Consider the following 57671-nt stretch of genomic DNA (forward strand, 5'->3'; position numbering starts at 1 on the left):
ACTTCGCCGACGATTTCGCTGTGGGCTTTGTCAGCGCGAGCACGTCCTCACTGGACTCAATCTGCCGCAGATTATTCGCTTCACGCTTGAGCCTCGGCGGCCGACGCGTCGACAGGAACAGCGGCTGCACTTCGATCAGCGGATTGTACGGAGCCAGACCGAACCACTTGACCGGCGAACCCGCCGCATGGCGAATCGCGTACTTCATCTGCAAGGACAACGCACCACGCTGCGAAATCGTGGATTCCGGCATCAGCGCCTTGTGGATCAGCACATACTTGATCGTGCCTACTCCCGGATCGGCGTCGAGCTTCGGGTACTGAGACTTCTGCTGCGGCAGCTCGCCCGTATGCTCCAGATCGTGCATGATTTGGTGGATGTATGCAGGAATGGACTGAGAGACCTTGAATCCGAGCCGAATCTTCACACGGAACAGATAATCGGTCCCGAAATTCTCCACCGAATACTCGCGGGTAAACGGCTCGTCGGTCGTCTGCACGGACACGGCCCACCATGCGCGCGCACGCTTGGGATGGTCCGCGAAAATCGAGAAGAAGATGTCGGTGTCAAGCCGCTTCATTTCGCTGTCGGACGTCAGATACACGATATTGTCTGCGAAATACGGGATGCGGAAGTCCCCGTGCAGCTTCTCGAGCGCAGGCAGGAAATCCTTGCGCTTCATATGGCGACGCTGCGAACGTTCGATCTTCGTGCCGTCGTTCCACGTGACCATGATCATCAGAATCATCAAGGTCAGCAGCATCGTGAACCAGCCGCCGTGCATGAACTTCGCCATCGAGGCGATGAAGAACATGATCTGGATGGACAGGAACACGATCGAAAACACGATTGCCCCGACTTTATGTCGGTTGTACCACATGTACACGGCGAGCAGCACAGTCGTGGTGATCATCGTGATGGTCAGCGCGAGGCCGTAGGCGGCGGAGATATGCTCCGAATCGCGGAACAGGAACAGCACGGCGAGCGTGGAGACGCACAGCACGCCGTTGACCACCGGGATATACAGCTGACCGCGTGTACGGGCCGGGTAACGCACCTGCAGATGCGGCATCCAGTTGAGGCCGGTGGCTTCGGCGACCATGGTGAACGCGCCGGTGATCAGCGCCTGAGATGCGATGATGCCTGCGGTGACCGACAGCGCGACCGCAAGATAACGCACACCCGGGCTCATCATCTGGAAGAACGGATTGAGGCTGTCCACATTCTCCAGAGCGGGATTGTGCTGGTTGCGCAGCATCCACGCGCCCTGCCCGAAGTAGTTGAACACGAGCGCGATCTTGATGAACGGCCAAGTGAAGTAGATGTTGCCGCGACCCACGTGGCCCATATCCGAGTACAGCGCCTCGGCGCCCGTGGTCGACAGGAAGACCGTGCCCATCAGGGCGATGCCGGCCGCGTTATGCGGGCTGAACAGGAAACGGATGCCGTACACCGGGTTGAGGGCGGCGAACACGCTCCAATCATTGCCCAGGTTGAACACGCCCACGACGGCGAGGAAGCCGAACCACACCATCACGATGCTGCCGAATACGCGGCCGATGCTTTCCGTACCGCGTGATTGCACCGAAAACAGCAACAGGATGATGATCGCGGTGATGATCATCGTCAGGTTCGTGTTCTCCCGGAACAGCGGTTCGAACACGGGAATAGTCTTCAGACCTTCGACTGCCGAGGAAATCGAGACGGCAGGGGTAAGCACCGAATCCGCAAGGAACGCGGCACCGCCGAGCATCGCGGGGATCGCTAGCCAGCCGCCATACTTACGAATCAACGAATACAGGGCGAAGATACCACCTTCGCCTTTGTTATCGATGCGCATGGCAATCAGCACATATTTGACGGTGGTAATCAGAGTGATTGACCAGAATACCAACGACAGCACACCGAGGATCGCTTCCCTGTCGGCGTGCTGGATGCCGCCCTGTCCGGCAAGGAAGGTCTGCATCGTGTACAGCGGCGAGGTGCCGATATCGCCGTACACCACGCCCAGCGCGACAATCGCCATCGCGAAGGTGACCTTGTTCGGACCGGATTGCACGCGGGTCCACCAGCGGCCGATAGCTCCCTTGGTCGCTGTTTTCGCGAGCTTTTCTGCTTCCTTATGTTCTTCTTCTTGCTGCTTGGCGATTACCTCGCGCTCTTCTTTGGTCGTCGTCTTGCGAGAGACCTTGGGCGCGTTGGTGAAGGTATCGGCCTTCAGCAACGTCTCACGCATACGTTCATCAGCCTGCTGCTCTTCTGATTGCTTAGACTGATTGGCGGTATGCGAAGATTCGCGCTGCCGTGATTCCGCCATAACATTCCTCCATCGGCGGGGACCCTCCCCGCTCGTGAACACTCATGCCTGGCAAGCGAATCGTAGTACCATCACGATTCCTTTACAGACAGCCGCAAGTCTATACGACGGTCACGAGATATTGCAACAATCCGGGCGCAAAATGGGGGTATTCCACGGTTCTGTCTAATTTTCACAACCACCGGGAATACGCCGTCATCGGCAACTTGCTGCACATCCCTGAGACGCCGGGCAATCCGTCCGCTCAAATGCCGTACACCTTACGCGTAGTGCGACGGGTGGCGCGCGCGACCTCAGCCACCGGCAGGTCGAAGACCTCGGCGAGCGCGGCCAGCGTGTACGGAATCATGTACGGCGCGTTGGTACGCCCGCGGTAGGGCATCGGGCTCAGATACGGAGCATCTGTCTCCACCATGATGTGGTCGAGACCGACGAGCCGCGCCGATTCACGGATCCCGTCGTTGCCCTTGTAGCTGACGGTTCCCGAAAAGCTTAGATACCAGCCGTGTTCGGCCGCGATGCGACCCATCTCGGCGTCGCCGGAATAGCTGTGGAACACCGTACGTTCGGGGCTGCCGTCCGCAAGCAGCGTGTCGATGACTTCCCGATGCGAGTCGCGGTCGTGGATCTGCATGGGCAGGCCCAACTCCTTGGCGAGCGCGATATGGTCGCGGAATGCTTGTCGTTGCAGCTCTTTGGCGCCTTCACCAGTGCGGAACAGGTCCATGCCGGTCTCGCCGATCGCTACCACTTCGCGCGGGTGGTCGAGGGCCAGCCGGTGCACTCTCGCGAGAGCATCCTCGAAACTGACGTCATGGTAGGGCTTGTAGCTCAGTGGCAGACCGTCCGGCCCAGGAACGCCGCGGTGACCGTGCAATACGGCCTCATTGGGGTGGATGGCGAGCGCCGCATGCACGACACCCGGGTGGTCGAGGGCCATCTGGACAGCGGTGTCAAGATTCGGATATTCGCAGCCGACATCGATGACCCCCTCAACGCCGACGGCCTGCGCCTGTGCGAGCAGCTCATCGACCGAGTACACGGGCACCGGCGGCTGGTCACGCTCGATGGCCTGCCGGTTCATTTCGCGGGAGAAGGGGACGACGCTCGCCACATGCGTGTGATCGTCGATGACGCGCGCGTCGGTGGGAAGCGGCTCAGGGGCGGGCGCCCAGCTGCGGTCGCGATGGTGATGCTTGGACATGGCTTCCAGTCTAATCAATCGGGGGCGGCGTTGATGGGCCAAGGTATTGGCTGATTGGCTCCTTGACCGCTTGACTGTCCAACTGCCTGATTGCTTGGCTACCTGATCGCCCAGTTGCCCGGCTGCCCGACTGCCCGACTGCCCGGTTGCCCGAAATATTCCGCCCGGTCGCGTATGCGATGACATACACAACCATGCGTAAGGCGCAGAAGGACGGCGAGACCCCTTGATATCCGTCGGCTCGCGCATGTCCGGACATACGCGACAGCGCACAAGCGACATCTGCGGACTGCCGAACGCTTGCTTCTGACACGCGACGTATGTCCTGACATACACGCGATACCGCACGCGACTGACAGCAAACAACCGACGGCACACAGCCGACAGCAAGCGACCAACAGCCCGGAACCAGCCCGGAGTACGATGAAGGTTTTGGACATATACGCATGGCACGCGTACACACTCAACACCGACACACACAAGCAAGGAGCATCATGGCGAAGAACGGCATCACCAATCCAGACGATTCCAAGGCGTTGCGGCCAGAACAGCTGCACGAATTCTCCCAGCGGTTCAACGCCGACCGGGCGAACGCGGTCGCGGCGAACGCGGCCACCAGCGTGGGCGTGCTGAAGGCCGCCACCGATTACCATGGCGTGCGTGCGCTCCCGCGTGACTTCTCAATCGAACTCAAGCAGGGGTCGATCACGAATCAGGAGCATTCCGGCCGCTGCTGGATGTTCGCCTCACTCAACACCCTGCGCTATGAGCTCATGCATCGTTGGAAGCTTGAGGATTTCGAGTTCTCCGAATCCTACCTGTTCTTCTGGGATGCGATCGAAAAATCGAATACATATCTAGAGAACGTGCTCGCAACCCTTGACGAGCCGACCGACAGCCGCGTATTCGAAATCATCAACGATACTGTTGCCGATGACGGCGGCTGGTGGCAGATGTTCGTTGCGCTGGTCAACAAGTATGGTCTGGTCCCGAAATCCGCATACCCGGAATCCGCGAATTCCCGCAATTCCGACGCGTTCAAGCAATATCTGAACACCAAGCTGCGCGAGTTCGCCGCCGATTTGCGTGGCCGTCATGCGGCGGGCGAGAGCCTGGAAGCGCTGCGCGCGGCGAAAACCGAGGACATGGCGACCGTGTACCGCATCTGCTGCATCGCGCTGGGCGAGCCGCCGGAACGGTTTGATTTCCTGGCCCGCACCAAGGGTGACGATGACGCCGACAGCAAGAAGAGCGACGACAAGGCGTCTGCGGATGCGTCGAATGCCGGCAAGACAACTGATGCCAAGGGTGGCAAGGACACCGAAGGCAAGGGCGGCAAAGGCGAGGACGGCCGCGACGACCGCCCGCAAATCCGTGAATACGGCATCACGCCGCTTGAATTTGTGCGCAAGTATGTGCCGGTGGATGTCAATGACGCGGTCACGCTGTGCAACGCGCCGATGGCCCGCACCCCGTTCGGCAAGCGCTACCGAATCAAATGGACCGCGAATGTGGCGGAAGCCGGGGATATGGAGTTCGTCAACGTGCCGCTCGATGTGTTCCGCAAGGCGGCCATCGACCAACTCAGTGCGGGGCATCCGATCTGGTTCGCGTGCGATTGCATGCAGTTCTCGCTGCGCGACGCCGGGATTTTCGACCGCGGCACCGTGCGCGTGGACCAGCTGTTCGACACCGAGTTCACCTTTGATAAGGGTCAGGGCTTGGAATACTGGGATTCCGCAAGCAATCACGCGATGACGCTGACCGGCGTGAATCTGGACGCCAACGGCAAGCCGAATCGTTGGAAGGTCGAGAACAGCTGGGGCAAGGACGCAGGCAAGGACGGCTATTATGTCGCGTCGGCCGACTGGTTCGATCGGTTTGTCACCGAGCTGATCATCCGCAAGGAATATCTGGACGAGGCGACGAAGGCGATTCTCGAAACCGAGCCGGTGGATATCGAGCCGTGGCAGCCGCTGACCCGCCGCTGCGACTGAAATCCCCGTCATCCTCACAAACTGGCTACGCTGAGCTAGATCCCAGCGTAGCCAGTTTGTAAAAGGGAACGGCGGTCCGGCCCGCGGCGCAGCACTTGGCTGTCGTGCCGCCGCGTATCGCGTCACTACGTGCCATGCCGCCGCACGTCATGTTGTCGCAAGAAAGAAGAAACCCGGCGGTGAGAAGCCGCCGGGCGAGAGAGAAGAGAGAAGAAGGGGTTCAATTATGGGGCCGACCTATGGGCCTCGCCACCGGCCGAACCGTTGACATGTATTATGTAACCGCTCAATTCTTGGAATAACGATGCGCGTTTCTGAAAAAACTCTGGCAAATATGTAACGAAACTGTGTAGACGTGGTCACATTCCAGCATGTTGTCGCATTTACCAGCCCGAAACACACTACCGCCCGGCGGCAATCCTCTTCTTATAGGCCGTGCCCCACTGCTCCATCGCGTCGAGGACCGGCTTCAAGGTGCGCCCCAGCGGCGTCAGCGAGTATTCCACACGAGGAGGCACTTCCGCGAAGACATGCCGCTCGACCAAGCCGTCGGCCTCCATCTCGCGCAGTTTCGACGTCAGCACTTTCTGCGAGATGCCGCCGATGGATTGTTTGAGCTCGCCGAACCGCTTGGTGCCGGGCATCAGATCGCGCAACACAAGCACTTCCCACTTGTTGCCGATCAGTTTGAGCGTGGTTTCGACCGGACAGGCCGGCAAATCCCGAGGCAACACGCCGATGGCGGTATATTCAGACACGATGTTCTCTCCTGATTTTCCGTGGAACTATCAAATTGTTACCGAGAAGTGCCCAAGGCACTTTTCCCTGCTTTGTTTCTTTTTGTAACTATATACGTTATAGTCGACAGTGTCAAAAAGATACCAAGGTTCGAAATGATACCAACATGGTCCACAGCCCGGCCGCCAGACCGGCAACGCGCCACGAATCGAGCCTGAACCAGCAAACAGTAAGGAACACCAATGACTTCCATCGCAGTATTCGCAGCAAACGGCAAGGCCGGCAAACTCATCGTCAAGGAAGCCGTCAATCGTGGCTTCGACGTCATCGCGGTCGTTCGCGGCGAGAACAAGACCGTCGCCCAGCACGCCATCATCAAGGACCTGTTTGATTTGACCGCCGACGATCTCGAGGGTTTCGACGCGGTTGTGGACGCCTTCGGCGCCTGGAGCCCCGACACCCTGCCGCAGCACTCCACCTCGCTCAAGCACCTGGCGGACATCCTCTCCGGCACACAGACCCGTCTCATCGTGGTCGGCGGCGCAGGATCCCTGTATGTGGATCCCGAGCACAAGACGCAGCTCTTCGACACTCCGGACTTCCCGGACGCCTTCAAGCCGCTCGCTAAGGCGCAGGGCAAAGCACTCGCCGAGCTTCGCGAACGCAAGGACGTGCGCTGGACCTTCGTCTCCCCGGCAGCCGACTTCCAGGCTGACGGCGAGCGCACCGGCAAGTATATTCTCGCCGGCGAGGAGCTGAAGCTCAATGACCGCGGCGAATCCATCATCAGCTACGCCGATTATGCCATCGCCATCGTCGATGAGATCGCCAAGGGCAACCATATCGGCCAGCGTATCTCCGTGGTGCGCGCCTGAGCCTGAATCGCGCCCTTACCGCTCTTCGCGATAATCGACGTCAAGCCAATGCCCACCCCCCACGACCGGTACGATACCGTCATGAGAGGTGGGCTTGTCTGTCACGCGATGTTACGAGCGCGCCCCGGACACGAGACAAACCCAAAACGGAAACCCCCACCCCCAGAAAGGCATGACATGAACCAGCTTGCGCAACGCTTGACACCGCTGGTGCGCTATCTTGCCGATGAACGCGCCCACACCGGCGGCTGGACACCGGGTATCCGCACCGATGAAGCGGCCCTGTCCGCCATGACCGCGCAGGACCTGTGGGCGCTGTTCCGTGCGTTCGTGAACACGCGCGAACCGATCGAGCCGGACAGGGGGTGGCTCAAGGACCAGGACGCCCTGTTGCACGATATCATCGCAGACCGGGGTATCACCGCCATCGACGACGCCTGCGTCATCCCTTCCGCGACCGACCCGCGACTGCGGTTGTGGCGCGGCGATATCACCGCGATTCGGGCGGATGCCATCGTCAACGCGGCCAACAGCGAGATGCTGGGGTGCTGGGCGCCGGGGCATCTGTGCATAGACAACGCGATCCACACCTTCGCAGGCGTCGAACTGCGCCTGGAATGCGCGCGGATTATGCGCGAACAAGGCACGCCCGAGGCGCCCGGACGCGCGAAAATCACACCGGGGTACAATCTGCCGGCTACGCATGTCATCCATACCGTCGGGCCAATCGCCGCCGGACACCCCAGCGACCGCGACCGCGAACTGCTCACCTCAAGCTATCGCAGCTGCCTCGATCTCGCCGTCACACACGGCCTGCACAGCATCGTATTCTGCTGCATCAGCACCGGGGTCTTCGGCTTCCCACAGCAGGAGGCAGCTGAAATCGCCGTACGCACTGTGCGTGCGTGGCTTGACCGGCATGCGGACACAAGCGCCAGGGCCGACCAATCAGGCGAACCGGCCGATCCAGACCATGACAGCACTCCGACAACGCCGACCGTCATCTTCGACGTCTTCGGCGAGGCGGACGAGCATATCTACCGCCAGCTGCTCGGCATTCCCGGGAACCAGGCGGCATAGGCGGCAAGCACACCGCCGATCCACACCGCGCCGGCACCCATCACGACCCCGCGAACCCGCAGAAAGAAGCCACCATGCCGTTCATGTCACTGTTCACGCCACCCGCTATCAATCCACCGGCAACGGATAATCGCGACACATCCGAAGATGCCATCACCCGTCTCACGAACGCTATCCACGATGCGGACACCATTGTGGTCGGCGCAGGTTCTGGCATGTCCACATCCGCCGGATACACGTATTCGGGCGAACGCTTCGAGCGGTATTTCAGCGATTTCGCGAACACATACGGCATCGGCGACATGTATTCCGGCGGGTTCGCCGAATACCCGGACCTCAACACCTACTGGGCGTGGTGGAGCCGCCACATCTACATCAACCGCTATATGGCCCCGCCCAAGGATACATACGGGCTGTTGCGCAGTCTGCTCGACGGCCATGATTACACGGTCATCACCACGAATGTGGACCACTGCTTCCAGCGAGCCGGCTTCCCCGACGACCGCCTGTTCTGCACGCAGGGCGATTACGGGCTGTTCCAAAGCTCACGCACCGGCACCTCCCGCACCTACGATAACGAGCGGGATGTCAAGCGCATGCTACTCGCGCAAGGCTTCACCTTCGCGCACATGACCGCCGACACCGCCGACGACTGGGGTGAGCTGATTACAGCTGACGAGGCCGGCGGACGGGCCGGCATCGGCATGACAATTCCGGACGACCTCATCCCGTATTGCCCGGATGATGGATTCCCCATGGCGCCGAACCTGCGCTGCGATGACACCTTCGCTGAGGACGAGACATGGCATGAATGTGCGGAACGATACCAGAGTTTCCTCGACACCCGCCGGGCATGCGAAGCCGACGGCAGTCGGACCCTGTTCCTTGACTTGGGCAGCGGCGGAAACACGCCGATCATCTTCAAGTTCCCGTTCATGCAGTGGACATCCGTCAATCGCAACGCGACCTATGCGAGCATCAATCTCGGCGAAGCGGTCACCGCGCCGCAGATCGCCGACCGGTCCATCCTCATCGACGCCGACATCGACACCACGCTGCGCAATATCGCTTCGAGAGGATGAATAGGTTCGCAGAATATCAGGCTGAAAACCAGCATAAAACAACCAAGCGGCGGGACCCACCTCACAGGGCAGGTTCCGCCGCTTGACATATTCGCATGATTTGCGTGATTCACGCAATCCGCGATTGTTCAGCCGGCGATTATTCAGCCGTCTTGGCCGGCTTGTCAGCGGCCTCTTCCTCAGCCAGCTGTGCCTTCGCCTTGGCCAGACGCTCGGCTTCCGCGGCCTTGCGCTGGGAAAGCTGCTCTTCGAAGCGATCGAGCTCCTCCTGCACGGCTTCCTGCGGAATCTTCGCGAAAATCGGCTTCGGCTTGGCGACCGGAGCGCCGGTGTCAATGGCCTCGCTCTTCCACGGGTGCACATTCACACCGAGCTTGTAATCGCCGGTGATCACCGGGTAGTGGAAGTCCGGATTATCAAGATCCTCGACCTCCTCGATATGCGGCAGCGGCGAGAACGTGCCCTTGCCGCCGAGCGCCTCCCACACCTTCTGCGCGGAATGCGGCAGGAATGGAGCGAGCAGGTGATTTGCGTCCGCCACGGCCTGCGCGGCCACATGCAGCACGGTGGCGAGATGTTTCTCGTCATCCTTGATCTTCCACGGTTCGGTGGCGGAAATGTACTTGTTGATATCGCCGACCACGCGCATCGCCTCGTTCAGCGCGTTCTTCTGGTGGTGGCGCTCAATCAGCCCGCCGACCACGTCGAAGACCGCCGACGTCTCCTCGAGCAGCGCACGGTCCTCGGAGGTCATCGAATCCTCGTCAAGCTCCGGAATCGCGCCGAAGTTCTTATAGATGAGGTTGGCGACACGATTGACCAGGTTGCCCCAGCTGGAGGCGAGCTCCTCATTGTTGTGCCGCACGAATTCGGCCCACGTGAAATCGGAATCCGAGGTTTCCGGGCCGGCCACGGAGATGTAGTAGCGCACGGCGTCCACCGGGTAGCGTGCAAGGATATCCTTCACGTAGATCACGATGCCGCGCGAGGAGCTGAACTTCTTGCCTTCCATGGTCATGAACTCGCTGGCCACGACCTGCTCCGGCAGGTTGAGCGGGCCGAGCTTGCCGGTCTCGCCACCCTTTGAGCCGGCGCCGTTGTAAGCAATCATTTCGGACGGCCAGATCTGGGAGTGGAAGGTAATGTTGTCCTTGCCCATGAAGTAATAGCCCGGGGTTTCCGGGTCGTTCCACCAGGCACGCCACGCCTCGGGATCGCCCTTGCGACGGGCCCATTCAATGGATGCCGACAGGTAGCCGATCACCGCGTCGAACCACACGTACAGCTTCTTGTTCGGGTTGTCAATCCAGCCCTTGACCGGCACGGGGATGCCCCAGTCGATATCGCGCGTGATGGCGCGGGGCTTGACTTCCTTGAACAGACCGAGCGAGAAGTTGATGACGTTGGTACGCCAACCTTCACGCGTCTTGAGCCAGGCGAGGTTCGCTTCGGCGAGAGCCGGCAGGTCGAGGAAGAAATGCTCGGTTTCCTCGAAACGCGGGGTTTCGCCGTTGATTTTGGAGACCGGGTTGATCAGCTCGTCCGGGTCGAGCTCGTTGCCACAGTTATCGCACTGGTCACCGCGCGCACCGTCGGCACCGCAAATCGGGCAGGTGCCTTCGATGTAACGGTCCGGCAGGGTGCGACCGCTGGACGGGGAGATGGCGACTTTCTGCGTGCCCTTGTAGATGTACCCGTTCTTCAGGCACTGCTTGAACAGTTCCTGCACGACATGCTCGTGGTTCGTGGTGGTGGTGCGGGTGAACAGGTCGTAGCTCAGGCCGAGATCGCACAAATCCTTGGCAATCACGCGGTTGTAGCGGTTCGCGAGTTCCTGCGCGCTGATCCCTTCTTTATCGGCCTCAACGAGAATCGGGGTGCCGTGCTCATCGGTTCCGGACACCATCAGCACGTCATTGCCCTTCATGCGCTGATAGCGCGCGTACACATCCGACGGGACGCCGAAGCCGGCGACATGCCCGATATGGCGCGGACCGTTCGCGTACGGCCACGCAACATTGACCAAAATATGACTCATACGCCCGATTATCAGGCTCAGCGCGGACAGAGGGGGCCGCGCACAAGGGCGCGACAGACGCCACGCGTGCCCCGCACAGGCTTCACGAGGGCCTCACACACGCTCGGCATGCCTGATACGGGTCTGACACGGTCGTCACGTTGCGGTGCGTTGACCGGTACGGACCGTCACGACGGCAACCCTGCCAAGCTCGCGGGCTCCGCATCGGGATTTTTTCGCAGAATACCGCCAATCCGTTCTGCGGTCCGCAAGTTATCCACAGGGCAGATGATTGTCGCACAACGGGTAATCACGGTTATGCACATTTCGGTCCGACGTCGTTGCCGGCGCGAAATCTCGTCGGTATCTTTCCCCGTATGACTATGTTGACAGGAAACGCACCGCCAGGATGCACACAGGCACACCGCCGACCGGAGGTATCCGAGCGGCGTCATCAATCATGTCCGGCGGCATCAGGGCACACCGGCGATTTCGAGGGGGATGCGCGATATCGTGTGGGCGGCGAGGGGATGCCGGAACGCCGTCGCGTGATTCAGCGCGGTCATCCAATCATCCGCACATGCCGCCTGCCTGGCCAGATGTGCATCACGCGCATGACCGATTATGGCGTGCTACACAATTTCGATGACATCAGCGCGTATCTGGGGGAACATTCCGATACTCCTGACGGCAGAGGGCTGATTTGCCGGCATGCATCGCCGATGAACGTGATCGCCTGTGCGTCGCTCGCCGCATGGATCTGGGTGGGAGGGGACTTTCCCTCGACCATCGACGTGGTGTCCGACGCGCATTACCGTTCGCCGGCGCACGGGCGCAGAATCCGGCCGTTCAACCGGCAGATCGATGGTCAGTACATCATCACGGTCGGGGGGATGAAAGTCACGTCGCCGGCGAGAACCGCGTGTGACCTCGCATTGGTGCAGATCGACGCGTCAGACGAACAGCTTGAGGTGGGAGGAACCATCCGATGCCTGATGAACCGCTACTCATTTGGCATGGCCGAATGCCTTGCCATCTTCAATACGGACAGCCGACACTGGCCGAATATCCGGCAAGCCCGCGAGCTGCTGACCGCCGCGGCGAGCACACCGAACGGCAGACAGGAGCCGACATGAGCATACGACGACGATTATCGGCGATATCCAAGCCGAACGGGATAGCTGAGGCGGCGGGAACGACGGGGCCGGCGCAACGGTTGCGACAACAACGATGGACGCCTGCGGGCTCTGCGGGACATCCGGGTGCGGGCCTGGATGCCGTGCCGATCGCCGCGCCGGATGTGCTGTCTCCCCCGCCTCCGCCGCTGGTGGTTACGCCTGCCATGGCTTGCGACCCCGATACCGATATGCCCACGCTGTGGCTGATTGCACGCGAGCACCCGCATCTGCGAAAATGGCTCATCGCCAATCCCAAGGCGGATGCCGCCCTGCTTGAATATGTGTCGCAGGCGGGCGGGCCCGGTGTCCGCGACGCGTTCGGCATCTTGTTCGGGGAGACCACGAGCGGGAAGGCCACGGGATGAACATGACCGCATGATGGACAAAACGTGAGACGGGCATGGTTGCTCAAGACGATCGGACGGGCAGACGGCCGATTGCCACAGAGACAGGGCGGACGGGAGCGAGCGGCAAAACAGCGCAATCAGTGAACGCGCGGATCAGGAACGCATCTCAAGCACGGCGGTATACACCTGCTTGCGATTGGCGAGTGAGCCGTCCGGCAGGGGGTGTTCCTGTACAACCTGCGCGATGGCGTCCTTGATGCGCAGTCCGTCTTCGCGCGCACGGTCTATTGACAGCACGGCCAGATCCTCCACGCTCAACGCGGAAGGCGCACTATCCCGCGCCTCGTCGTCGCTCGCGCCTTCAATGACCAGCACGATTTCGCCGCGCGGCGGATCGTCATCCACCGACTGCTTGATCTGCGCAATCGTGCCGCGTCTGATTTGCTCATAATCCTTGGTCAGCTCGCGGCACAACGCCATCCGGCGATCCGGCCCGAATTCCCCCAGCAGGTCAGGCATGGTCTCAGCAATGCGGTGCGGCGTCTCATAGAACACGATGGTGCGCTGCTCGGCACGCAGCGAACGCAGACGCTGCATACGTTCGGCATGCTTGCGCGGCACGAAACCCTCATAGCAGAACCGGTCTGTAGGCAACCCCGACAGCGCGAGCGCATCCAGCACGGCGCTCGGCCCGGGTGCGCATGTCACCGGCAGGCCACGCTCGATGGCTCGGCGCACAATCGCGAGGCCGGGATCGTTGATGGTGGGCATGCCGGCGTCCGAAACCACCAGCACCGTGGCACCCTCCTCAACACTGTCCAGCAGCCCGTCCGCCTTGTTGCGCTCATTGTGGTCATGGTAGGCGACGACTTTGCCGCTGACATGCACGCCGAGGCGGTTCGCCAAGTCGTACAGACGCCGGGTGTCTTCCGCGGCGACGATGTCCGCGCGCTCCAGCAGGGCCACCAGCCGCGCCGATGCGTCGCCCACATTGCCGATCGGCGTGGCTGCAAGTACCACCGTCCCGGCGGGCACTTCGACACGCACACCGGCGGATGTCTCCGTGCACATGTCGTTTTCCGCGTGTTGGGGTCTATCATGTAAGGACTGCGGCGCCGACTGGCGTCCTTCGATGTCACTGGTCATATATCCAGTATCCTCTACCTTTGGGAGTGATGGTGTTGAGTTCCGTGAATTCTGGGCGAACACGCCCGTCGGCGAGCGTCGGCGGAGCCCTGCTCCGCTTGCGTGCGCGGCTCGCTGCCGCACCCCGTCTGGTTTCCTGGCTGTTGACTGTGCTAGTGGCCTTCTTCGGCGGCCTGCTGAGGTTCATCCGGCTCGGCGAGCCACGCGCTGTGGTGTTTGACGAAACCTATTACGTCAAGGACGCGTGGACGATGCTGCTGACCGGCGAGCCGCGCAACTGGCCGGAGTTCTTGACACGCCGCGGGCTGGATTTCCCCGTCGATACCTTGTTCGCGCAAGGCGACACGAACCGGTGGCTGAGCAGCACCGAATACGTCGTACATCCGCCAGTCGGCAAATGGTGCATCGCACTCGGGCTGAAACTGTTCGGCGGCGCCGGCAACACCTTCGCGTGGCGTGCGAGCACGGCGATTGCGGGAACAATCGCGATCATCATCATGATCCGCGTGGCGTTGCGGCTCTTCAACAACATGTCGATCGCGCTGTCCGCGGGCCTGCTCATGTCCGTCGACGGCGTGGGCATCACACTCAGTCGCACCGGCCTGCTTGATATCTTCATCATGGTATTTGTGCTCGGCGCGTTTGATTTGCTACTGATGCACCGCGATTGGGCGCGGGTCAAGCTCCGGGCGCATTACGCGGTCGATGCCGCGCGTCGGGATGCGCACTGGGTCCCGGACACATCCCGTCGTGCACGCCGGGCGCAGCGCAAGGCAGCAGACGGCGATTCGAGTGTTGCCGGCGGCGGCGCCAACGATACGACCGGTACCGCCGGCGCCGCAGTATCGTCATCGGCCAACACGGCCGGACGCAACCAAAGCATGCTGCTTGACGCGCGTGGCCCGGTCATCGCGTTCTCCTGGTATCGTGCCGCCGCCGCGATTCTTATCGGTCTGGCGACCGGCGTCAAATGGTCCGGCATCTACTTCATGGCGGCGTTCTGCGTCATCAGCGTGATTTGGGACGCATGGGAACGCTACCGCGCAGGCTACCGCAGCTGGCTGTCCACCGGGCTGCTGTGCGACGCACCGCTGACCGCGCTGTATATGCTCCCGCTATGGGCGGGCACGTATCTGGCCGGATGGATCGGCTGGTTCATCCACCCGGATTCGTACATGCACGACTGGGCGCGCAACAACCCCGGCCAAGGCATCACCTGGCTGCCAGAGGGATTGCGGTCGTTCGTCGAATATCACGTGGAAATGTGGCAGTTCCACACCACGCTCGACACACCGCACGATTACAAGGCGAACCCGCTCACATGGCCGTTGCAGGTACGTCCGACCAGTTTCTACTGGCAGGAGCTTGACGGGCATCCGGGGCTGTGCTCATTGGCACCCCACTCCAAATGTGTGGCGGCCGTGACATCCCTGGGCAATCCGCTGATTTGGTGGCTTGGATCCCTGTGCGTGATCATCGGGATCATCATCGCCATCGTCAAGCACGGCGACTGGCGCATCTGGGCGGTGCTCGCCGGCTTCATCGGCGGGTGGCTGCCGTGGGCGCAATACCTGCACCGCACCACCTTCACGTTCTACTCGATTGTCATCTTGCCGTGGATTATTCTCGCGATCTGTTATGTCGGCGACCATGTGCGCCGACGGGTCAGCGCCGGAACATGGCGGATTACGCTGACGGCCACGCTGCTGCCGATCCTGCTGGTGTCGGTGTTCTTCTACCCGATCTGGACGGCGATGCCCGTTCCGTACGAGTTCTGGCTGAGCCACATGTGGTTCAAGTCATGGATCTGACGGGCTGGGCGCAGCCTGTCGGGACGGCGGGAACGCCGAAACGCTCGGAAACACTGGACGCTGGCTAGGCTGGGGCGTTCGGAAGCACCGGCCATCAGGGCGCGCCCATTTCTTCCCAAACTGGTTACGCTAACGAGAGTCCCAGCGTAACCAGTTTGGATGAAGCCAGCAATCGCACCACAACCAGATATCTCACCACACCAAGCCGTATCCGCGGCAACCAGCCCGTCATGCGACACCACGGTCACACCACAGCCGGATACCAATCGGCCGACCCGGAAAACCAGCCCTATCCCGCCGCCATGCAACCAGTCTGTCGCACAGCGGCCAGATACCGCCCACCCACAACGGGAAACCGTTCATATCTCGCCGCCATGTAATCAACCAATCACACCCCAGCCAGATACCAACCGACGGCTCACACCGGACGGGATTCGTAAATCATCTTGCGGTCGCCGAAATACAGCACATCCTTCCACGACGGATTGTCCGTCTTCCTGGCCTTCACCGGCTGTTTGACCGGCACAAAGAACCACCGCACCAAACCGACGACCATATCCTGGATGGAATGCCAAATGCCGATATACGACACCAACGCCCACAAGGTCACCACCGCGTTGAATCCGGCGAAAATCGCATTGCCCCAGTTGGCAGACAGGTAATCCGCATACAGTACAAAGCACGAGAACCCCACAATCGCCCACGGCATGGCGACATACAACGGCGGCGAGGCGGTGCGATTGCTGACCTTCGGCGTGCGCACGAATGGGATCTTGGTGTTGGTCATGCCCTGCTGGATCGATTTCAGCGTGCCCGCAAGATTCACGGTCAGCAGCACAATATTGAACCCGTAAATGCGGAAGATGTCAGTACGCTTGTATCCGTTGGATTTCAAGTCGTTCGCATACGCGATGAAATACGGCAGCGACGCGGCGACCACCCACGGGCTGAGCAGCCGCTGGTCGAACGGGTAGGCGAGCAGGAACAGCAACCCGAAACTCGACCATGCAATTGAGGCCATATAGTTGACCCGCAGACACCATTCGCCCAGTCGCACCGGATTGCCCTGCCGCCGCCGGGCGCGAACAATACGGAAGAACTTGCCGATAATCAGCAGGCCGCCGTTCGCCCAACGCCGGCGCTGAACCACCAGGGAGCCGAAATCCGGAGGCGTCGAGCTGTAGCTCAGCCGCTCCGGGTAGTTCACCAGATGCCAGCCGTAATAGCCGAGGTCCACGCTGGATTCGGTGTCCTCGATGACGGTCCTGTCCTGAATGTACGTGCGCACGGTCCGCGTGCCTTCCGTGGACACCACGCAGATGTCGTCGAGCGCGCGCTTGCGGATTACGGCGTTCGCCCCCACCCAGAAGGTGGCGTCGTAGTAGGTCATCCCCTGATGCAGCACATGCTGGATGTCGGTGGTAGCCGCGGCGATGCGCTCGATACGCGTCGGCGCCCCGCGGTACGAGGAGTACGGCGTCTGAATGACGGCGACATGCTCGTTGCCTGGCTGTTCGAGCTGATAGACGAGCCGGATGCAATAATCGCGCAGCAGCATGGAATCAGCGTCCAACGTGAGCACGTATTCGGAGTCACGCATCACGAAATCGGGCACTTCCCCAGGCCTGACGTCGCGCAGCACCACGCCGTCGGCGGTTTCCTCACGTTTGACGCGGTGACCCATCAGCCCGATGAACGAGTTGAGGTTCATCGCCTTGTTGCCTTCCTGCGACAGGGAGATGTACTGCTTGCGCTCGAACGACCAGCCTTTGACAGTGAAGATCCATACGAGCCGGTTGTACAGCTGCACGATACGCTCGGCGGGGACCGGGTCGTGCAGGTTCACCGCGTCGTTTAGCGCGTCCTCAGTCTGTCGCAGGTCGCGTGCCAGACCACGCAGCACCTGATCGCAGAAGAATTCATCGGTATGGTCCTCAATCGGCCAATAGTCGGCTTTCGCATCCAGCCAGCGCACAGCCGCACGGTAGTCGTCCGCGCATCTGGCGACGATGCTGCGCCGGGCGTGCACCTGCCCGGCGAGCGCCTTGGTGGCCAGATTGCGATGTTCGGTGAACCGTTTCGCGGGACGCGCGAGTTCGTCGAGAATACTGGGGACCAGTGAACGGCAGGCTTCGAGGATTTGTCTGGATTCGTCGTTCTTCGGATGCGGCGGATCGTCGATCAGCAGAACGACCGCAAGGTCTGGGAATTCCTGCAATGCCGCGGACCATATGGTTTTCGCGACGACTTTCGGCTGTTCCACGTATGAGGGGATCAGCACGGTAATGCCTTTGTCGTACCCATGCGCGTAATGCTCGTCAAGCACCGCGCGCGGCACCCGCTCATGGGTGAGGAACCTGCGCATCGCTCCCTGCCGGGTCACGAGATACACCATGGCGCTGAAAATCAGCGTGGTGACAATGACCAGATACAGCACGTCCTCGATAACGAACCGCAGGGTGATATCAGGATTGTTGACGAACATCGTCAAAATCATGGTGACCATGTACACGGTGTAGGAGATGACGGTGGCGCCCATCGCGACATATCCAAGGATGATTCGCATGCCGGATGGCTTCGCGTGCATGATGGCCAGCGGGCGCGTCGAAGTCTCTGCCCCCCATTGTCTGCCATGCCGTACGTTCTTGTGTTCCGCCGTTTTCCTCATACCTGCCATATCCCGTCTTCGCCATGCGAACGCATCCGATGCCCTGTGAAGCGCGCAATCCATACACGAATCACATCAACAAACCGCCTGCGTATCGTTCCACCTGAATGCGACGAATGCTTATCCAACGGTATCGCGAATACTGGTCACCAGAGGTGTCTCACCGGTCATTGCGGACGAATACTCCCACATTCCCGACACTTCTTGGCATAGTGTCAAACCCGTTCGCTGTACGATAGGGATATCGGCCCCCGTTGATGCCCCCATCAATACCCCCGATGGGATTGCCCATCCCGTCTGCAGGCATCATCCGCCGGGTTGCAGGACAACGAAAGGAACGCCCTATGAGCGCACGGAAACCCCTGTTCCCCGGGCGTCGTTTCTCGTTCCTGAGACTAGGCATCGCCCTCATCTCCGCCGCCCTGATTGTGACCGGCGTGTGGGGGTGGCTGACATACACACAGACGGCATCGAAAAAGCTGCCTGCGCCATGGTTCGGCGGATACGCCGACGTGACCTCTACACCCAGCTACACTTTCGAATCCGATGTCGGTTCAGCATACAACAACGTGATTCTCAGCTTCATCACGGCCCCAGACGGTTGCACGCCGACATGGGGCGGATATTACTCGCTGAACGAGGCGTCATCCCAGCTTGACATCGACAGCCGCATCGCCCACACATTCCGCGCCAATCGCACGGTCACCATCAGTTTCGGGGGCCAGCAAGGCACCGAGCTCGCCGAACAATGTACTACGGTGAGCTCGTTGAAAAAGGCATATCAGACGGTCATCTCCCGGTATCATGTCACTTCGGTCGACTTCGATATTGAAAACGACAATCTTGATGGCTACAGCGAATCCGCGGTCAGACGCGCACAAGCCGTCGCCGAGATACAAGATGAAATGGAGTCGCGCGGGCAACCGCTGACCGTCTCCCTCACCCTGCCCGCAAGCACGTCGGGCCTGACGTCCGACGGCCTCGACACCGTATCCTCCTTCATCGACGCAGGAGTGAACCTGTCGACATTGAATCTGATGACCATGGACTTCAATATTCCGTCCAATGTCACGGCACAGTCCGAGCTCATCAAGAAAGCGCTGAATGCCGGGCACAAACAGTACAAACAACTGCTCTACAGCAAGCGGAAGCTGTTCAGCGACTCGCAAATCTGGGAGATGATGGGCGCGACCGTCTTGATTGGACAGAACGACACCGACAACGAATATCTCACGCTTGACGACGCCCAAAGAGTCAACACATTCGCCATGCAGACGAATCTGGGTCATCTGGCCATGTGGTCACTCAACCGCGACCAGCAGTGCGGGGAGAATTCCGTCACACAGACCATCCAGACCGGATGCAGCGGCATGAAGCAGACCGCGGGCGAGTTCGCCACCCTGCTCAGCTCGGGCTTCAAGGGCACCCCCGGCACCATAGTTGATATGGATTCCGCGACCTGGTCCACGCCCAGCGGCAAATACGAGCAGTGGAACGTCACCACCGAATACACCGAGGGTGACAAGGTGGTCTGGAAACACAACTTGTATGAGGCGTTGTCAGACAACACCGGCGAGCAGCCTGACAGCACCGCGTCCGGCGCGGATTCCCCGTGGCGACTGATCGGGCCGGCATGATGACACCAGCAACGACGACAGCAGCAACAACGGTCGCAACAGCGGCAGCGACGGCAGAAGCGGTGCATCCCGATAGAGCACATCGTCAGCAACAGCAACAGCACATCGATACATCGACCAAGAGAAGCTGAAGGAACAGGTACCATGACAGCACAACAGCAGGGCGTCATCACGACAAGCCCGGACGACACGCGCAGGCCGCGCCGCACCAGAACCACCATCCTCGCCGTGATGTGCCTGGTCATTTTGGTCGCGTTGTTCATCGGATATTTGCCGGGGCTCCAATACGCCATTCACTGGACTTCCACCGACGTGGTGCTCGCGGGGATCAGCTTCCTGATTTGCATGGCATACAGCACCGAGCTCAGTTCAGTGCCCGTAGCCAGCCGCCACACCGCGATTCCGCTGTTGACCATCATGCTGCTCATCACCGGTGGGTTCGATCACCTGTTCAGTCTGCTGATTGTCATTACGCTGATTTGCACCACGATTCCGGCACGCAGCCTGAGCATCGGCGCCATTCGCGCATGCACCGCGCTGGTGCCGATACCTGTGGTACGACTGGTGCTCGGTGAATTACCAGCACATTTGCGCGAAATCTTCATCTCGTCGGTGCCAAGAGCGGAAGCGTTGAACTACATTCAATCCGACTGGGTTTTCCCGCTCATCGTCATCACAGCGCTGCTGCCTGCAGTGCGGTTGTTGTGCGATATCGTCGTGTATCTCATTAGCGGCGTTCCGGTAGCCAAATCGCTCAGTGAATATTCCATCACCCGCATCACCGCATTGTCGTTGGCCGATCTCGCCGCCATTGTGCTGACAATCCTGCTGCCTGCCGTATTCCAGTATTCGGAAGTGCAGATAATCGATTCGCCCTTGCGCTCGACATTCTCCATCTTGCTGGATATCTATGCGCTGCTGCTGATGAGCTTCTACATGCTGCGACGCATGATGCGCGCGGAGAATTCGCTGCGCTGCCTGCTCAACATCAGCGACGCCCTGCCTCTGCCGAACGCCCGACCGGAACACGAAGTGGCGGAGATCATCACCGGATCCCTGCCGAACATCCGCTGCATCATGATGACGGACGACGAGATGCACCACCGGCGATTCCACTCGTACCGCCACTCCCAGCGCATCAAGGAACAGGGCAGCCAGTACTCCATCGTGTTCGAGCGCAGCATGCTAAACCGCCCATTCCTGCCTGCGGACGAGGAAGTGCTCGCCGCGGCCACGTCAATCCTCAATGAGGAACTACGTGTCAACCGCGAAGTGAGCACGCTACGCTCGGAATCCGAGACGGACCCGCTGACCGGCGCATACACGTATCCCGCGTTCATCGCGACCCTGAAGAGCCTGCAAACCGAAAACGCGAGCAACAAGGTCGCGGTGATTTACCTGAACATCGACCAGTTCAGGCGCATCAACGAACGCTACAGCCGGCTCGTGGGCAATCTGGTGCTGCGGACCACCGCGGACCGAATCCGCGAAATCCTGCCGGAAGACGCGTTCCTGTCGCGTATCAGCGGTTCGGAATTCGCCACCGTGCTCACCGAATCCGCCAGCGAAGACGATGTCGAGAACCTCGCCGACCGCTTGCGCGACAACACTTCCCTGCCCATTCAGACCGGCAACGGCACGATTTCGATCGCCACGACCACATCGCTGTCCTTCGCCTCGTCGGGGGAAGGCGCGACACGGCTGCTGATTGACGCCGGCCTCCATGAGCTCGCTCCGGCCATGGCAGAGCAGAACCAGGAACAGTCAGCGAAAGATCATCTGGAGATGTCCGACGCGCTGCGCGACGCCATTGAGAAGAAGCATCTGGCGCTGCTCTACCAGCCGATATTCTTGCTGCAGCAGCATCGTATCGGCGCGCTGGAGATGTTCCCGCTCATCACTGACAGTCGTAATCATCGTCTCGATTTCGATTTTGTCCTCTCCGAAGCGCAGCGGCTCGGCCTGGGATGCGAACTGTCAATGGGTATTCTTGACCGCGGTGTCAAGGATCTGCTGGAATTCCGCAAAATCGCGCCGGATCTGAACAACATCTGCTTGACGCTCAACGGCAGCGAACTCGGCAACTCCCAGTTCTACGAGCATCTCGAATCCTTGCGCGAGCGCCACCCTGATATCTCGGTCTGCCTGCAATTCGGCCAAGCCGCGTTGAACACGGCGAGAATCCAGTTCGACGATGAGCTTGAGGACCTCACCTCCATGCCCAACGTGTACATCGCCATCACCCAAGCGGGCACCACGTACTCCGAGGTTTCAGCGCTGGGGAACATCCCGCTCGACATCATCAAACTCGACCCGAGCATCGTCAACGGGTGCAGCAATCCGCTCGCCGTGAACGTCATGAAGCGTACGGTCCAGTTCGCACACCGTGACGGCATCCATCTCGTGTTCGACGGCATTGACACCGTTGAACAGACCCGGCTGCTCCACGAAGTCGGCGGCACAGAGGCCCAAGGCACGATATATGCGAGCATGATGACTGCCTCAGAGATGCGTATGCGGCTTGAGACCATGGGGATTGATATGGGTTCTGCGGAATCTGGAGAAGTCGACGTACCGTCCGGCATTTCCGACGTACCCGGTGCAGCCGGTGTCGCGGGCGTTTCCGCTGCGGCCGATGCATCCGGCTCGACTGCGGCTGATGCATCGCCGGCAGCCGTCAATCGTCCGGGTGAGAAAAACGACGGGAACGACATCACCAAACCCTCATACGATTTGTAACCCCAGCAACACCAAGGGTTTACCCGCAATTTCAATACGATAATCGTGTGAAACTGCGGGGTGTCGCGGCCGCGAAGCCCCCTGCGCGCGATAGTCTTGAACGGCAGTCATGCAATCGACAGACATACCCGAACGACGGATGGGTACTGCCGTCGAGTATATGGCACCAACATCCGGCAAGGACATTCGACAAGGATATTATGGGGTTCATTGATTTTCTGATCCGGCTGCTCAAGGATCCGCGCGCGGCCATCGCATCCTGGATCGCCATGGGCGTCGCGCCCACGTTGGGGTTCATCTTCCTGATTGTGTTCATCGAGACGGGCGTGGTGTTCTTCCCGTTCCTGCCCGGTGATTCGCTGCTGTTCGCCGCCGGGTGCTTCGCCGCCGCAGATGCGACGACAGGCAAGGCCGCGCTCCCGCTCAATATGCTGCTGCCCGTCGTGTGGGCCGCGCCGGTCATTGGCGACCAGTGCAATTACTTCATCGGTCATTTCTTTGGTCGGCGGATCATCGAATCCGGTAAAGTCAAGGCGATGACGCCGGAACGCCTCGCACGCACCGAAGGCATGATCGACAAGTGGGGTCCGCTCGCTGTGTTCCTGGGGCGTTTCTTCCCGTTCATCCGCACGTTCATGCCGTTCATTTCCGGTATTTCCGGCATGAAATGGCGTCGTTTCACCCCGTTCTCCGTGCTGGGCGGCCTGACCTGGTCGACCCTGTTCACGCTGCTCGGGTATTTCTTCGGCGGGATTCCGTTCGTGCAGAACAATTTTGAGCTGGTGATCGTCGCGATTCTGCTGATTTCGCTGACGCCAACCTTCGTCGGGCTGATCAAGGCGAAGACCGGCAAGCGGCGCGGACGCGGGCGCGATGCGGAACCGGCCAGGCATGCGGCCGCTGACGCCGGTATCGGTGCCGCCGCCGGTGCCGGTGCCGAGATGCTTTCCAATGACTTGTCAGGGGCAGACGTGCTGAGCGCGGAAACCATCGCCGCTGCAACCGTCAAGGACGCCGTCGACCTGACCGAGGTGACGCCGCAGGACTGAGGCAGGACTGACGCAGGCGGGCTCATCGTCATCGTTGACGCGATGGCAACTTTGCGCATGACGGCTGTTGTGTTGCGGCTGGCTGCCGGTAACCCGAGCGCAACCAGGCGCAACACGCCTATGACACCGTACCGGATTGCACTTGGCGGCATCTTGTACTAGACTTTGGTGAGTTGTCTCGATGAGCAATCACCGGACACGGGGCTGTAGCTCAGTTGGTAGAGCGCTTCGTTCGCATCGAAGAGGTCGTGGTTTCGATTACCATCAGCTCCACGAAGAACCCTTCTGCATTCCACCGCAGGAGGGTTTTTCTTTACCATGCGAGGTGATGGCGGGGTTCTGGGGTAGGGTTAAATGACAAAATGTGTGTTTTATTCCGGCGTGTTGAGGTAGCGTCATTGGCGCATCCTGCTCGGTGGGTCCTGGCATCAAGCCCCAATCCGTGCGAATGTCGGTGTCATATCCTTTCTACTGGTTGCTATTTGGAGGGTGTCTGGGATGATGTCCTTTCGCCTGTCATCTGAAGCCGCTGAATCAGGTTTTCCGGAAAAGTCAAGTGGGGATGCCGATAATGCCCCGGATCCAGAATCACCACGCGACACGCCTTGCGGCAGGAGGGATAAGTGGCAAAATAAAACACACATTTCGTCATTTAACCCGATTACCACACGACACACCTACTCACACAAGGATTCAGATGCATCATGAGCACCACGTTTTCCCATGCACGCGGTTCCATGTCTGAGGACAGATCACAAGTAATACCACGAAATGTTCCCTGCTGTCACGCAGTTGCCCTGCAAATCCGCACGATGGTGTTAGCTGTAACACCCACCAAAATATTGAAGTTCGATTTATAATCTGTTGCACAACCTAACTATGCGTATTGAATACAAGGAGTTACAAGCATGTGGAACTATGCACAGCTTTCACAAATTGCCAAAAAATGCGGAGGCCCTGTGGGGTTAGTAGCAGCTATCGCGACATCTTGTCTTGCGTGTGGAATAGTGATTGGGACCGCTGGTACACAACTTGTTCAAAAGGTAAAAAAAGAAAACACTATCAAACAAGAAGCATCGGAAAAAGACTCCGAAGAATAACGCGGAAACTTCTTTACGAAGAAGAGAGAAACGTGAACGATGTCGGCTGCGATTGGTATTGCGATAACTGCGATATAGAGCTAAATTCTCAATCCGGTTTCACCGTTGAAAATGGAAGCTGGAGATGTGAAATATGCGGTTATGTCAACGATGTCTCCGCTGATAACATCGTTAGCTCCGAAGAAGCAGATTCTAGGTGCGATTCATCTGGGCAACACCGCATATATGTGGATGGCTGGAGAATCAATCACGATACAACAGGAGCGTTGGGCGACATTGTTTTCACATGTCCGTATTGCCGTTCAACGACTCCTAATATGCTCTTTGTCTCGACACCAAAATCAGAGCTCCTAGAATCCGGCTTTGAAACAGACCAATGCTGTAATCAATGCGGTCGAAATGTCATTGTGGTCTGTACTTCTAGCAATTTTCTCGGTGATTACTTCCAATTATAAATAAATCTTTAATACACATACTTAAAAGTTATTGTTATTTACGTTGGTTTTGCCATTTCTTTCGCGATTACCATCAGCTCCACGAAGAACCCTTCTGCATTCCACCGCAGGAGGGTTTTTCTTTACCATGAGAGGTGATGGCGGGGTTCTGGGGTAACCGTCGAAGTTATGGGTTTCAGGGTTACGGCCCAAGGTATGTCCGACGACGGCATCCACCAGCGTGTTTGTCCGTACCCTCCACCGACGCTCAACGGCATCCCAGCGTCGGCACAACCTTCTACCGACGCTGAGTGTGCTGTGAGCGTCGGCAGAAGCAGGAACTGAAGAGCAATCACGACGTCTCATGATCGATGTTCTCGACGCGTTGACGATTGCCCGACTATTCTGGCAGGGCGATCCGCATGATGCCATCATGCGCCGGAATCTTAATATCTCCCGTGACAGCTCCAATCTGGAGAGTTGTTCAGAAAAAAGTCCGAAAATCTCTGCGTTGAGCGAGATACGGCGAGTTTTTCAGATTTCGCGGTTGCCGCCGAGCAGTGCTGATTACTCAGAATCGTTGATATTCCAAGCTTTTGCGAACCGGCAAACAGGAGCCAACCTGCTTCGAAATCTCAATTTCTCTTGGGATCCGCCCTCGAGGGTGAGATTTTCAGACTTTTCTCTAAAAAACTCAACGAGAACGGCGCATCGCTCGAGATTTTCAGTATTCACAGGCACGCGAGCCGACGACGTAACATCATCCACCGCCCCGACACCAGCCACCACGGTCAAGTAGCCCGATAGCGCCGCCACGGCCGCAACTGCACAAACCAGTTACGCCAAGCAGCCAGTCAGCGTCAACAGTTTGCACGACCCCACAAACCAGCTACGCAGAATGCCCGGTTAGCGTAACCAGTTTGTATCACCACACAAACCAGCTACGCCAAGCAGTCAGTTTGCGTAGACAGTTTGTGGAGGGAGGGCGTTGACTCTTTGGGTCGATTGATCGATTAGCCGATTGATTGATCAACCAATCGTGGCCGCCCGTCAGTCGTCGTGGGAGAGGACGTCGATGTCGCGCACGCCGTCGACTTGCGCGATATCGCCGATGCAGTCGTGCAAATCACTCTTGTTGCCGGCAAGCCGCAGTTCGACCGCAGCGCCCTGCCATGAATCCCCGTCGACATCGTGCGTGGAGACGACCTGCGTCTCGAACCCATGCCGCGCGGCAATCAACAGGGCTTGACGCAACGCACCTTTGCCGTCCTGGTAGGTGACCCGAATCACGTAGTCGCGGTCGCGCTTAAGCGCCCAGACCACAAAAGGCGCAATCGCCAGCACCACCACGAAATACAGTCCCGTAATCAGTAACGCCAGCGGGAACATCCCTGCCCCGCACGCCATACCCACGGCCGCCGCAATCCAAATCGCGCATGCGGTCGTCAACCCGCGAATCGTATCGTGGTTGAAGAAAATCACGCCCGCACCGAGGAATCCGATACCCGTCACCACCTGAGCGGCGATACGCGAAGCATCCCAAGTGACAGAAGCCCCGACGACCGCCGGCACACCCTCAATCGACACCATGGTGAACAGGCAGCTGCCCAGACCGACCAGAATATGCGTGCGGATTCCCGCGTCCTTGCGCCGCGCCTCGCGCTCGAAACCGATGAGACCACACAACACCAGCGCCGCCACGACGGCGACGACATCCATCCACGACAACGGTACCACTCGCATATGGTCACCTCCGCGTTACTCGACAGCAAACCTCCTGATTCCAAGCCTAGCGCGGATTCGAAGCTGCCCCGGCTGCCCCGGACATTCCAGCCGCTCCGGACGCTCCAGTCACACGCTCCCGCACGAACCGTTCGAACGTTTCGGTAGTGACTCCCTGATAGCCGCGTATCGACGCATACTGCGGTCCGTTGGATGTATCCGCCCGCATATATCCAGTCTGGGCGATGGTAGTCGCCCCGGATGCGGCGGCCGAACGCAGACCGCTCATCGAATCTTCGACGGCAACGCAGTACGGCATCATATCCGCCTCGATGTCAAGCAGCTTCCCTGCCGCAAGGTAAGGCGCCGGATCTGGCTTCTTCGCGACATCATCATCCCCGCAGATATAGCCGGCGAACACGCCCTCCGGCGCTTGGGCGACCAGGTTTTGTGCAAGATTGCGCGGCGATGTGGTCACCAGCACCGAGGGGATTCGCGCGTCAGCCAGCGAGCGCAGCACATCCAACACGCCCGGAATCCAAGGCATGCGCAGGCGCTCCTGCTGGGCAACATAATCAACCATACCTTTGGAGATTTCCTCAACCGTCAGCGCCGTCCCGCGTTCAATCATCTGCCGGGCGACTTGGGGCACGGGGGTTCCGGAGCCCTGCCAAGCGAGATCCTCGTCCCAGTACCCGCCGTACGCGGCCGCGAGACGCAGCTCGGATTCATGCCAGTACGGTTCTGAGTCGATAAGCGTGCCGTCCATATCCCAGAACACTGCTTTCAACATGGTCTGCCTCACTTGTGGAAAGTCATGCGGATGCGCGGCCGCCTGCGGGACATTGCCCGGGCAACCCACCGTCGCCATCTTCTCATATGGCACGTAGAAGCTGGTCGGTTAAGCAGTCAGGGCGTGCAGGAGCCACCGGCGGACAGCAGCCTCACACAAAGCCTTGCAGACGTAATTCTTCCGGGAGAACTGACGGATTTTCCCAATCCCCGCACAAAATCCCACATCGAGCGCGGGAGATTGCAGGGAATCGGCCATCCAGCGGACAAACTCCCAACAAGAACGTTAGAAATCCGCGATTCAAGAAAAACACCCCAGAAGTCCAAAACGGGAGAGCACCGCCCAATCAGCCCATCCGCGACAAACCCCCACACGAATCCGGGACATCACCGCACACCATCCCATGGCTGCACAAACTCCCACGCCAAACCGGGACATCACCGCACACCAGCCCATCTCAAGACAATCTCCCGAAACCACCCGGGATTCGCGCCGACCACAAACGCCCCTACACGCCCGATGCCTCTGCGCCCCGCCCAGACACAACAAAAAACCGCACACCCAAGTGGGCATGCGGTAGATGCACGATTGAATTGCCGGGGCCGTCACCGGCATTCGACGCGTAAGCGGCACGCGGGATCTCCCCCGCGGCACGGCCATGGGCACGGGTTTACCGGTACCCCCAGATGACCATGGATCGCGATGCGGAGCGTTGCGCATCCGTCCCGCTTGACGGCAATGCACGGGTGTCCTCGTGAATATCGCGCCGCCACATACGGGCACGTCGTGAACGCTTCACTTGCATGATGCCACCATCCGCGTCAGCTGCGAAGATACTGGAATCCTTCGGCTCACGCAACCGTTTGTTCTGTCGGCGCAATTGGCGGTTTTCCTCTTCAAGCTCCAGAATCCGCGCGACACCGGCCAGATTGACACCTTCATCCTGGCTGAGCCGCTGCGCCTGAACCAGCCGGTGGATGTCGCGCAACGAGTACCGGCGGGCGCCGCCTTCCGTACGTTGCGGCGTGACCAACCCCAGCCGATCGTACTGCCGGAGCGTCTGCGGGTGCATGTCCGCGAGCTGCGCGGTATGCCCGACGGTGAACAGCGGCATGTCGATATCGAAACCCACATCGTCCGCGCCATCGAGGTCGGCACGGCCTTCGACCAGCGCTATCGCGCACATGTCATACAACGCGCGCATCTGTGGTGTCACCCGTGCCATGATTCCTCTCTTCATCACGAGTCGGTATGTGCCGCACGTATCGCCACGCATCGGCACATATCAATGTCAACGTCTCAGCGTCCTTCGGCGAGTTTGTCCACGAAATCGCCGGTCGCGGAGTCGAATTCCTTCGCTGCGTGTTTGATGCCCAGACCCGGCTTCGACGGCACCTGAATCTGCACGCGGGCGACCAAATCGCCGTCATGCCCGGGAACGCCATGTCCACTAAGCCTGATTTCCGTGCCGCTCGAGGAACCGGCAGGCACCTTGAACGTCACGTCATTGCCGTCAATATCCGTCGCGCTGATTTTGCCGCCGCACACCGCCTGGCCGACGCTGATCGGCAGGTCCATGACGATGTCGTGGCCACGCAGCGAGAACTTCGGATCCGCCTTGACATGGACGGTGAGGTACATGTCGCCCGGCTTGCCGCCGTACAGTCCCGGCTTGCCTTTGCCGGGGATACGGATCTTCTGCCCATCTTCGACGCCCGCCGGCACATGGGTCTTGAACTGCTTGCCGTCCACGCGCAAGGAGACCGTGGCGCCTTTGACCGCTTGACGGAAGGTCAGGGTGATCTTCGACTTGCGGTCGGCACCCTGCTGCGGGCGAGGCGTCTCCTGGTATTCGCTGCGTGCCCCGCCGAACGGCGAACCTGCGCCGGCACCTGCACCGCCGCCGAACATCGAGAAAATATCGTCCATATTCGGCTGGCCGCCCCCGGATGTCGAGAACCGGATGCGCGTGCCTCCGTTGCCGGAACCACCTCCGAACATTGACCCGAAGATGTCGGAGAATCCGGACGCGTCGAATCCGCCTTGCCCGGAGCCGCCGGCGAACCTCGCGCCACCCATGCCGAACTGCCTGATCGCGTCATACTTCTGACGCTGATCCTTGTTGCTCAGTACGTCGTACGCCTCGGAGATGTCCTTGAACTTCTCCTCCGCTTCCTTGGTCTTGTTCAGATCAGGATGATATTTGCGCGCCAGCTTGCGGTACGCCTTCGTGATATCGGCTTCGCTGGCGTCCTTGGAGACACCGAGGACTTTGTAGAAATCCTTGCTCAGCCATTCATTCTCAGCCATCTATGCCTCCAATCCCATAGATTTGCGCGGTACGTGATTGCGTTTCCGCTCCTGTTGTTCCACACGTGTAGTGTTTGCTTGTTTGATGCCGGGCCGCGCCAATCCGTTGAGCTGGATTGGCGCGGCCCGGCGAACGTATATCCGGCCGTCGGCCGCATCTGTCAGGAAGCGTATGACGCCACCCGCGGGATGCACGGCGACCGGCATGGCGGGAGTATGGTTCCCGCCACTTCGGTCAGTTCTGAGGCATGGACACCACGACGCGGGCTGCCCTCACGACGCGATCGCCGATTCGGTACCCCGCCTCGACGACGGTGTCTACTGTCTCTTTCTTGGCTTCGGGATCCGGCTTCTGCAGGACCGCCTCATGCTTGGTCGGATCGAAATCCTCGCCTTTCTCGCCGAATTTCTCGACGCCGAATTTGGCGAAGGTCTTGTCGATCTTGGTGGCGACGGCCTTGAACGAATCATCCATCTGCCCGTGTTCACGGATCCGGTCGATATCGTCCAACGCCGGCAGCAGCGAGGTGAGCACGTCCACAATGCCGTATTGGCGGCTTTGTTCGCGCTCCTTGTTCATGCGGTTGCGGTAGTTGATGAACTCCGCCCGCTCACGCTGCAACGCCTCCAAGTACTCGGCGGCTTCCTTCTTCGCCTGGCCCAGAGGGGTCAGGGAGCCGTCCTTATCATGGTCGGCGTCACCGTCCTTGCCGTTGTCGGCAGCACCGGCGGAAGCATGCTGCGCGTCATCTTGCGCATGTTGTGCGGCGGATTGCGCGGCTTGCCTCTTATCGTCTCCAGCTGCGGCAGACTCGGCGTCTGGCGACGCTGCGCTGCCCGCCTTGGCGGTGTCCGATGCCTGCTCGTGCGGCTGATCGGCGGCGCTGCCGGCACCTGCGGACTGTCCGCCCGCGGATGCCGACGCGTTCTGCTCATGCGATCCTCCGGCCTGGCCGGACGCGCCCTCGCCGTTGAGCGAGTCGACATCCGGCAGGTCCTTGAGGTAATCGTCCTTGTTGAAGTCGGACATTACTTGTTGTCCTTCTTGTCGTCGTCATCGTCCACGACTTCGGCGTCAACCACGTCGTCGTCAGAGGACGAGGCCGCACCGGAAGCCTGGCCTGCGGCACCAGCGGCACCAGCACCAGCGGCACCTTCAGCGCCCTGCTGGGCGTACAGTGCCTGGCCGATCTTCTGTGCAGAGGTCATCAGCTCGCTCTGGGCGGTCTTGACCTTCTCGATGTCGTCGCCCTTCAGGGCTTCCTTGAGGGCGTTGACCTTCTCGGTGACTTCCTTGACCACATCGTCGGACAGCTTGGCCTTGTTGTCGTTGACGAGCTTCTCGGTGGAGTAGGCGAAGGATTCGGCCTGATTACGGGTCTCGGCCTCTTCCTTGCGCTTCTTGTCCTCGGCCTCGTGAGCCTGCGCTTCCTTGACCATGCGGTCGATCTCGTCCTTCGGCAGGGCGGAGCCGCCGGTGATGGTCATGGACTGCTCCTTGCCGGTGCCCTTGTCCTTGGCGGACACGTGCACGATGCCGTTGGCGTCGATATCGAAGGTGACCTCGATCTGCGGGACGCCACGCGGGGCCGGAGCGATGCCGGTCAGCTCGAAGGTGCCCAGCGGCTTGTTGTCACGGGCGAATTCACGCTCACCCTGATAGACCTGGATGAGCACGCTCGGCTGGTTGTCCTCAGCGGTGGAGAAGATCTCGGAGCGCTTGGTCGGGATGGCGGTGTTGCGGTCGATGAGCTTGGTCATGATGCCGCCCTTGGTCTCGATGCCGAGGCTCAGCGGGGTCACATCGATGAGCAGGACGTCCTTGCGGTCGCCCTTGATGACGCCGGACTGCACAGCAGCGCCGACGGCGACAACCTCATCCGGGTTGACGGACTGGTTCGCTTCCTTGCCGCCGGTGAGTTCCTTGACGAGCTCCTTGACGGCCGGCATACGGGTGGAACCGCCGACGAGCACGACATGGTTGATGTCGCTCACGGAGATGCCCGCGTCGGACAGCACGTTGTTGAACGGCGTGCGGCAACGGTTAAGCAGGTCGGAGGTCATTTCCTCGAAGTGCGCACGGGTGAGCGTCTCGTCGAGGTGGACCGGAGTGCCGTCAGGCGTCATGGCCAGGTACTGCATGGAGATCTGCGTGCTGGTGGCGCTGGACAGTTCCTTCTTGGCCTGTTCGGCAGCTTCCTTGAGCCGCTGCAACGCGATCTTGTCCTTGCTCAGGTCAACGCCATACTTGTTCTTGACTTCGCCGACGAGCCAATCAATAATCTTCTGGTCCCAATCGTCGCCGCCGAGGTGGTTGTCGCCATTCGTGGCCTGCACCTGAATGGTGGAGAAGCCGTCGTCGTCCTTGCCGATTTCCAGCAGGGAGACATCGAAGGTGCCGCCGCCGAGGTCGAAGACCAGGATGCGTTCATCTTCCTTGCCCTTTTCGAGGCCGTAGGCCAGTGCCGCGGCGGTCGGCTCGTTGATGATACGCAGCACGTTGAGGCCTGCGATCTTGCCGGCGTCCTTGGTGGCCTGACGCTGGGCGTCGTTGAAGTACGCCGGGCAGGTGATGACGGCGTCGGTGACGGGCTCGCCGAGCTTCTGTTCGGCGTCCCTCTTGAGCTTCATTAGGATCTGCGCGGAAATCTCCTGCGGGGTCCACTTCTTGCCGTCGATCTCGACCGTCCAGTCAGTGCCCATATGGCGCTTGACGGAGCTGATGGTGCGATCGACATTGGTGACAGCCTGGCGCTTGGCGACTTCGCCGACCAGGATCTCACCGGACTTGCTGAAGGCGACCACCGACGGGGTGGTGCGAGCACCTTCCGCGTTCTCGATAACGGTGGGCTCACCGCCTTCCAGCGTTGCGATGCAGGAGTTTGTCGTACCCAAATCGATACCAACTGCGCGTCCCATATGTTCTCCTTTATTGTTGTTCTGTTGTCTACGTCTTCGCTCAATCGGCACCGCCCGGAGGCCGTGCCGTTGGATGCTTCCAAACTTGAGCCTACATTACTCAACTTTGAATGGTCAACTTTTATTCCCACATGTCGCGAAAATTTTTCCGGCCATGCAAGCGAGCCACGCCGATGCCGTCAGCAAGCCAAAACACGCATGCCTGAAACGGGCCAGACCAGCTCCCCCTAACAACAAACGCCGGCCGACCGCGAAACCGCGGATCTGCCGGCGTTGTCCGCCCCGAAGGACGTCACACATTAGGAATATGAGAAGAAGGATTTGGAGATTCCCCACGGAGCCCCGACAAGGGCATCCGGATGGTTTCGAGCCTGCCGCACTCGCCGAACCCGACCCGCGAGAGGCCAGTCCAGCCAATCAGCCGACCCGAATGCCCTCCGGCGCAGCGGCAGCAGCCGCAACACACCGAAGGACATGCGGGGACTCCCTATTCAGTTATCGCGGCATTCGCCGGAGCCCTTTGGCGGCACCACCGCTGACACCGCCGCGGGGCTTACTTCCGAGCGAACATGCCGCGGCGCCATGCGGCGAGCAAACCGCCGGCGACGGCGAGCGCAAGCGCCACCATCACCGTGCCGAGGATGCGGGTACCGGTTTGGCCGAGGGCGCCCACCAGGGCACCGACCAACCCAGCTTGCTGGGCCTTGTCGCCAGCCTTGTCGCCAGTCTTCGGCGCGACCACCACGTTGCTCGCACCGTTGCCGGTGAGGCCGAACTCAGTCGCGACTTTCGTGCCGGACTGTTTGCCGGTGACGGTCAGCGTGTAGGTCGATGTGCTCGGGTCGAAGCCCTTGACACCATTGAAGTCGATGGTCGTGGTCTCACCGGTGGCGACGCGCACGCCGGAGACCGGGGTGTCATCGTTCGACGAGGCGAGCACGGCACCGGTCTCCGTGTCTTGCAGCTGGTAGCCGAGCACTGCATCGCCGTTGAACCCGGTGACCTTGGCCACGCCGTCCTTGACGGAAACCTTGGCGTTGGAGGACAGCGCGTTGATTTCCTGGGTCGAGCTGGCCAATCCGAGCGTCTTGGCGATGGTGAAGAAGTTGTCGGTCTGGTCGGTCAAGCCGTTGACGCGCGATGCGCCGGGGCCGGAAGCCGCGATGCGCAGCTGGGTGCCGGTGTGGCTCATCGAACCACCCTTATCCATCGGCGAGGATGACGTCGCGTAGGCTACATACAGCGCAGAGCCGTCGGCGGAACGCAGCGGGGTGGTCAAGCCGTAGTATGTCGGCCAAGAGACGATTTGGCTCGTGTGCGCGTGGTCAGCGGTCACAATGATCAGCGTGTTGGACAGGTCGACCTTCTTCAGCGCCGCTGCGATGGCCTTGTCGAGGTCGTCGGTTTCACCGATTTGGCCGCAGGCGTTGGCGTTGTGGTCCTGCTTGTCAATGGAAGCGCCCTCGACCTGCAGGAAGTAGCCATTTTCCTTGCCGTTCTTGTTCGAAGACAGCAGGTCGATCGCCTTGTCGGTCATATCAGCCAGCGAAGCTCCCTTGTTGCCGAGCCATTCGGAGTTCTGGGTGCAGGTGACGAGGCTCTGATTGCCGTCCTTCTGTCCGGCGAGCGACATCTTGACCGCGGTATCGTAATCGTACGGCGTGGACTCGTTGTATTGGGTGGGCATATTCCCGGAGGAGAACAAGCCGAGCACTGGCGAATCCTGGTTCGCTTCCTTCAACGAGCTCAGTTGAGTCGGATCTTCGAAGTACTGGTATCCGCGGGTCTTCGCCTGTTCCTTCAGCGTCATGCCCTTGTACTCACCGGCCTGGGCGGTCTGGTTGAAGTACTTGTTGCCGCCGCCGAGCGTCACATCGGCACGCGTGTCGAGCAACTGCTCGGAGATGGAACCGATGCCGCCGTTCTGCTTGAGCTGGGCGACATCGCAGCGCTTGGCGGAATCGTCGGAGCTACCGTCGGTCTTGCCTTGCGGTCCGTAGCAGGAGCGTTGGGTGGAGTGGGATTCCATCACTGCCGGGGTGGCGTCCTGGATTTCCGCGGTGGTCACGTTGCCGGTCGCCAGCCCCTTGGCTTTGGCCAGCTCGATAAGGTTCATCTGCGGATTGAAGCTGTTGTCCACGGAAACCGCGTTGTTATAGGTCTTGGTACCGGTCGCCCATGCAGAACCGGAAGCGGCGGAATCCGTCACCGCCGTGATTTGCTGGCGACGGTCTCCCGAGCCATCGCCCGCAGCGTAGGTCGTGTATTGTCCGACGCCGGTTTCCTTTGCGCTGGTGGCACCGGCTTGACCAATTTTGTCGATGCCTTCAAGCGTGCCGCCGGGACCATACAGGTAGTCGCGGGCAACGGTGATTTCGGAGTCACCCATACCGTCGCCAATGAACAGGATTACATTCTTCGCCTTGCCGGTTGCCGGCGTGTTGGCGATGCGCTGAGCGCCGCCATGGCTGCTCAAGGTTGCAAGGCTCGGGGTTCCCGCGGCGAGCGCGCCGGGAGCCAGAGCCACGCAGACGGCGCCGGCCATAAGAGCCGAGACGCCCGCCATGATCTTTGATCGAATTGGTTGCTTCACTTCTTTTCCTTTCCTCGACGAAAACCGAGGCAGGCCCCTGTTCGTTCGCCTGCGAACCATGTGGTTGTTGAGTCGGTTTTCGTTCCGCTTGCACGCTATGACGGCAAAGCATCGGGCAACGTTCGCACAGTCGAAGGGCATCCCAACTCTTGGTGAATTCTCAGAGAATTCGTGCTTTCTCGCGATTTTTGAAAGATGGTGACGCAACCATCGGCGCCGAAAGCTGACAACGTTTGCAAATATTATGAAACAGCTGTACAATAGCGAGACGGAATCAGCGTTGAATCTTGATGGCACGAGCATGAAGCAAAGGGGCAGGAATGGCAAAAGCTGGCATTCGAGATGTCGCCAAAGTGGCGGGAGTATCCATCTCAACGGTTTCGCGCGCCTTCACGCGCCCAGAGCTGGTATCGGAGAGAACCCGACGGAAAGTGCTCAGTGCCGCGGACAAGCTGGACTTCAACATCTCCCGCTCCGCCACCGCTCTAAAAACCGGCCAGGCATACCGTGTCGCGCTCCTGATGAACGAGGAGATCACCAGCTGGTTCAACACCGAAGTCTTCGCCGGAATCAACGACATCCTTCACGATGCCGGATATGACATCTCCCTGTTCCAGCACATCGACACAGCCGAGAACCGCAAGGAGTTCTTCACCACTCTGCCGGTCCGTCGCAACGTCGACGCCGTATTCGTCAACTCGTTCTCCATCGACCCTTACGAGGTCGAACAGCTCAAACGCATCCACGTCCCGATCATCGGCATCAACACGCCGTCCACCTCGAATTTCGACGCCTCCGTCAGCATCAATGACGAAGAGGGCATGTTCATGGCTGCCCAGCATCTGATCAATCTCGGGCACCGTCACATCGTGTACACGTGCTCGGAACCTGCCGAAGGCATCACATCAAGCATCGACGACCGCGGGCGCGGATTCATACGCGCGTGCAAGGCCGCCGAGCACAATCACGACTTGCAATGGCAGGTATTGTCCGTCCCCCGCGGCCGTGAGTTCGCCGATTCCGCGCTCACGGCGCTGCTTGCGCTCGACGAATTCCCGGACGCCATCTGCTGCCAGATGGACATGATGGCCATTCCGCTGGTGCTCAAGCTCGAGCATTACGGCCACTTCACGCCGAAGGACTACTCAATCATCGGTTTCGACGACAGCCCGTACGCCGACACGATCAATCTGACCACCATGCGGCAAAATCCGCGCGATATGGGACGGAACGCCGCCATGAAGGCGCTCAAGCTCATCGCCGACGAACCGTTGGACAACCCGCACGAGACGATACAGCCCCAGTTGGTGCTGCGCGGGTCGGACGCCGTGTTCAAGAAGTAACGGCAGCGCAGCTCGGCGGTTCACACCACCGGCAGCTCACATCACCGGCAGCGCGCACAACAGCAGCGTCACCGGGTACAACGCGTAGAACACCCACTTCGTCCACGGATGGCCGTACCCCAGTTCGTCGCGCCGCGTGTGCAGCATCGCCACGCCGACCGCCGGCATGATGAAGAACACCGCCCCGAGCACGCCTGCGGTCATCATCATCGTGTTCTCGTGCGCGTCCAACGCGTAGAACACCAACGCCATGCCGATGAGCAGCACACCCATGTTGAACATGCCTTGACGCAGCCCGACATGCAGGAGCAGCGCCCAGGCGAGTCCTGCGGCGGCAATCAGCACGATGGCAGCCCATTTCGCCACACCTTGTAGGTTCTCGCGCGCCCAGTCAATCGCCGCAATCACGATCAGCGCAATCACCAGCGCGAACACCGGGTTCTGCGAGTTCATATCCCAGACTTTGCCGGATGTCGCCATATCGTATGGAACTTCGGAGATGATGGCGAGCGCCAGCAGACGTATCCCGTATTGCATGACGCTATGCGTGTGGCGGTACCCTTGCACCAGCAGCCACGCGTACAGGGGCACGGCGGTCCAGGAGACCACTTCGCAGATGACCAGAACCGTCATCGCGACCATGTCGTCTGATCCGGGCTGATACCCGAGCATGGACGGCAGAATGGTCGTGCCGATGGTGGCGAGAAGCACAAACAGCCACCCGACGGTTTTCACGCGGAATGTCGTCATTCCCCGCCGGCGGTTACGCCCTCCGCGCGCCGCCTGATTGTCCGCGTATTCGTCCGTCACGGTGTCTTCCATATCCGGTTTGCACCACCTATCCGTCAGTCGTGTCCATGACTCCGGCGGCGTGACCTGAATGCCACGGCCGCCGGCAACTGGGGGACATTATCCCATACAGTACTGGAGGCCGTCTGTAAATGCGGTGTTTTCACTCGCCGAGCACAAAAGCGGTCAGCGCGTCGTAATCGGCGCCGTTGAGGGAAAGCACCGCCTGTTCGCAGATTTCAGGATCGTCCTGCCGTGAAATTGCGGTGTGCAAGTAGACCCCGTCGATGCCGGCCGAGGCGGCACCCTGGATGTCACACCGCTCCTCGTTACCGACCATCAGCGCGCGATCAGGTGTCGTGTACTCGTATTCCAACGCGCGCAGGAAGAACTTCGGCGATGGCTTGCGCATGCCTTCCTCGCTGGAGATGACGATGCGGTCGAGGGCCTTGTTCAATCCGGTCGCCTCGATTTCAGGACGCGTGTAGCAGGCCTGCGCGTTGCTGGCGAGCACGGTGCGGATGCCGGCTTCGCGCAGTTTGCCGAGCATCTCGAGAGCGCCGGGGTACAGACCGAACTTGCTGGTGCTGGCCTTGCGGAACACCCACGCTGCCTTCGCCGCGAGCTGCGGCGAAGCCATCGAACCGCCGGCCGCATACAAGCGCTGGAAGACCGGCAACACGTCAGGCTCCACCCAATCGGGGTGTTCCGCGCCCTTGCGCGCTTCCTGTACATTGACCGCATTGAGCTGGTCGAAACTCGCCTTCAGATGGGCAGCGTCATCATAATGGGCGCCCGTGGCGTCGAGGAACTCCCACAACTCCTGCCACGGCTTCGTCGCCTGTTCGTCCGTGTGAATGTCGATCAATGTCCCGTACAGGTCGAATAGCACCACCTCGTATCGCATAGTCACGCTCCTCGCTCCTCCAAATCATGTGCTTTGCAGTACCCACCAGATGACGGACGTCATGACGGCCCGCTTCAATTCAACCGGTTTTCCTGCCATTGTACGCAAAACAATGATGCCATGACGCGCATATGAGCGGTTTTGTGGAATGACGGCGGGCGGATGCCCATTAGGTCTGAACGGCACCATGCACCAGACCACGCTGGAACACTGGCCGAACCGTGCGGCATACCGGCGGGACCTGCGCATCCGCCCGCAATCGGACGATCAAACGAACAAACGGCCAATAACGGCCGAACGGTCGCAAACAACCAGGCAACCGTCACACGTGCACAATCACGAAACTCTGCGGCCCCAAGGTCACTTCGCTGCCATGTGCCTGCGCATTGCCCAGGCACAGCAGCACGGTCGGGTCATTGGCCTTGTCGCCTTGCGCGGGGACGGTGATCGTTTCGGTATTCAGCCCCGGGTTCATCGCGACGACCAGACGCTCCGAGCCGTCTTCCGCCACCCGCGAGTACGCGAAGGACCGCCCCTGCTCGGGTTGGGCGAGCACGACGAGCGGCGCCTTGGCCCGCAACGCGCGGTGATCGGCACGCAACGACAGCAGAGCGCGCACCCATGCGAGCATGGAATCGGTCTCCCGCTCCTGTTCGGCCACGTTCGGCGCATCCTCAGCCGGGTCGACCGGCAGGTAGAGCGAATCCGAGTCCGCGCTGGAGAATCCCATGTTCTTCGACCTGTCCCACTGCATGGGCGTACGGCTGCCGGTGCGCGCGTACCCGCCTTCCTTGGTCGGCAGATCGCGGTAGCGCATGCCGATTTCGTCGCCGTAATAGATGAACGGCACGCCCGGCATGGTCAGGAACATACCGAACGCCACCTGCTGCTCACGTTTGGTCAGACGCGGCGCGAGACGCGGCGTGTCGTGGTTGCAGGTGATGAAGCAGAAATACCCTTTGCCGCGGATCGCCTGATACTGCGGGATGTACTGGCTGAGGAACTCCTGCACGCTTCCGCCGCCCTCGGCGCTGAAATAGCTGTGGTCGTCCGCGGTGTCGAGCGCATTATCCGTGTTCCGCGCGAGCAGGTTGTAGCCGTTCGGATTGCCGCCAAAACGCCAGTCGAGGTAGAAGTCCATATCGAAACCGGCTTCCAGGGCCTGTTCGGGCACGCCCCACTCGGAGACGAAAGCCGCCTGTGGGAATTCGGATTTGATGGTGCCGAGCATCTCCTGCCATGCCTTGATAGTCTCCGGCTTGTCCTCACCGTCGTTTTTGACCAGCGAGTTCGCCATATCGACGCGGAACCCGTCGCAGCCGAGCCCAAGCCAGAAGCGCATGACGTCCACCATCGCGTCCCTCGTAGCCTTCGCCGCGGCCGAATCGGTGGAGGACTGCCACCGCCGGTCACGCTTCGCAAAGCCGTAGTTCAGTGCAGGCTGGCATTTGAAGAAGTTCAGGATGTATGTGGCGTTGCGTTCGCTTTCCCCGCCGATGAACGGCATCGAGTAACCTTCGAACGCGCTGTCGGTCCAGATGTAGCGGTCGGAGTACTCGTTGCGTTCGGCGCGCTGGCTTTCTTTGAACCACGGATGTTCCTCGCTGGTGTGCCCGGGCACAAGGTCGAGCAGCACGTGGATGCCTCGCGCATGCGCCTGGCGGAACAGCTCGACCAGATCGTCGTTGGTACCGTAGCGCGGGGCAACCTTGCGGTAGTCGCGCACGTCATACCCGGCGTCCTTGAAAGGCGAGTCATAGCAGGGGTTGATCCATAACGCGTTGCACCCCAGCGAGGCGATGTAGTCGAGCTTGCCGGTGATGCCGGGAATGTCGCCGATGCCGTCGCCGTTCGTGTCGCAGAAACTCTGCGGGTAGATTTCGTAGAACACGGCCGTATCCAGCCATGCCGGCCGCGTGAATGTTGTCGTCATGTCGTTCCCTTCTTTCTGACTTCCGCCGTCCGGCCTGTCTGTCTTGCCGGCACAAGGGCGGATGCCGCGTATGCGACGCTGCGCACGCTTGGGGATGCGCCTTACCAGCACGCACCCGTCTGTGTCTGTTGCACCACTGTGTTCAGCAGTTCAGCAAACGCTAGCACACGAGATGCACTTCGACACTCGCAGACGGTGCAGACATCTCAGAAGGAGTCAAAACCGCATAATATCAACCCGTAACCGCTGTACCAAAATCATTTCGCCGGGTCACCACCGCAAAAAGACACGCGAAACCGTGAAATTTGCATCGTTTTTTGCGAACGTATGCAAATCCATGTATACTGTTGGTTGGTTCGGAGGTACGCAACAATCCGCCCACTTCAGTGAGCGGGCGTGCATCCGGTCAGATAGCCTGAAGGGGCAGGAGGCCGGGTGCGGACCGCTGCACTGAAAACACACTCGCTCCGCGAAAGCGGGGCGGAATTTTAGGAGGTCAAGGATGACATACATGAAGAAGATTCTGGGCGTCACCGCCGCTGTGGCGATGCTGCTCGGAGCGAGCGCCTGCGGTTCCAGCAATAACGGCGGCACCGCGGCGAAGAGCACCCAGGCAATCAAGCTGACCGTGTGGGGCCCGTCCGAGGATCAGGCGAAGTCTAGCTCCTGGCTGCCCACCATGGAAAAGCAGTTCGAGAAGGCTCACCCGGAGTACAAGATCACGTGGAAGAACGCAGTGGTCTCCGAAGGTGACGCAGGCACGACCGTCAAGCAGGATCCGTCCGCCGCAGCCGATGTCTACATGTTCTCGAACGATCAGCTCGGTACCCTGATCAACGCCCAGGCAATCGGCGAGGTTTCCGATGACGCCAAGGCACAGATCAAGAAGCAGGACGACGCGGCTGTCATCAAGTCCGTCACCGGCACCGATGGCAAGATCTACGGCGTTCCGTTCACCGGCAACACCTACTTCATGTACTACAACAAGTCCAAGTTCTCGTCTGACGACATCAAGTCCCTCGACACCATGCTCCAGAAGGGCAAGGTTTCCTTCAACCTTGGTAACTCTTGGTACCTGCCGGCCTTCTACACCGGCGCGGGCATGACCCTGTTCGGCAAGGACGCTTCCAACGCGAAGGACGGCATCAAGATGGATTCCGCCGCTGCGACCGACGTCACCAAGTACCTCGTTGACCTGGTCAAGAACCCGAACTTCGTCGTGGACAACGACGAGGGCGCTGGCCTCGCCGCCATGCAGAACGGCACCGTGGACGCCATCTTCTCCGGCACCTGGTCCGCTTCTGACGTGAAGAAGGCCCTCGGCGACAACTACGCCGCAGCCCAGCTGCCTTCCTTCACCACCTCCGGTGGCGAAACCTACCAGATGAAGGCGTTCTACGGCTCCAAGGCCATTGCCTACAACCCGAATTCCAAGGCTCCGCAGGCTGCCGCTGAGTTCGCCACCTACCTTGGCTCCACCGAGGCTCAGAAGGCCCACTACACCATGCGTCAGATCGTCCCGACCGACAAGTCCCTGGCTTCGACCTACAAGAACGATCCGGCTGCCGTGGCTCAGAACGACACCATCGCGAACACCTCGACCCTGCAGCCGACCATCGCCGCGATGGGCAACTTCTGGGATCCGTGCAAGACCTTCGGCACCGCCATCGTCAACGGCGATGTGAACGCTGGCAACGCTCAGGCGAAGGCTCAGGCTTGGCTCGACGGTTACAAGAACATCGCTTCCACCAGCAGCTCCAAGTGAGCAGGCTCGCGTAAGCAAATAATGTAACCGTGTCTGCAAGACGCCCCGCCCCCGGCTTTGCGGGGCGGGGCGTCTTGCATATAACCATCAAACAATCGAAAGGTCGTCCGCATGACAACTGCGACAGCCGCGGCAGGACGCAGAGTGCGCAAGCGCAAGCGCAGCAACTCTGATGGTCTTCAGCCGTCACCATACAGATTCTCCCAGGCGTGGAAGAACGGGGATGTCCTGACACGCCTCTCACTCTTCATCTTCGGCCTCGGCGACCTTGCCCGCAAGCAGATCGTCAAGGGCCTGGCGTTCCTTGCCAGTGAAGTGCTCATCATCTTGTACCTGATCGACAAAGGCGGCACCTATCTGGGCAAGCTCACAACACTGGGCACCGCCAAGCAGACCAAGGTCAAGGTCAACGGCTTCTGGGTCTACCAGGCCGGCGACAACTCGGTCATCATCCTGCTGTACGGCGTCATGAGCGTGTTCGTGCTGCTTCTGCTCATCCTGCTTGCCTCCCTGTCCCTGCGCAGCGCGTACAAGGCACAGGTCGCCATCAAGAACGGCGAGCGTCCGAACACCATCGGCCAGGACCTGCGTTCCCTGTTCGACCAGAACGCGCACGTCGGCCTGATGTTCCTGCCGACCCTGGGCATCGTGGTCTTCACCATCCTGCCGCTGGTGTTCATGATCTCCATGGCATTCACCAGCTACGACCAGAACCACACGGTCCTGTTCTCCTGGGTAGGCCTGAAGAACTTCGGCACCGTGCTCGGCAACAGCGGCGGCGACGTGAACGCCAAGCTGTTCTTCTCGGTGCTCGCATGGACGCTGATCTGGGCGTTCTTCGCCACCTTCCTGAACTTCTTCCTCGGTATGTTCATGGCCATGATCATCGAGCGCAAGACCATCAAGGGCAAGGCCTTCTGGCGTGCATGCTTCTCGATGTCCATCGCAGTGCCGCAGTTCGTGTCCCTGCTGGTTATGCACACCATGCTCCAGCGTGACGGCGCGATCAACCGCTTGCTGGAAAGCTGGGGTTGGATCAGCGGCCCGCTGCCGTGGCTGTCGGACGCCACATGGGCCCGCGTCACGGTTATCGTGATCAACCTGTGGATTGGTATTCCGTACACCATCATGCAGATCACCGGTATTCTCCAGAACGTGCCGACCGAACTGTATGAGGCGGCTGAAATCGATGGCGCCAACTGGTGGCAGCGGTTCTGCAACGTGACCATGCCGTACATCTTCTTCGTGCTCACACCGTACCTGATCACCACCTTCACGGGCAACGTGAACAACTTCAACGTGATCTACCTGCTCACAGGCGGCGAACCGACCCCGGTCGGCGCGTCCGCAGGCAAGACCGATCTGTTGATCACCTGGCTGTACAAGCTGACGGTCGACAAGAACAACTACAACCTGGGTGCGGTCATCGGCATCATGACGTTCATCGTCCTTGCCGTGGTCTCGCTGCTGACCTACCGCAGCTCCGGTTCGTACAAGAATGAGGAGGGCTTCCGGTGAGTAATCCAACTTCTGACACCACAGTCGCCAAGAAAGCCAAGGGCAATTCATACAAGCGCCGTATCGCCGGCGATGTCGTCGCCTACATCTTCCTGACCGTCATGGCCGTCATCTGGCTCATGCCGATCGTGTGGGTGTTCCTCGAAAGCTTCAACAAGAACACACAGCCGTACCAGAGCACGTTCTTCCCGACGAAGTACACGTTCCACAACTACGTGCAGCTGTTCACGGAGACCGACGTGATGAACTTCCCGCGCATGTTCCTCAACACGCTGGTCATCGCCATCTTCGTGTGCATCATCTCGCTGTTCTTCGTGCTGTCCGTGTCCTTCTGCATGTCCCGTCTGCGCTTCCGCGGACGTAAGACCTTCATGAACATCGCCCTCATTCTGGGCATGTTCCCGTCCATCATGGCCGTCATCGCCATCTACTTCATCCTGAAGGCCTTCGGCCTGACGGAAGGCGGATTCGTGATCATCGCCCTGATCCTCGTCTACTCGGCGGGTTCAGGCGCAGGCTTCTACGTCATGAAGGGCTACATGGACACCATCCCGATGTCGCTCGACGAGGCCGCCTACCTGGACGGCTGCACCAAGTGGCAGGTGTTCACCAAGATCATCATCCCGATCTGCAAGCCCATGATCGTGTACCAGGCGATTATCGGCTTCCTGACCCCGTGGCTTGACTTCGTCATGGCGAAGGCAATCGCCCGTACCCAGGACAACTTCACTGTCGCTCTGGGTCTGTGGCAGATGCTGCAGAAGGAATACATCAATCAGTGGTACGCCCGCTTCGCCGCCGGCGCAGTGTGCGTCTCCATTCCGATTGCGATTCTGTTCATCGTCATGCAGCGCTTCTACCAGGAGTCCATGTCGGGCGCAGTCAAGGGCTGATTTCCGGCAATACCGATTAAGGGGGCGGATCCGAGGCATTCAGGCTCCGGGCCGCCCCCTTTCGTATGCGGCCAACCACCGCGTATCACTTCACACCATTCAAATTTTGACCGGACATACCCCGTTCAGGGGCAGACACCCGGTATCACAAGGGGAACTCATGTCTTTTGCCGAAGCATCGTGGCCTGATTACGCAGGCCTGCTCGGGTCTCAGCTTCTTGACCACGGCACGGTCTTCACCGTGTGGTCGCCTTCCGCGGTTGCAGTCACATTGCGATTGTTCAGTACCAGCGATCCAAAGGACGGCCCGTCGGCGACCGTCGCGCTGGAACGTGCCCAGGATGGGGCCTGGCAGCATCGCAGCGCCGAGCGGCTCGCCGGGACCTACTACGATTACCTACTGACTTTTCCGGCATCCGCGGTCAGCAACGCACCCAGCGACGCCATCATCAACGCCGCCGAAGGCACGGTCACCATCCGCACCGCCGACCCGTGGGCCAAGGCGAGCGGCGTCAACGGCGAACGCAGCATGGTCGTCGATCTCGATTCGACCAATCCCGACGGTTGGCTGTCCGACCGCTCCCCTGACATTCCCGCTTCCCAAACCGTGATTTGGGAGACGCATGTCGGCGATTTCAGCAACGACCCGCACGGTGGATTCCCCAAAGGGCATCGCGGCAAGTTCCTCGCGTTCACCGATGCGCATACGACCTTGGACAACCAGCCCGGAGGATTCCCCACCGGCATCGCGTATCTGAAGCGTTTGGGCGTCACCCACGTGCAAATCATGCCGTTCTACGACTACGGGTCAGTCGACGAGGCCACCGGCAGCCCCTACAACTGGGGGTACGACCCGGTCGCTTACGATGTGCCGGAAGGCTCGTATAGCACCGACCCGTATGACGGGGCGGTCCGTATCCGCGAGTGCAAGGCGATGATTGCAGCGCTGCACCGGGCGGGCATCCGTGTGATCATGGATGTCGTCTACAACCACATGTACGAGAACGACAACGAATTCGAGCGTATGGCCCCCGGTTATTTCTGCCGTCGTGACGATGCCGGCGGGTTCGCCAACGGTTCGGGCTGCGGCAACGACATGGCTAGCGAACGGCCGATGTTCAGCCGATTCATCGTGGATTCGCTCGTTTATTGGGCACGTGAGTACCATGTGGACGGATTCCGCTTCGATCTGATGGGCCTGCTGGACACGCAGACCTTGAATCGTGCGCGCAAGGAGCTGGACAAACTGCCGGGCGGCGAATCCATCCTCATGTACGGTGAACCGTGGTCCGCCGACAAGACGAATGCCGAACCGTCGTTCACGCTTGCGGACAAACAGGGACGCAAGCTACTGGACGCGCGAATCGGCTGGTTCTGCGACGAAAGCCGTGACTCCATCAAAGGCAATGTCATGCTCGAACGCAAGCCCGGATACGTCAACGGGCAGCCGTCCGAATTCGCTGAACTGGTCCGCCACGCGTTCAACGGCTGGCGCGGCACCGAGGCTCAAGGCAAGCAGGTCGGGCAAATCATCCAGTATGTGTCGGCACATGACGATCTGACGCTGTGGGATAAACTCTGCCTGACCATGCGCGACGACCCCGCACACGCCGATTATGACGCGACCGGGGATGTGCAGGATATCCTCGCGGCCAACGCGATCGCCGCCGGGCTTGTGCTCACGTCCGCCGGATTGCCGTTCATGCTCTCCGGCGAGGAGTTCACCCGCACGAAGTACGGTTGCGACAATTCCTTCGACCGCAGCGCTGAGCTCAATTGGCTGGATTGGGGCAGGGCGTCCCGCCTGTCATCGTTGATCGAATGGTACCGGACGCTGATCGCGGTGAGAAAAGCCCGCCCGGACTTCTATGACGGCCGACGCATCGCTTTGGACTCCCCCGAAGGGGTCATCGCAGCACAGGTTGGCGACGACCTGGCGGTGTGTGCGAACCCCACCACGAATGGCGTGACAGTCGAGTTGCCCCAGAATACGGCTGATGCCACACGGCATTGGGCGGTCATCGCCGATTCGACGGATGTGGCGGCGGGTTCCGCCGATGGCAGGGCGCAGGTCGCCGACGGCACCGAACTTTCCGTACCGGCACGCACCTTTGTGGTTGTCGCGTTGCAGTGACGCGCTTGCGACGGGCGCTCACTGTCTCGGGCGGCAGGTCCCCGCGGTGACACCGCTCAGGCCCCACGTCCGGCGTGTCATTTCCATCTGCGACACGCCGGGCGCGGGGCCTTTCTCATTAGGATTGCAAACGATAGTAAGATTCTAAGCCCAAATACGCCGAACCCCCGGATCGGACCCCTCTTTTCATCAAGAATCTCAACGCTCCCAAGATATTGCAAACGATTTCAATACGCGCTAGAATATCAATATCCAGATTCGGCGGCTGCCCCAATGACGGTCAAAGCCGCCGGTAGGAAACTGTCATCGCATACTCGAGAGGAGCGAAGGAGCGCATTATGTCCGATCAGACGGCATCGTCGCCATCCAGCCAAGACGTCCGGCGGGAAGAAAGCCCGGAACGTCTCGCGCGGCCATTAATCAGGCTTGCCAAAGCAAGCGGAATTTCCACCTCGTATATCGACCAGCTCGGCACATACGTTGAGATCAGGGATGAAGTGCTGGTGAGCGTGCTTGCCGCACTCGGTGTCGACGCTTCCAGCGATGACGCCATCGAAGCATCACTGGAAGCCTCACACCGCACCTCCTGCGATCAGCTGGTGCCGCCGACGGTTGTGGTGTTCTCAGGCACCGCGACCCGCGTGCCAGTCCATGCGGTCACGGCGGCCCCCGAACTGTCGCTCACCCTCGAAAACGGCGAAGCCTATGACGGCGATCTCAACGCCCTGCTCATCAAGGACACCGGCGCAGATCCCGCGATTCCCCACGCGTTCACGCTGACCATGCCGGACGATCTGCCGACCGGCTACCATACCCTCCATGTGACGGACGGCGAGCGGTCCGCCGATGCCACCGTTCTGTCCGCCCCGGCGCGGATTCCCGTTCCCGAGCCGGTCGCGCAACACCACCGTTGGGGCTGGATGACCCAGATGTACTCCGTGCGGTCCAAGGAATCCTGGGGTGTCGGCGACTATGGCGACCTCAAGGAACTGCTGCACGACGCCGGCAAGCAGAGCGCCGATTTCATGCTGATCAACCCGATTCACGCGGGCACCCCAATCCCGCCGATCGAGCCTTCCCCGTATCTGCCGGAATCACGCCGATTCCTCAATGTCACGTACATTCGTCCACAGCAAATCGAAGAATATTCCGAGCTTGACGCCGAAGCGCGCGCACAGGTCGATGCCCTGCACGACAGCGTCAAGGCGGCCAATGACAATCCGGACCCGTTGGATCTCAACGCTTCCTGGACCGCCAAGCGCAAGGCGCTGTGGGTGATTTACCAGCACGGCCGTTCTGCGGAACGCCAGACCGCGTTCGACGCCTTCGTCAAGGCCGCCGGCCCGGATCTTGACGCGTTCGCCGCATGGTGTGTGGCGTTCGAAGTGTGGGGAGCGCCTTGGGAAGAGGACAAGAATCCCTGGTTCTCGACACTGGACCGGAATTCGCCGGAAGTCGCCGAACTGGTTCGCGAGCATCAGGATCTGTTCGATTTCCAGCGTTGGCTGCAGTGGATCGCCGACGAACAGGTTGCTCAGGCACAGGCCGCCGCGAAGGATGCCGGCATGGCGCTCGGTCTCATGCAGGATATGGCGGTCGGCGTGCACGCGTACGGCGTGGACGTGTGGTGGAATCCAGAACGATTCGCGGTCGGCAGCGTCACCGTCGGCTGCCCGCCGGACTTCTACAACCAGCAAGGCCAGGATTGGGGCCAGCCGCCGTTCAATCCGCGATATCTGGAGCGCACCGGCTATCGTGTCTACCGCGAGATGGTGCATAATGTGTTCGCCCATGCGGGTGCGGTGCGCATCGACCATGTCCTCGGCCTGTTCCGCCTATGGTGGATTCCGAAGGGTGAAGGTGCCAAGGGCGGAGCGTATGTCACGTACAATTACCGCGCAATGCTCGCCGTATTGTCGATTGAGGCGAGCCGAGCGGGCGGCATGGTCATCGGAGAGGATCTCGGAACGGTTCCCGCCTACGTGTCCCAAGTGCTTGCCGAACATGGCGTGCTCGGCACAGTGGTGGAATGGTTCGCCCGTGTCAACAGCTCCCCGACCGCCGGCGACCCGTACGCCGATCCGTCCACGTACCGCAAGTACGCGCTGGCTTCCGTCACTACGCACGATTTGCCGCCGACTGCCGGGTATCTCGAGTTCGAGCATGTCAAGTTGCGCGAAGAGTTGCACCTGCTGAGCGAACCTGTGGAGGAGTTCCAAAAGGCAGCAAGCGCCGAACGCGATGCGATGCTCAAGCTGCTGGTCGATGGTGGCTGGCTGGATGCCGACGCCGCACAGGATGTTCCCGCCCATGAGCAGGAAATCGTCGAGGCGATGCACCGAATGCTGCTCAACGCCCCGTCTCTGCTGCTACAAGCAGCGTTGGTCGATGGCACCGGCGAACACCACACCCAGAATCAGCCGGGTACCAGCACGGAATACTGCAACTGGCGCGTGCCGCTGCATGATGCCGACGGCAACCTGGTCCATACGGATGAGGTGTTCAAGAATCCGCGCGTGCTGTCGCTGGCTGCCGTGATGCGCGGCGAGTGACGGCGTAATCCGCGGCCGGTTGCGGGTCGTGAATCATGCATCCGCGAATCGCGGGTCGCAGGTCGCGGATGCGCTCGAGAATCCGTTCCACCGCGGATTGATTACGCTCAGGGCCGCTTGTCTTCTTCCTCCTTGAAGACAGGCGGCCCTGTTTGCGTATGTCGCGTATGTTGCGGATGTCCGGGATGTATAAGGGTGTCCGGGATGCGCCGATGTCATGCCTGCGTTCAGGCGTGCTGTTCCGACTTGACGCCTACAGCATGATTATCAGTTCCCGCGGTGCTATCGGGCTGATTTGATCCGCCGTTAAGCCAGTTCGCATCATCATGGGTTGTTGCGGATTGGCGGGTATACGGCGCGAACACGCGTTCAAGAAGCGGGATGTGCAGCATCACGCACGTGCCATACCCCATGAGCAGCAAGAGGAACAGGCCCTGCGGCATGTACCGCCAGCATGCGGCGATCAGCGCCAGATAGACCGCATCGATGGCCACCATGCCCAGCGTCGCGACAATGTGGGATACACCGAATACGTACGCGTTACCGAGCGTGCGGCCGAAGCTGTTCTCGAATCGCGCCTGCAATGCCCATACCCATTCGAATCCGATAATCCAGACGATGGTGAACGCGAATTTCGGTATCAGCAGCGGGGTGATTTGCAGGAAAATCCAAGCGGCGACAAGGCCTGCCGCAACAGGGCCGAAAATCAGCCACATCAGCGTCGATTTCGCGAAATTCTGACGGAATGCGCGAAAATAGTTCGATGTGACGTGCCCCTCGCCGATGATGGCGCGGCGAGCGGCATCATGCCCGGATGTGAGCGCGGCGCCGATGGTGATGACCGGAATGCTGGTGACAAGCATCAGGATATTGATCCAGATGGCGTCGACGAGGTTGCTCAGCCCACGCATGAATGGGGAATCCGGGGACAGAAAATGCATGAAGACTCCTTGATGTCGCTGGTCCTCACTCATCCTAGCAACCGCCATCAGCAATCGTTGTCATATGATGCGCCCGTTGGCCCAAGGCTGACGCCATCGCACGAGCGATTCCCGCACGCATCGCCAGCCACACCCCCTTTCACAGACTGTCTACGCAAACGCACGTCCCAGCGTAACCAGTTTGGGAGAGACGCCCCGGCACTATGCGAGCGAATCCTCACACAACCACCCATCTACCGTCCCGACAGGCACGTCCGAGCCAGTCAACCGCCCACCGTGTGAGCGAATCCTCACACAACGCCGCTTTACCCCACCAAACCCCCAGCCCAGCACCATCATCCGGGTAGTTGTGTGAGTGAATCCTCACACAGTACCGCCAATCAACCCCTCTCCAGCAGTCCCCGCCAAGATACCGCCCCACTATGTGAGCGAATCCTCACACGACACCGCAAACGCCGCAAATCACCGCAAAACACCGCAAACACGCTGAAGGCGGGCCAGTCGAAACCGGTCCGCCTTCATTGTTAGGAGTTCAGAGGAAGAATTTCAGCCCTTGACTGCGCCAGCAATCACACCCTTCACGATGTACTTCTGGCAGATCAAGTAGAAGATGATGATCGGCAGGATGGCAAGCACCAGGCAGCCCATCATCGCGCCCATATCGACTGAACCATAGCCGCCCTTGAGGTACTGCACGGCAATCGACATGGTCTTGTACTTGTTGAGGTCGAGGGTCAGGTACGGAAGCAGGTAGTCGTTCCAGATCCACATGGTCTCAAGGATGGCCACGGAGATGATGGACGGCCGCATGATCGGCACCACGATGTTGAAGAAGATGCGCGGCACGGATGCACCGTCGAGCATTGCAGACTCCTCAAGCTCCTGCGGGATGCCCTTGACCACGCCGGTGAAGATGAACACCGCCAGGCCTGCGCCGAAGCCCAGGTAGACGACCCACAGACCCCACGGGGTGTTGAGGCTCAGCATATCGGCGAGCTTCGAGAGGGTGAACATCACCATCTGGAACGGCACGATCATGTTGAACAGGAACAGCGTGTACAGCAGACGCGCAGCCCAGTTGTCCACACGGACAATCCACCATGCGCACATGGAGCAGCACAGCAGAATCAGTGCGACGGCGCCGACCGTGATGAACACGGTCCAGCCGAAGCTGCCGATGAGGTTCGTGCGCTCGATGCCGGTGGTGTAGTTCTCCCATCCCGCGAAGGACTCCTTGTTGGGCAGGGAGAACGCGTTCTTGGAGATGTACACCTTCTTCTTGAAGGAGTTGATGAACACCAGGACGATCGGGTAGATCCACACCAAGCTGAGGATGGTGAAGAAAATCGTCCAAGCCCATGGATGATGGACGCGCTCCGAGGCGTCGATTTCCTTTTCGTCGTTCATGCCTCAACCTCCTTGCTGGAAGTCAGACGGTTCTGGATCAGGGCCACAACCGCCACGATGATGAAGAACACCACAGCCTTCGCCTGGCCAACGCCTTCGAAGCCGATGCGGCCGTAGAAGGTGCGGTAGATGTTGAGCGCCACGAGTTCAGAGGTGTTGGACGGGGCGCCGTTGGTGAGCGCGAGGTTCTGATCGTACATCTTGAAGCCGTTGGTGATGGTCAGGAAGGTGCACACGGTGATGCTCGGCATCATGAGCGGGATGATGACGTTGAACAGACGCTGGCGTCCGTTGGCACCGTCAACCTCGGCTGCCTCGATGACATCGGTAGGCAGAGACTGCAAACCGGCGACGTAGATGATCATCATGTAGCCGATTTGCTGCCAGCACAGGAGCATGACCATGCCCCAGAAGCCGTATGTCGACGAGTATGTGATGGACCTTGCCCAGTGAGCGAGCACGCCGTTGAGCAGCAGCAACCACACATAGCCCAGGATGATGCCGCCGATCAGATTCGGCATGAAGAACACGGACCTGAAGACGTTGGTGCCCTTGAAGGCCTTGGTGAGCATGTACGCGATGGCGAACGCCACAACGTTGATGATGATGGTGGTCACGATGGTGAATGCCGTCGTGTACCCCATTGCATGCCAGAATTCCTTGTCCTGAAGCGCCACGCGGTAATTACGCAGACCCACGACATGGGCATCGGTGACCGTCGTGAATTTGCAGAAGCTCAAGTAGACGCCCAAGATGAACGGCACAAGGAAGCCGATGATGAACGCCGCGAAAGTTGGCAACGCGAACAGCGCCCACCAGCGGCGAATGGACTTGCCGGCCATGGTGATCATCTTGCTCTCTCCTCTCTATCTCTCTCGCCGTCACCTCGTAGTGACAACGCTTGCAAAACTAACCTATCCAGCTCGTGGGCGAGCTACTTCGACCCACTCCGCGAGCCAACAATCCTTATGGTACGCGCGTTCCGAGAAAAAAACAAACGTTTTCATTTCGGCGTGGCGCTTTACACTTAACCGCTTAAGTGTCTGTAATATAAGACATTCACCAATATTATATTCCAACACTGCTATACTGAGATTATTGATTTTTTCGGGAAATGATTGCAACCGAATGCAAAATGCGCGCCGAGGCGGAACCATTTCCGCCGCGAACCGCAAGATATGAAGGAGCCCACTACGACCGCTACAATCCAAGACGTCGCCAACCGTGCGAAGGTGTCCATCTCCACGGTTTCGCGCTCATTCACCCGCCCCGACCTCGTATCCCCGAAGACGCGTGCGAAGGTGCTGTCCATCGCCGACGAACTGAACTTCTCCATATCCCGTTCAGCAGCGGCACTGAAAACCGGCCAATCGTTGCGCATCGCACTGCTGGTCAGCAACCACATCAGCAACTGGTTCGCCGCATCCGTCATCGAAGGACTCAACGCCGAGTTCTCCGCAGCCGGCTACGATCTGTCCATCATCCAAATCGAAAGCCGCGAGCAGCGCAAGGAATTCTTCGACACTCTGCCCGTGCGCCGGAACGCAGACGCCGTAGTCATCGCATCCTTCGACATCGACAAAGACGAAATCGACCGACTGAGCAGCATCGACGTGCCAATTATCGGCGTGAATTCCGTGTTGCAAGACGGCTTTTCAGCAACCGTCAACATCGATGACCATCAGGGGTCGATTCTGGCCGCGCGGCATTTGATCCAGCTTGGGCATCGCAGGATTCTGTATATCCGCACGAACCCGGCGCAATCCCTGCATTTCAGCGTGCAGCAGCGTATCGAATCCTTCCTCGGTTACTGCCGGGAACAAGACATCGAGCCATCGGTCATCACCGCCGAAGAAGGCACCTACCGCATCGACAATCTCATCACCCAGATTCTGAGTCTGCCGCAGATGCCCACGGCCATCGCGTGCCAGGAGGACGGCATTGCGATTCCGCTGATTTTCCAGCTGGAACGCAACGGATTCTCCGTCCCGTCGGATATCTCGGTGATCGGCTACGACGACAGCACCTACGCGCACGATGTCGGACTGACGACTATCCGCCAGCTTCCCATCGATATGGCGCGGGCCGCCGCACGCAAGACGCTCAAGCTCATCGAGGGCGAAACTGTGGACAATCCCAACGAGCTGTTCCCCGCGCACCTCGTGGTCCGTTCCTCAACCTCCCGAGTGGAAGAACACTGAGCAGACTACACGCAAAATCCAAGCTTCAAGCTCCCATCAAGTTTCAAGTACGGCAACCGGTTATGTTGAAGGTACCTCGACATAACCGGTTTTCTGTTACCTCCGATTCCCCGCGGACCGGACGAGCGCTTTCACGCCACCACTACAGCACGCCTAGGCGATCCGACATTTCACAAACCAGCGCGACACTCAGGCTCGACCTGCGTAAACAGTTTGTGAGACGACACGAACACCAACCGCAACGGTCCGCAACCCACACCACACTCCACATACAGAATGACCCCCACCGCAATCACGGTGGGGGTCATTCCAACCATCAAACAAAGAAGAAAGGAGAAAAACAGGGAGGGCCGGCCGGGAACCAACCGGCCCTCAGATTATCGGGAATCAGCCTTGGTTAGCCGCGGCGTACTCCTTAGCCCAGCCATCCACAAACGCGGTCTTCACAGCGTCCCAGTTGCCGGTGCCCTGAGCGTACTCGAGGAGCGCGTTGCCGAGATCGTTCTTCCACTGCTCGGAAGGCATGAAGGCGAAGTCCCAAGCGACCTGGGTCTTGCCGGACTTCTGATCTTCAACAGCGGCCTGGGTCAGCGGGTTGGTGATCTTCACGCTGTCGAAGGACTTGAACGGAGTGGTCAGGCCCATCTTGTCGCTGATGGAGTTGATGCCGGTCTTCGAGGTGATGACCCACTTGAGGAAGGCAGCGGTGGCCTTCTGGTCAGCCTCGGAAGCCTTGGAGTTGATGCACCAGTAGTTCTCGGAACCGGTGACCAAGCCCTCGTTCTTGTCGTCGACACCGAAGTAGATCGGCAGCATGCTGACATCGTCGGCCTTCATGCCGGCCTTCTGCAGGTCGGACCAAGCCCAGGTGCCGTTCTGGTAGAAGGCGGCCTCGCCGAGCGCGAACTCGGAGTTCGCGTCATCACCGGTCTTGGAGCTCAGCTGCGTCGGATCGGTAGTGGAGTCCTTGAGGTACATGTCGAACACGTTCTTGTACTCCGGCAGGTAGGTCCCCTTGACCTTGGACGGCTCCTTGGTCACCTTGTCCTTCTCGAACTCGTAGTAGAGCGGGAGGTTGGCCAGATGGGTCTTGAAGCGCCAGTCGGAGCTGGAATCGAAGCCCGCGGAGGTGAAGGCGCCCTTGATGCCGAGCTCGCTCTTGCGGGCCTGCATGTCATCGGCGACCGCCTTGAGCGTATCGAAGGAGTTGATGTCGTCGATGGACTTGGCCTTCGCACCGTCAAGAGCGAAGTACTTGTTCAGGATGCTCTTGTTGTAGATGAGGCCATAGGTCTCCATGGCGTACGGCACGCCGACGACCTTGTTGCCGTCCTTGAGGGCGACCTTCTTGTTGATGAGCTGCTTGTACGGCTCGGTGTTGGACATGTCGGCGGTGTAATCCTTCCAGTTGGCATAGCCGACAGGGCCGTTGACCTGGAACAGGGTCGGGGCGTTGCTCTTCGCCATTTCGCTCTTGAGCTGCTGCTCATAGGTGCCAGACGCTGCAGTGGACACGGTGACCTCAACACCGGTTTCCTTGGTGTATTCCTTGGCGAGGGCCTTCCACTGGTCCGCCGCTTCCGGCTTGAAGTTCAGGTAGTAGACCTTGCCCTTGCCGTTGTCGCTGCTGCTGGAGCTGCCGCAGCCTGCGAATGCGCCGACAGACATAGCTGCCACTGCTGCGATGGCGATCGCTGACTTGACTGTACGATTCATCATCGAACCTTTCTCTTCCGCTGTCGTTCCGATATTGCTCGGAAGTCGGCACTTACGTCGTGCCGTTCTGTTTTCGACGTTTCCTATTATGCACGTTCCCCCGGATTTTTGCAAACGATGGCAAGAAAAGTTGTCGGCGTGTCGTGTCTTTCAGCGGACAAAGCGAGCACAAATGGCTTGTTTCAAGGGATTTGCAGAGTTGCACAACATGCAACCGTTTGCTGACACGGCGTTTCTTCTTTGTCCCCTGTCTGAACTGCAATCAACGACGGGCATCAGGCATCATGATGCAGGTTCAACCACCGGGCTGAGCGTTCCTGCGACCCCAGCAAAGCTAGCAGTTCCAGTGCACGATCACATGGTCGCCATGGTACCGCCCCAACACGCAGTAATGCGCCGTGTCAAGCCGCAGCAACCTGCCGCCGTGCGGATCCACACCCAGCCATTGCGTGGTCAAAATGCGCAGGATATGCGCGTGGGCGACGAGCAATACATCATGCCCGTCATCCAACGCAGCCGACACCTGACGTATGACGCCGCGCGTACGTTCCGCCGCCTCCGCGAGGGTCTCACCCTCACCATTGTGCACGGGCACCTGCTCGCCCCCAGGCAATGTGGCGGTCCAGTCGCCGGCGAGTTCCATGCTGACCCGGCTCGGGCCATCCCGCCACACATCCCATGCGAAACCACTCGCCTCACTGACTTGTTGCCGGGTATGGCCCTCCGCCCTGCCGTAATCCCACTCGGCAAGCCCGTCAAGCACTGTGGCCTGCGGATACCCGGCGAGCGCCGCGGTCTGCCGTGCCCTGCGCAACGGGCTGACGAATACGTGGTCCGGTGCGAATCCTTGCGGGAACGCCTGCAACAGCCGCGCACCGGCCTGTCGTGCCTGATCCTGCCCTGTTGGTGTCAGGGGGATATCGGTGCGTCCGGTGTGCTGCCCCGACACGCTCCACACAGTCTGCCCGTGGCGGAGCAGAACGAGATGACCTTGTTTCGTGGCGTCGTCGCCAGGGAGATGAATTGCAGTCATAGAGGCATTGTACCGCTCAAATGGCCGGATGTCAGGGAAATACCGGAAAACATAAATCGGCATGGCTTTCGGCATGGGACGCGATGCGCAGACCCATGTCCGAGGCCTTTTGCGATGGCTATATTCCCCGCGTCATTGCCACATTGGACGATGGGGATGGCATATCATGAACGTATGAGCACAGGCAACAAATCAACCGGACGAGACACGGCCAAGGCAGTTCCGACGTCAGACGGCGCAGGCCACTCGGACCATGCCGTCAATGCGGCCAATGCCACCGGTGCAGGCGGCGTCAATGTGGATGCCATCATCGCGCGTCTGCAAACGGTGGACAATGCGATCGCCGCGTTGAAAGACCGCCGTGAGCGCGACCCCGAAACGCTCGGCGACAAAATCCTGCTGTTCGCACTACCTACCGTTGCCGGTATCGTGGTCGGGCGCATCATGCAATCAGTATGGACGGGCATCGAGCGCCGAAGCATCGCCGGTGGGAACACGAAAGCCACGACAAGCCTGTTTGCGAGCTTGTCACGTACCGCGATATCCGCAGCGGTCGCGGCGATAACCAACCAATTGTCCAGCATGGCGGCGCAGTCCATTGTCGCTCGCCATCATCGCTGACGTACAGAAGGTTGGGGCACGGCGCGTTCGCCAGCACCGCGCAATCAACGTGCGGGTCAGCGTGTGTTCAGCACCGCTATACGTACGCCAGCACGTGATCAACGCCACGGCGTAAATCGACTGCGTTGCAATCATCAGACAGCGCACGCGGCCATACCAGCG

General features: G+C 59.9%; 39 protein-coding genes, 1 tRNA gene and 1 pseudogene (1 of these 41 only partly in view). 20 read left to right on the forward strand and 21 right to left on the reverse strand.

Annotation, left to right across the window (positions count from 1 at the left end; translation table 11 throughout):
• Nucleotides 1-2236, reverse strand: partial view of a KUP/HAK/KT family potassium transporter gene (locus CQR48_RS08160; RefSeq protein WP_371836389.1) — the 5' portion only. It extends 275 nt beyond the left edge of the window; the window shows 2236 of its 2511 coding nt (coding positions 1-2236); it begins with the start codon at nt 2234-2236; its stop codon lies off the left edge, out of view.
• Between the two features lie 325 nt (nt 2237-2561).
• On the reverse strand, nt 2562-3521 hold the full coding sequence (locus tag CQR48_RS08165; RefSeq protein ID WP_033493549.1) for a TatD family hydrolase: 960 nt from the start codon (nt 3519-3521) through the stop codon (nt 2562-2564).
• Between the two features lie 494 nt (nt 3522-4015).
• On the opposite strand from CQR48_RS08165, the gene CQR48_RS08170 reads away from it, so the two are divergent.
• Nucleotides 4016-5518 (forward strand): C1 family peptidase, encoded by a 1503-nt coding sequence (locus CQR48_RS08170; RefSeq protein ID WP_101452593.1) that lies wholly within the window; start codon nt 4016-4018, stop codon nt 5516-5518.
• 401 nt (nt 5519-5919) lie between these two features.
• Here CQR48_RS08170 and CQR48_RS08175 read toward each other — a convergent pair whose 3' ends face one another.
• Nucleotides 5920-6276: a winged helix-turn-helix transcriptional regulator gene (locus tag CQR48_RS08175; protein WP_081965287.1), complete on the reverse strand. Its 357-nt coding sequence runs from the start codon at nt 6274-6276 to the stop codon at nt 5920-5922.
• A 222-nt stretch (nt 6277-6498) separates the two neighbouring features.
• On the opposite strand from CQR48_RS08175, the gene CQR48_RS08180 reads away from it, so the two are divergent.
• From CQR48_RS08180 to CQR48_RS08190, 3 genes are all read left to right on the forward strand, one after another.
• Nucleotides 6499-7131 (forward strand): NAD(P)-dependent oxidoreductase, encoded by a 633-nt coding sequence (locus tag CQR48_RS08180; RefSeq protein ID WP_101452594.1) that lies wholly within the window; start codon nt 6499-6501, stop codon nt 7129-7131.
• Between the two features lie 177 nt (nt 7132-7308).
• Nucleotides 7309-8211, forward strand: coding sequence for a protein-ADP-ribose hydrolase (locus tag CQR48_RS08185; protein WP_180335140.1), 903 nt, complete (start codon nt 7309-7311; stop codon nt 8209-8211).
• An 83-nt stretch (nt 8212-8294) separates the two neighbouring features.
• Nucleotides 8295-9293, forward strand: a complete 999-nt coding sequence (locus CQR48_RS08190; protein WP_101452617.1) for an SIR2 family NAD-dependent protein deacylase — start codon at nt 8295-8297, stop codon at nt 9291-9293.
• 139 nt (nt 9294-9432) lie between these two features.
• On the opposite strand, the gene metG is transcribed toward CQR48_RS08190, so the two are convergent.
• On the reverse strand, nt 9433-11331 hold the full coding sequence (gene metG, locus CQR48_RS08195; protein WP_101452595.1) for a methionine--tRNA ligase: 1899 nt from the start codon (nt 11329-11331) through the stop codon (nt 9433-9435).
• Between the two features lie 356 nt (nt 11332-11687).
• On the opposite strand from metG, the gene CQR48_RS08200 reads away from it, so the two are divergent.
• Entirely contained in the window at nt 11688-12446 is a 759-nt protein-coding gene (locus tag CQR48_RS08200; protein WP_143252510.1) for a hypothetical protein, read from the forward strand.
• Nucleotides 12443-12853: a variant leucine-rich repeat-containing protein gene (locus tag CQR48_RS09370; protein ID WP_244898980.1), complete on the forward strand. Its 411-nt coding sequence runs from the start codon at nt 12443-12445 to the stop codon at nt 12851-12853. The genes CQR48_RS08200 and CQR48_RS09370 overlap by 4 nt, the downstream gene beginning before the upstream one ends.
• A 135-nt stretch (nt 12854-12988) precedes the next feature.
• Here CQR48_RS09370 and rsmI read toward each other — a convergent pair whose 3' ends face one another.
• The gene (rsmI, locus tag CQR48_RS08210; RefSeq protein ID WP_231485546.1) at nt 12989-13906 is read right to left on the reverse strand and encodes a 16S rRNA (cytidine(1402)-2'-O)-methyltransferase; all 918 of its coding nucleotides are present in this window, start codon (nt 13904-13906) and stop codon (nt 12989-12991) included.
• Nucleotides 13907-14010: 104 nt separating this feature from the next.
• Here rsmI and CQR48_RS08215 point away from each other — a divergent pair, with 104 nt between their 5' ends.
• Nucleotides 14011-15792 (forward strand): dolichyl-phosphate-mannose--protein mannosyltransferase, encoded by a 1782-nt coding sequence (locus tag CQR48_RS08215; RefSeq protein ID WP_101452597.1) that lies wholly within the window; start codon nt 14011-14013, stop codon nt 15790-15792.
• A gap of 418 nt (nt 15793-16210) precedes the next feature.
• Here CQR48_RS08215 and CQR48_RS08220 read toward each other — a convergent pair whose 3' ends face one another.
• Nucleotides 16211-18469 carry a glycosyltransferase family 2 protein gene (locus tag CQR48_RS08220; protein WP_101452598.1) on the reverse strand — a complete coding sequence of 753 codons (2259 nt, stop codon included), beginning with the start codon at nt 18467-18469 and terminating at the stop codon, nt 16211-16213.
• Between the two features lie 335 nt (nt 18470-18804).
• Here CQR48_RS08220 and CQR48_RS08225 point away from each other — a divergent pair, with 335 nt between their 5' ends.
• The 5 genes and pseudogenes from CQR48_RS08225 (at nt 18805) to CQR48_RS09205 (ending at nt 24985) form a co-directional block, all read left to right on the forward strand.
• Nucleotides 18805-20097, forward strand: a complete 1293-nt coding sequence (locus CQR48_RS08225; RefSeq protein ID WP_101452599.1) for a chitinase — start codon at nt 18805-18807, stop codon at nt 20095-20097.
• A gap of 144 nt (nt 20098-20241) precedes the next feature.
• Nucleotides 20242-22836, forward strand: a complete 2595-nt coding sequence (locus CQR48_RS08230) for an EAL domain-containing protein (RefSeq protein WP_101452600.1) — start codon at nt 20242-20244, stop codon at nt 22834-22836.
• Between the two features lie 200 nt (nt 22837-23036).
• A pseudogene (locus CQR48_RS08235) lies at nt 23037-23696 on the forward strand (DedA family protein); the annotation flags it as partial.
• 389 nt (nt 23697-24085) lie between these two features.
• A tRNA-Ala gene (locus tag CQR48_RS08240) sits at nt 24086-24158 on the forward strand.
• Between the two features lie 635 nt (nt 24159-24793).
• Nucleotides 24794-24985, forward strand: coding sequence for a hypothetical protein (locus CQR48_RS09205; RefSeq protein ID WP_180335141.1), 192 nt, complete (start codon nt 24794-24796; stop codon nt 24983-24985).
• A 1484-nt stretch (nt 24986-26469) separates the two neighbouring features.
• Here the strand turns inward: CQR48_RS09205 and CQR48_RS08250 are convergent.
• The 7 genes from CQR48_RS08250 to phoA form a co-directional block, all read right to left on the reverse strand.
• Nucleotides 26470-27162 carry an MgtC/SapB family protein gene (locus tag CQR48_RS08250; RefSeq protein WP_044091367.1) on the reverse strand — a complete coding sequence of 231 codons (693 nt, stop codon included), beginning with the start codon at nt 27160-27162 and terminating at the stop codon, nt 26470-26472.
• A 46-nt stretch (nt 27163-27208) separates the two neighbouring features.
• Entirely contained in the window at nt 27209-27934 is a 726-nt protein-coding gene (locus tag CQR48_RS08255; RefSeq protein ID WP_101452618.1) for an HAD family hydrolase, read from the reverse strand.
• Between the two features lie 670 nt (nt 27935-28604).
• Nucleotides 28605-29159 (reverse strand): heat shock protein transcriptional repressor HspR, encoded by a 555-nt coding sequence (locus CQR48_RS08260; protein WP_101452602.1) that lies wholly within the window; start codon nt 29157-29159, stop codon nt 28605-28607.
• A gap of 74 nt (nt 29160-29233) precedes the next feature.
• On the reverse strand, nt 29234-30244 hold the full coding sequence (locus CQR48_RS08265) for a DnaJ C-terminal domain-containing protein (protein WP_015451196.1): 1011 nt from the start codon (nt 30242-30244) through the stop codon (nt 29234-29236).
• A 235-nt stretch (nt 30245-30479) separates the two neighbouring features.
• Nucleotides 30480-31274, reverse strand: a complete 795-nt coding sequence (gene grpE, locus CQR48_RS08270; protein ID WP_101452603.1) for a nucleotide exchange factor GrpE — start codon at nt 31272-31274, stop codon at nt 30480-30482.
• Nucleotides 31274-33163, reverse strand: coding sequence for a molecular chaperone DnaK (dnaK, locus tag CQR48_RS08275; RefSeq protein WP_015451198.1), 1890 nt, complete (start codon nt 33161-33163; stop codon nt 31274-31276). Before dnaK ends, grpE begins: the two co-directional genes overlap by 1 nt.
• Nucleotides 33164-33716: 553 nt before the next feature.
• Entirely contained in the window at nt 33717-35729 is a 2013-nt protein-coding gene (phoA, locus tag CQR48_RS08280) for an alkaline phosphatase (protein WP_101452604.1), read from the reverse strand.
• A 347-nt stretch (nt 35730-36076) separates the two neighbouring features.
• Here phoA and CQR48_RS08285 point away from each other — a divergent pair, with 347 nt between their 5' ends.
• Entirely contained in the window at nt 36077-37099 is a 1023-nt protein-coding gene (locus tag CQR48_RS08285; RefSeq protein ID WP_015451200.1) for a LacI family DNA-binding transcriptional regulator, read from the forward strand.
• A gap of 36 nt (nt 37100-37135) precedes the next feature.
• Here the strand turns inward: CQR48_RS08285 and CQR48_RS08290 are convergent, their stop codons facing one another.
• The 3 genes from CQR48_RS08290 to CQR48_RS08300 all read right to left on the reverse strand — a co-directional run bounded on the left by CQR48_RS08290 (nt 37136) and on the right by CQR48_RS08300 (nt 40728).
• Nucleotides 37136-37921 carry a TraX family protein gene (locus CQR48_RS08290; protein ID WP_101452605.1) on the reverse strand — a complete coding sequence of 262 codons (786 nt, stop codon included), beginning with the start codon at nt 37919-37921 and terminating at the stop codon, nt 37136-37138.
• 130 nt (nt 37922-38051) lie between these two features.
• Nucleotides 38052-38795: an HAD family hydrolase gene (locus CQR48_RS08295; protein ID WP_015451202.1), complete on the reverse strand. Its 744-nt coding sequence runs from the start codon at nt 38793-38795 to the stop codon at nt 38052-38054.
• Between the two features lie 322 nt (nt 38796-39117).
• On the reverse strand, nt 39118-40728 hold the full coding sequence (locus CQR48_RS08300; RefSeq protein WP_015451203.1) for an alpha-amylase family glycosyl hydrolase: 1611 nt from the start codon (nt 40726-40728) through the stop codon (nt 39118-39120).
• Nucleotides 40729-41230: 502 nt separating this feature from the next.
• Here CQR48_RS08300 and CQR48_RS08305 point away from each other — a divergent pair.
• From CQR48_RS08305 to malQ, 5 genes are all read left to right on the forward strand, one after another.
• Entirely contained in the window at nt 41231-42493 is a 1263-nt protein-coding gene (locus CQR48_RS08305; RefSeq protein ID WP_180334594.1) for an extracellular solute-binding protein, read from the forward strand.
• Nucleotides 42494-42604: 111 nt separating this feature from the next.
• Nucleotides 42605-44011: a carbohydrate ABC transporter permease gene (locus tag CQR48_RS08310; protein ID WP_101452606.1), complete on the forward strand. Its 1407-nt coding sequence runs from the start codon at nt 42605-42607 to the stop codon at nt 44009-44011.
• Complete coding sequence (locus CQR48_RS08315) at nt 44008-44904, forward strand: sugar ABC transporter permease (RefSeq protein WP_033507067.1); 897 nt, start codon at nt 44008-44010, stop codon at nt 44902-44904. Before CQR48_RS08310 ends, CQR48_RS08315 begins: the two co-directional genes overlap by 4 nt.
• 160 nt (nt 44905-45064) lie before the next feature.
• Nucleotides 45065-47038 carry a type I pullulanase gene (gene pulA / locus CQR48_RS08320; protein WP_101452607.1) on the forward strand — a complete coding sequence of 658 codons (1974 nt, stop codon included), beginning with the start codon at nt 45065-45067 and terminating at the stop codon, nt 47036-47038.
• Nucleotides 47039-47376: 338 nt separating this feature from the next.
• On the forward strand, nt 47377-49590 hold the full coding sequence (gene malQ / locus CQR48_RS08325) for a 4-alpha-glucanotransferase (protein ID WP_101452608.1): 2214 nt from the start codon (nt 47377-47379) through the stop codon (nt 49588-49590).
• Between the two features lie 227 nt (nt 49591-49817).
• Here malQ and CQR48_RS08330 read toward each other — a convergent pair whose 3' ends face one another.
• The 3 genes from CQR48_RS08330 to CQR48_RS08340 form a co-directional block, all read right to left on the reverse strand.
• Entirely contained in the window at nt 49818-50531 is a 714-nt protein-coding gene (locus CQR48_RS08330) for a YesL family protein (protein WP_101452609.1), read from the reverse strand.
• A gap of 546 nt (nt 50532-51077) precedes the next feature.
• Nucleotides 51078-51938 (reverse strand): carbohydrate ABC transporter permease, encoded by an 861-nt coding sequence (locus tag CQR48_RS08335; protein WP_205827757.1) that lies wholly within the window; start codon nt 51936-51938, stop codon nt 51078-51080.
• Nucleotides 51935-52789: a carbohydrate ABC transporter permease gene (locus CQR48_RS08340; RefSeq protein ID WP_015451212.1), complete on the reverse strand. Its 855-nt coding sequence runs from the start codon at nt 52787-52789 to the stop codon at nt 51935-51937. Before CQR48_RS08340 ends, CQR48_RS08335 begins: the two co-directional genes overlap by 4 nt.
• Nucleotides 52790-53116: 327 nt before the next feature.
• Between CQR48_RS08340 and CQR48_RS08345 the strand changes: the two genes are divergently transcribed.
• Nucleotides 53117-54139, forward strand: a complete 1023-nt coding sequence (locus CQR48_RS08345) for a LacI family DNA-binding transcriptional regulator (RefSeq protein ID WP_101452610.1) — start codon at nt 53117-53119, stop codon at nt 54137-54139.
• Between the two features lie 387 nt (nt 54140-54526).
• Here CQR48_RS08345 and CQR48_RS08350 read toward each other — a convergent pair whose 3' ends face one another.
• Nucleotides 54527-55858, reverse strand: a complete 1332-nt coding sequence (locus CQR48_RS08350; RefSeq protein WP_101452611.1) for an ABC transporter substrate-binding protein — start codon at nt 55856-55858, stop codon at nt 54527-54529.
• Between the two features lie 331 nt (nt 55859-56189).
• Nucleotides 56190-56888, reverse strand: a complete 699-nt coding sequence (locus CQR48_RS08355; RefSeq protein WP_026650561.1) for a histidine phosphatase family protein — start codon at nt 56886-56888, stop codon at nt 56190-56192.
• Nucleotides 56889-57062: 174 nt separating this feature from the next.
• Here CQR48_RS08355 and CQR48_RS08360 point away from each other — a divergent pair, with 174 nt between their 5' ends.
• A complete protein-coding gene (locus tag CQR48_RS08360; protein WP_167540106.1) occupies nt 57063-57509 on the forward strand; it encodes a DUF4235 domain-containing protein in 447 nt (148 codons plus the stop codon).
• Nucleotides 57510-57671: the final 162 nt, after the last annotated feature.

Origin of the sequence: Bifidobacterium thermophilum (assembly GCF_002846655.1) — a bacterium.
Lineage (GTDB): Bacteria > Actinomycetota > Actinomycetes > Actinomycetales > Bifidobacteriaceae > Bifidobacterium > Bifidobacterium thermophilum.

Excerpts from the sequence above, each read along its gene's own strand:
- CQR48_RS08165 (WP_033493549.1), bottom strand. The coding sequence starts at position 3,521 with ATGTCCAAGCATCACCATCGCGACCGCAGCTGGGCGCCCGCCCCTGAG.
- CQR48_RS08170 (WP_101452593.1), top strand. The coding sequence starts at position 4,016 with ATGGCGAAGAACGGCATCACCAATCCAGACGATTCCAAGGCGTTGCGG.
- CQR48_RS08180 (WP_101452594.1), top strand. The coding sequence starts at position 6,499 with ATGACTTCCATCGCAGTATTCGCAGCAAACGGCAAGGCCGGCAAACTC.
- CQR48_RS08185 (WP_180335140.1), top strand. The coding sequence starts at position 7,309 with ATGAACCAGCTTGCGCAACGCTTGACACCGCTGGTGCGCTATCTTGCC.
- CQR48_RS08190 (WP_101452617.1), top strand. The coding sequence starts at position 8,295 with ATGTCACTGTTCACGCCACCCGCTATCAATCCACCGGCAACGGATAAT.
- metG (WP_101452595.1), bottom strand. The coding sequence starts at position 11,331 with ATGAGTCATATTTTGGTCAATGTTGCGTGGCCGTACGCGAACGGTCCG.
- CQR48_RS08200 (WP_143252510.1), top strand. The coding sequence starts at position 11,688 with ATGACTATGTTGACAGGAAACGCACCGCCAGGATGCACACAGGCACAC.
- CQR48_RS09370 (WP_244898980.1), top strand. The coding sequence starts at position 12,443 with ATGAGCATACGACGACGATTATCGGCGATATCCAAGCCGAACGGGATA.
- rsmI (WP_231485546.1), bottom strand. The coding sequence starts at position 13,906 with ATGTGCACGGAGACATCCGCCGGTGTGCGTGTCGAAGTGCCCGCCGGG.
- CQR48_RS08215 (WP_101452597.1), top strand. The coding sequence starts at position 14,011 with ATGGTGTTGAGTTCCGTGAATTCTGGGCGAACACGCCCGTCGGCGAGC.
- CQR48_RS08220 (WP_101452598.1), bottom strand. The coding sequence starts at position 18,469 with ATGGCAGGTATGAGGAAAACGGCGGAACACAAGAACGTACGGCATGGC.
- CQR48_RS08225 (WP_101452599.1), top strand. The coding sequence starts at position 18,805 with ATGAGCGCACGGAAACCCCTGTTCCCCGGGCGTCGTTTCTCGTTCCTG.
- CQR48_RS08230 (WP_101452600.1), top strand. The coding sequence starts at position 20,242 with ATGACAGCACAACAGCAGGGCGTCATCACGACAAGCCCGGACGACACG.
- CQR48_RS09205 (WP_180335141.1), top strand. The coding sequence starts at position 24,794 with ATGTGGAACTATGCACAGCTTTCACAAATTGCCAAAAAATGCGGAGGC.
- CQR48_RS08250 (WP_044091367.1), bottom strand. The coding sequence starts at position 27,162 with ATGCGAGTGGTACCGTTGTCGTGGATGGATGTCGTCGCCGTCGTGGCG.
- CQR48_RS08255 (WP_101452618.1), bottom strand. The coding sequence starts at position 27,934 with ATGTTGAAAGCAGTGTTCTGGGATATGGACGGCACGCTTATCGACTCA.
- CQR48_RS08260 (WP_101452602.1), bottom strand. The coding sequence starts at position 29,159 with ATGGCACGGGTGACACCACAGATGCGCGCGTTGTATGACATGTGCGCG.
- CQR48_RS08265 (WP_015451196.1), bottom strand. The coding sequence starts at position 30,244 with ATGGCTGAGAATGAATGGCTGAGCAAGGATTTCTACAAAGTCCTCGGT.
- grpE (WP_101452603.1), bottom strand. The coding sequence starts at position 31,274 with ATGTCCGACTTCAACAAGGACGATTACCTCAAGGACCTGCCGGATGTC.
- dnaK (WP_015451198.1), bottom strand. The coding sequence starts at position 33,163 with ATGGGACGCGCAGTTGGTATCGATTTGGGTACGACAAACTCCTGCATC.
- phoA (WP_101452604.1), bottom strand. The coding sequence starts at position 35,729 with ATGGCGGGCGTCTCGGCTCTTATGGCCGGCGCCGTCTGCGTGGCTCTG.
- CQR48_RS08285 (WP_015451200.1), top strand. The coding sequence starts at position 36,077 with ATGGCAAAAGCTGGCATTCGAGATGTCGCCAAAGTGGCGGGAGTATCC.
- CQR48_RS08290 (WP_101452605.1), bottom strand. The coding sequence starts at position 37,921 with ATGGAAGACACCGTGACGGACGAATACGCGGACAATCAGGCGGCGCGC.
- CQR48_RS08295 (WP_015451202.1), bottom strand. The coding sequence starts at position 38,795 with ATGCGATACGAGGTGGTGCTATTCGACCTGTACGGGACATTGATCGAC.
- CQR48_RS08300 (WP_015451203.1), bottom strand. The coding sequence starts at position 40,728 with ATGACGACAACATTCACGCGGCCGGCATGGCTGGATACGGCCGTGTTC.
- CQR48_RS08305 (WP_180334594.1), top strand. The coding sequence starts at position 41,231 with ATGACATACATGAAGAAGATTCTGGGCGTCACCGCCGCTGTGGCGATG.
- CQR48_RS08310 (WP_101452606.1), top strand. The coding sequence starts at position 42,605 with ATGACAACTGCGACAGCCGCGGCAGGACGCAGAGTGCGCAAGCGCAAG.
- pulA (WP_101452607.1), top strand. The coding sequence starts at position 45,065 with ATGTCTTTTGCCGAAGCATCGTGGCCTGATTACGCAGGCCTGCTCGGG.
- malQ (WP_101452608.1), top strand. The coding sequence starts at position 47,377 with ATGTCCGATCAGACGGCATCGTCGCCATCCAGCCAAGACGTCCGGCGG.
- CQR48_RS08330 (WP_101452609.1), bottom strand. The coding sequence starts at position 50,531 with ATGCATTTTCTGTCCCCGGATTCCCCATTCATGCGTGGGCTGAGCAAC.
- CQR48_RS08335 (WP_205827757.1), bottom strand. The coding sequence starts at position 51,938 with ATGAACGACGAAAAGGAAATCGACGCCTCGGAGCGCGTCCATCATCCA.
- CQR48_RS08340 (WP_015451212.1), bottom strand. The coding sequence starts at position 52,789 with ATGATCACCATGGCCGGCAAGTCCATTCGCCGCTGGTGGGCGCTGTTC.
- CQR48_RS08345 (WP_101452610.1), top strand. The coding sequence starts at position 53,117 with ATGAAGGAGCCCACTACGACCGCTACAATCCAAGACGTCGCCAACCGT.
- CQR48_RS08350 (WP_101452611.1), bottom strand. The coding sequence starts at position 55,858 with ATGATGAATCGTACAGTCAAGTCAGCGATCGCCATCGCAGCAGTGGCA.
- CQR48_RS08355 (WP_026650561.1), bottom strand. The coding sequence starts at position 56,888 with ATGACTGCAATTCATCTCCCTGGCGACGACGCCACGAAACAAGGTCAT.
- CQR48_RS08360 (WP_167540106.1), top strand. The coding sequence starts at position 57,063 with ATGAGCACAGGCAACAAATCAACCGGACGAGACACGGCCAAGGCAGTT.